Source organism: Pseudomonas sp. AO-1, from assembly GCF_019775695.1.
Lineage (GTDB): Bacteria > Pseudomonadota > Gammaproteobacteria > Pseudomonadales > Pseudomonadaceae > Aquipseudomonas > Aquipseudomonas parakoreensis.
This window is the reverse complement of the sequence record NZ_CP079947.1, coordinates 5,367,019-5,424,314: the sequence shown is the minus strand read 5'-3', so window position 1 is coordinate 5,424,314 and position 57,296 is coordinate 5,367,019. Positions and strand designations below refer to the sequence as shown.

Here is a 57,296-nt window from a genome sequence, read left to right as displayed (position 1 = left end):
GTTGTTCGATGATCTCCTCGATCGAGTCGTCGAGGTTGATGCCGTCGACATCGCTGCGCGGCACCAGAATGTCGTTGACCGTGATGTTGTCCAGCGCGTGGATCCCGGAAACCGGGTGGGCGCGAGACGGGTGTTCCGGGTCGTCGTTCGGGTCGGCAGGTTCTTCGTCTTCGCTTTGCTGCACCACTTGGGTTTTGCGCGCGAAGGGACGCAGCAGCAAACCGCTGATGCGGCTCAGCAGCCAGGCCAGCGGGTAAAGGATTTTCAGCGGAACGGCCAGCAGGGTATTGCCGAAGGACAGCACGGCCTCCGGATAGCGCTGGGCCACGGTGCGTGGGAAGTAATCGGCAAACACCAGCAACACGGCAGCGGCACCGAGGCAGGCTGCCCACGGGCCGTTTTCTTCGCAAAGGAAGATTGCCAGCAGCGTGGCAATGACCACCGCAAGGGCGCGGCATAGGGTGTTGCACAGGATCAGACTGTCGAGCGGGAAGCTCAGCTTCGCCAGCGGTTTATCGCTGGCGCGCGAGGCGGTGCGTTGCGCGAGCAAGTGCTGCTGCGCGATTTCGACGGCGGTAAAGAGTCCCGACCATAAAATCAGCAGGACAAATACCGCGAGCATCGGCCCTATGGGCAAACCGTCCATTTATGCCGCCCGTCAGATGTGCAGGATGTATTCACGAACCAGTTTGCTGCCGAAATACGCCAACATCAGCAGGCAGAAACCGGCGAGGGTCCAGCGAATCGCCTTGTGGCCGCGCCAGCCGAGGCGATTACGGCCCCACAGCAGCACGCTGAACACCACCCACGCCAGGCACGCCAGCAAGGTCTTGTGCACCAGATGCTGGGCGAACAGGTTCTCGACGAACAGCCAGCCGGAGATCAGCGACAGCGACAGCAGCGTCCAGCCGGCCCAGAGGAAGCCGAACAACAGGCTTTCCATGGTTTGCAGCGGCGGGAAGTTCTTGATCAGGCCCGACGGGTGCTTGTGCTTGAGCTGGTGATCCTGCACCAGCAGCAACAAGGCCTGGAACACCGCGATGGTGAACATGCCGTAGGCGAGGATCGACAGCAGGATGTGGGCGAGGATGCCCGGCTCTTCGTCGATGATCTGCACCGTGCCGGCCGGCGCGAACTGCGCCAGCAACACCGTGGCCGCGCCGAGTGGGAACAGCAGCGCCAGCAGGTTTTCAACCGGGATCCGCGAGCAGGCCAGTAGCGTCAGGGCGATGACAGCCGCGGCGATCAGGCTGGCGGCGCTGAAGAAGTCCAGGCCCAGGCCGATCGGCGTCAGCAGGTGAGTGAGCAGGCTGGCGCTGTGGGCGAGCACGGCGAGGATGCCGAGCGTAACCAGCAGGCGCTTGTTCGCCTTGGCGCCGGAGGCCAGGCGGGTGCCCTGATAAAGGGTCGCAGCGGCATAAAGAAGCGCGGCGGCGATGGTAGTCAGCAAACTGGGTGACAAGGGGAGCATAAATCCTGTTAGGCAGGCCCGAAAGGCGCTGAGTTTGGCATAGAACCGCCACACCACGAAAGTGCGAGGTGTCCGCCCGACGCAGTCTTCGCTATAATCCGCGACCTGCCCACGCCGCAGGCTCGCCGAGCACATGTTGAATCCGGTCTGGGCCGCCATTATCCCGGTCTACACAGGGCCTGAAAGGATCGCGCAATGTTTGAAAACTTAACCGACCGTCTCTCGCAGACGCTGCGCCATGTCACCGGCAAGGCGAAGCTGACTGAAGACAATATCAAAGACACCCTGCGCGAAGTGCGCATGGCGTTGCTCGAAGCCGACGTCGCCCTGCCGGTGGTCAAGGACTTCGTCAATTCGGTCAAGGAGCGCGCTGTCGGCACCGAGGTGTCGCGCAGCCTGACGCCGGGCCAGGCCTTCGTGAAGATCGTCCAGGCCGAACTCGAAAGCCTGATGGGCGCGGCCAACGAAGACTTGAACCTGAGCGCCGTGCCGCCCGCCGTCATTCTGATGGCCGGTCTGCAGGGTGCCGGTAAAACCACCACCGCCGGCAAACTCGCGCGCTTCCTTAAAGAGCGCAAGAAGAAGTCGGTGATGCTCGTGTCGGCGGACATCTACCGCCCGGCGGCTATCAAGCAGCTGGAAACCCTGGCCAACGACATCGGCGTGACGTTCTTCCCGTCCGATCTGAGCCAGAAGCCGGTCGACATCGCCAACGCGGCTATTAAAGAAGCAAAACTCAAATTCATCGACGTGGTCATTGTCGACACCGCCGGTCGTCTGCACATCGACGAAGAGATGATGGGCGAGATCAAGGCGCTGCATGCCGCGATCAAGCCGGTCGAAACCCTGTTCGTGGTCGACGCCATGACCGGTCAGGACGCCGCCAACACGGCCAAGGCCTTCGGTGATGCGCTGCCACTGACCGGTGTGATCCTGACCAAGGTCGACGGCGATGCCCGAGGCGGTGCGGCGCTGTCGGTACGCGCGATCACCGGCAAGCCGATCAAGTTCATTGGTATGGGCGAGAAGAGCGAAGCACTCGATCCGTTCCACCCTGAGCGTATCGCTTCGCGGATCCTCGGCATGGGTGACGTGCTCAGCCTGATCGAACAGGCTGAAGCGACCCTCGACAAGGACAAGGCCGACAAGCTGGCCAAGAAGCTGAAGAAGGGCAAGGGCTTCGACCTCGAAGACTTCCGCGATCAGCTGCAACAGATGAAGAACATGGGCGGCCTCGGCGGACTGATGGACAAACTGCCGAGCATCGGCGGCGTCAACCTGTCGCAAATGGGCAATGCCCAGAACGCGGCAGAGAAGCAGTTCAAACAGATGGAAGCCATCATCAACTCCATGACCCCGGCCGAGCGTCGCGACCCTGAGCTGATCAGCGGTTCGCGCAAGCGCCGGATCGCCATGGGTTCCGGCACCCAGGTGCAGGACATCGGTCGCTTGATCAAGCAGCACAAGCAGATGCAGAAGATGATGAAGAAATTCACCGCCAAGGGCGGTATGGCGAAAATGATGCGCGGCATGGGCGGTATGTTGCCCGGCGGCGGCATGCCAAAAATGTAAAGATCTCGCCGGTCGTCGCACCGGCGCAGACCCTGCAAGGACGCAGGATCAACAGCAAACCCGCACTCGGCGGGAGCTGACCGGCCGTTTTCATCGACGGCTCTATATGCAAATCCGCACGGCATGCCATAGGCGCCGGAAAAAGTCATTTGCAAAAGTCCGGATATTCCTTAGAATATGCGGCCTTTCGGGCACCCATGCCCGCTGTGCATTTAGATTTGCAGCACCGACTACAGGAACGATGTTCACATGCTAACAATCCGTCTTGCCCTTGGCGGCTCCAAAAAGCGCCCGTTTTACCACCTGACCGTAACCGACTCGCGTAACCCGCGTGACGGCTCCCACAAAGAACAGGTTGGCTTCTTCAACCCTGTTGCCCGTGGTCAGGAAATCCGTCTGTCCGTGAACCAAGAGCGCGTAGCCTACTGGCTGAGCGTTGGTGCACAGCCTTCTGAGCGTGTTGCTCAGTTGCTGAAGGAATCTGCCAAGGCTGCAGCCTGAGCAGTATGAGCGCGACGCCAGAAAAAGCTGATGACCTGATCGTTGTCGGCAAGATTTTTTCGGTTCACGGCGTTCGCGGCGAGGTGAAGGTCTTTTCCTTTACCGATCCGATTGAAAACCTGTTGGACTACCGCCACTGGACGCTTCGGCGCGAAGGCGTGGTGAAACAGGTCGAGCTGGTCAGCGGCCGGTCCACTCAAAAGGATCTGGTTGCCAAGCTCAAAGGCCTCGACGATCGCGATGAAGCCCGTCTTCTGAGCGGTTATGAGATTTGCATCTCGCGAAGCCTTTTGCCCAACCTGACAGGCGACGAGTACTACTGGTACCAGTTGCAGGGTCTGAGCGTCATCAACCAGGACGAGCAATTGTTCGGCAAGGTTGATCACCTGTTGGAGACCGGCGCGAACGATGTATTGGTGGTCAAGCCCTGCGCGGGCAGCCTGGATGATCGCGAGCGGTTGTTGCCCTACACAGAGCAATGCGTGCTGGCAATCGACCTGGATGCAGGCGTGATGCGGGTGGAATGGGACGCGGACTTCTAAGCAATGGCCAGCCTGCGCGTAGACGTCATTACGCTGTTCCCCGAGATGTTCTCGGCCATCAGTGAGTACGGCATTACCAGTCGTGCGGTCAAACAGGGGCTCTTGCAGCTGACCTGTTGGAATCCGCGGAACTACACGACGGATCGGCATCACACTGTGGACGATCGCCCGTTTGGCGGTGGTCCGGGCATGGTGATGAAGATCAAGCCCCTGGAAGATGCTCTGGTTCAGGCCAAGGCAGCAGCCGGGGAGGCGGCGAAGGTGATTTACCTGTCCCCCCAAGGCCGTCAACTGACTCAGTCGGCGGTACGCGAGTTGGCAAAATCGGATGCATTGATCCTGATTGCCGGCCGCTATGAAGGCATTGACGAGCGCTTTATTGAGGCTCATGTCGATGAAGAGTGGTCGATTGGTGACTATGTACTGTCTGGCGGCGAGCTGCCGGCCATGGTCATGATCGATGCGGTTACACGACTGCTGCCCGGAGCTTTAGGGCATGCGGATTCCGCTGAGGAAGATTCCTTTACGGATGGTCTGCTGGATTGCCCGCACTACACCCGACCTGAGGTGTATGCGGATCAGCGTGTTCCCGACGTGTTGCTAAGTGGCAATCACGCGCATATCCGGCGTTGGCGTTTACAGCAGTCCCTTGGTCGGACCTATGAACGACGCGCCGATCTTCTGGAAAGCCGCTCGCTTTCTGGAGAAGAGAAGAAGCTGCTCGAGGAATACATCCGCGAGCGGGACGATAGTTAACAACGTATCGATGGTAGATCAGTTGATTTACCTTAGGAGCACAGCATGACCAACAAAATCATCCTTGCACTCGAAGCAGAGCAGATGACCAAAGAAATCCCTACCTTTGCCCCAGGCGACACCATTGTCGTTCAGGTGAAAGTGAAGGAAGGCGATCGTTCCCGTCTGCAAGCGTTCGAAGGCGTTGTCATCGCCAAGCGTAACCGCGGCGTGAACAGTGCGTTCACCGTTCGTAAAATCTCCAACGGTGTTGGCGTAGAACGTACTTTCCAGACCTACTCCCCGCAGATCGACAGCATGGCTGTCAAACGTCGCGGTGACGTACGTAAAGCCAAGCTGTACTACCTGCGCGACCTGTCGGGTAAAGCAGCTCGCATCAAGGAAAAACTGGCTTAAGTCCAGCTTCCGATGCAGAAAAAAGCAGCCTACGGGCTGCTTTTTTGTTGCCCGCAATAAACTGCCCCCACTGTAGGAGCTGCCGAAGGCTGCGATCTTTTGATCTTGCTTGTGTTTCGGGAGCCAGAAATCAGAGCCATTCTTTATGACCACCCGCGACCAGGAAATCCAGCGCCGCACCGAACTCTCGGTAACGCGCGTGACCAAAGCCGTCTTCCCGCCGACCACCAACCATCACAACACCCTGTTCGGCGGCACCGCGCTGGCGTGGATGGACGAAGTGTCGTTCATCACCGCCACGCGCTTCTGTCGTCTGCCATTGGTGACTGTTTCAACCGACCGCATCGACTTCAACCACGCGATCCCGGCCGGCTCCATCGTCGAACTGGTGGGACGGGTGATCAAAGTCGGCAACACCAGCCTCAAGGTCGAGGTGGAAGTGTTTGTCGAGAGCATGAGCTGCGATGGTCGCGAGAAGGCGATCCACGGGCAGTTCAGCTTTGTGGCGATTGATGATGACAAGCGGCCGGTGCCGGTGCTGCCCGGATTTCCTGCCTGATCCGGAACCGAGTCGCGCCATTCGCGAGCAGGCTCGCTCCCACAGGTTCTGTGTTGGACACAATTTCCGATCACAGTGGGAGCGAGCCTGCTCGCGAAGCGTCAGATCAGACGCCGCTGGCCTCCGGCTGAATCAGCGCCAACAAGGTCCACCCGGATCCCGGTTTCACAGCAGTCTCCGGCGTCACCACATGCACCCAGCCGCTGTCATCACGCATGAACAGCAGCGTCGCCCGATTGCCATGCAATGTCTGGTAATCCTCCCAACCGAACCCGTCCGTCAGCGTCGTGCTGTACAGTTCGGCGCCGTTGCTGATCAGGCTGGCCAGCTTGGCATAGGTCAGCGCCTCGCTCCCCAGCTGATTGCCGCGATGCTCCAGACTCGCGCGATGCTTGTCAGTGCGACGAGTTTCCTGACCGCTGGCCAGACCGAACAAACGCTGGTGACCAAAGTCGTGGCGAAAGCGCATTGCCGCCAAAGTATTCAGTTCGCCCGAGGGCGATAACGCCAATAGATGTCCCAGCCCCACCAGATCCAGATGCGCATCGGCATGTTGCGACGCCGGGTTACCGAAGTACGTCGGCAAACCCTCCATGCGTGCCGCACGAATATTTTCCCAACTCGAATCGGTCAACAGCACGCGGCTGCCCAGTTGCTGCAACGATTTGCCCAGCAGGCGCGCCGGGCCGTTGGCGCCGACGATCAGGAAGCCGCTCGGTGCCGGTTCAGCGACGTTCAGCAAGCGTGCCAGTGGCCGAGCGGTTGCACTTTGCAGCACCACGGTGCCGATGATCACCGCGAAAGTCAGCGGCACCAGCAGCAGCGCACCTTCGTGTCCGGCTTGATCCAGGCGAATCGCGAAAATCGCCGACACCGCTGCCGCCACGATCCCGCGCGGGGCGATCCAGCATAGCAAGGCGCGTTCACGCCAGCTCAGGCTGGAGCCAGCAGTGCTCAACAGCACGTTCAGCGGACGCGCGATCAGTTGAATCACCAGCAGCAGAATCAGCACCAACGGCCCGAGGCTGATCAGTGCATGCAGATCCAGCCGCGCCGCGAGCAGAATGAACAGTCCGGAAATCAGCAAAACGCTCAGGTTTTCCTTGAAGTGCAGGATATGCCGCACATCCACGCCCTTCATGTTCGCCAGCCACATGCCCATCAGCGTCACCGCCAACAGACCGGACTCGTGCATCACCTGATTCGACGCGATGAAAATCCCCAACACCGCCGCCAGCGAGGCGAGGTTGTGCAGGTATTCCGGCAGCCATTGGCGACGGATGATGGTGCCGAGCACCCAGCCGCCGACCACCCCGAATACGCTGCCGCAGACAATCACGCCGCCGAAGGTCAACAGGCTCTGTTCGAGGCCGTTACCCTCGGAGCGGGCGATGATGAAGCTGTAGACCACCACCGCAAGCAGGGCGCCGATCGGGTCGATGACGATGCCTTCCCAGCGCAGGATGTTGGCGATCGAGGCTTTCGGCCGCACCACCCGCAGCATCGGCACGATCACCGTCGGCCCGGTCACCAGCGTCAGGCTGCCGAACAGAATTGCCAGCAACCAGTCGAAGCCGAGCAAGAAGTGGGTCGCGACGGCAATCACCACCCAGGTCGTGAGCGCGCCGATTGTCACCAGGCGATGCACGACGCTGCCGATCTCGCGCCATTCCGACAGATGCAGGGTCAGACTGCCCTCAAACAGGATCAACGCGACCGCCAGCGACACCAGCGGCATCAGCAGCGGGCCGAACATTTCCTGCGGGTCGAGCCAGCCGAGCACCGGGCCCGCGAGAATCCCGGTCAGCAACAAAAACAGAATGGCCGGCAGCTTCAGGCGCCACGCCAGCCACTGGCAACCCAGCGCAGCGGCGCCGATCCCGCCAAATGCCAAGAGAATTTGTTGTTCGTTCATTGAAGCTCCTTGTTCCTTGAAATGGCGGGCTATGAAAGACTAGCGGCCATTCCTACAGTTCACTCGACATTTGCGCGCAGCCCCGGAGGTTGTGTGTCTTGAGCGCCCATGCCTGCCATCGACCACCCGCTGATTGACCAATTCCTCGACGCCCTGTGGCTGGAAAAGGGCCTGTCCGACAATACCCGCGGCGCCTACCGCAGCGATCTGGCGCTGTTCAACGGCTGGCTGCAGGAGAAAAACCTCGAGCTGATCAATGCTGGTCGCGAGTTGATCCTTGATCACCTGTCCTGGCGTCTGGAGCAGAACTACAAACCACGCTCCACCGCCCGATTTCTCTCCGGTGTGCGTGGCTTTTATCGCTATCTGCTGCGGGAAAAACTGATTACGGTCGATCCGACCTTGCGCGTCGACATGCCGCAACTGGGCAGGCCACTGCCCAAATCGTTGTCGGAAGCGGACGTCGAAGCGCTGCTCAAGGCGCCGGACCTGAGCGAAGCCATCGGTCAGCGTGATCGCGCGATGCTTGAAGTGCTGTACGCCTGCGGGCTGCGCGTGACCGAACTGGTGAGCCTGACGCTGGAGCAGGTCAACTTGCGTCAGGGCGTGCTGCGGGTGATGGGCAAGGGCAGCAAGGAGCGCCTGGTGCCGATGGGCGAGGAGGCGATTGTCTGGGTCGAACGCTACCTGCGTGATGGCCGTAGCGAGCTGCTGGGCGGGCGCCCCAGCGATGTGCTGTTCCCCAGCCAGCGCGGCGAACAGATGACGCGCCAGACCTTCTGGCACCGGATCAAGCATTGGGCCAAGGTCGCCGGGATCGGCAAATCGCTGTCGCCGCACACTTTGCGTCACGCGTTTGCCACGCACCTGCTCAACCACGGCGCCGACCTGCGGGTGGTGCAGATGCTGCTGGGGCACAGCGACCTTTCCACTACTCAAATCTACACCCACGTCGCCCGCGCGCGGTTGCAGGATCTGCACGCCAAACATCACCCAAGAGGCTGATGCCCACCTCAATGGTGGATTAATTACCTGTGGCGAGGGGATTCATCCCCGATGGGCTGCGCAGCAGCCCCAAAAACTTTGGGTTTATTAAAAATACCAAAGTATCCATTTACGACCGCAGCGCCTGCATCGGGGATAAATCCCCTCACCACAATAATGTGTGCCAGTCAGCCTTGAGTGTCTTGTGTCAGGCGCATTCGGCCACCGTGGCCTTATGTGTTAGGCTTTGCCGGTTTGCACGATGGACGGTTATGACCCGGTGTTCCGGCACGGGCGTTCTGACCGTTTCATTTGTCCGCCTTCAGGAGTTCTCATGCGTCTGACCCAGATTTTCGCCGCCGCAGCCATTGCGTTGGTCAGCACCTTTGCCGTCGCCGATGACGCGGCCGACAAAGCCATTCGTCAAAGCCTGGAAAAACTCGAACTCGAGGTTCCGGTAGAAAGCATCAGCGCCAGCCCGTTGCCGGGCATGTATGAAGTCAAGCTCAAGGGCAGCCGCGTGCTGTACGCGAGCGCCGACGGCCAGTACATCGTTCAGGGCTACCTGTTCCAGCTCAAGGACGGCAAACCGGTCAACCTGACCGAGAAGACCGAACGCCTGGGCATCTCCAAACTGATCAATGCCATTCCAGTGGCCGAAACCGTGGTGTATCCGGCGGTGGGCGAAACCAAATCGCACATCACCGTGTTCACCGACACCACCTGCCCGTACTGCCACAAGCTGCACGCCGAAGTGCCTGAGCTGAACAAGCGCGGCATCGAAGTGCGTTACGTGGCGTTCCCGCGTCAGGGCCTCGGCTCGCCGGGTGACGAGCAGTTGCAAGCCGTGTGGTGCTCGACCGACAAGAAAGCCGCCATGGACAAAATGGTCGATGGCAAGGAAATCAAGGCCGCCAAGTGCGCGAACCCGGTTTCCAAACAGTTCGCTTTGGGTCAGTCGATTGGCGTGAACGGCACACCGGCTATCGTTTTGGCCGACGGACAAGTCATTCCGGGCTACCAGCCGGCGCCACAAGTCGCCAAACTGGCGCTGGGCGCCAAGTAATTCGCATCGTCACGGTCCGCCGTTGACGATCATGGTCCGGCGGTAACTTCGCCGGGCCATTAATAGAGAGCCGCGAACACGCGGTTGTTTTCCGGCCGACCTTGCGTCGGCCGTTTCATGGGGAGTTCACAGTGAATCCGGTCAAAGTAGGCATCTGTGGGTTAGGGACCGTCGGTGGCGGTACCTTCAACGTACTTCAGCGCAACGCCGAGGAAATTGCTCGTCGTGCCGGGCGTGGGATCGAAGTGGCACAAATTGCCATGCGCACGCCAAAGCCTCAGTTCCAGACGACCGGTATTGCGATTACCAACGATGTCTTCGAAGTGGCCACGAACCCTGAGATCGACATCGTCATAGAGCTGATGGGCGGCTACACCGTTGCCCGCGAGCTGGTACTCAAGGCCATCGAGAATGGCAAGCATGTGGTCACCGCGAACAAGGCACTGATTGCCGTTCACGGTAATGAGATTTTCGCCAAGGCACGCGAGAAAGGCGTGATCGTGGCGTTCGAAGCGGCCGTGGCCGGTGGCATTCCGGTAATCAAGGCGATCCGTGAAGGCCTGTCCGCCAACCGCATCAATTGGGTGGCCGGGATCATCAACGGTACCGGTAACTTCATCCTCACCGAAATGCGCGAGAAGGGTCGCACCTTCGAAGACGTGCTGGCCGAAGCGCAAGCGCTGGGCTACGCCGAAGCCGATCCGACCTTCGACGTTGAAGGCATCGACGCCGCGCACAAACTGACGATTCTGGCGTCGATCGCGTTCGGCATTCCGCTGCAATTCGACAAGGCTTACACCGAAGGCATCACCCAGCTGACCACCGCCGACGTGAATTACGCCGAAGCGTTGGGCTACCGCATCAAGCACCTCGGTGTAGCGCGCAGCACCGCTGCCGGTATCGAGCTGCGCGTACACCCGACGCTGATCCCGGCCGATCGTCTGATCGCCAACGTCAACGGCGTGATGAACGCCGTGATGGTCAACGGTGACGCTGCCGGCTCGACCCTGTTCTACGGCGCTGGCGCCGGCATGGAGCCGACCGCTTCGTCGGTGATCGCCGACCTGGTGGACGTGGTTCGCGCGATGACCTCCGATCCGGAAAACCGCGTGCCGCACCTGGCCTTCCAGCCGGACTCGCTGTCGGCGCATCCGATCCTGCCGATCGAAGCCTGCGAAAGCGCCTACTACCTGCGCATCCAGGCCAAGGACCATCCGGGCGTTCTGGCTCAGGTGGCAAGCATCCTTTCGGAGCGCGGTATCAACATCGAGTCGATCATGCAGAAGGAAGTCGAAGAGCATGACGGTCTGGTGCCGATGATCCTGCTGACCCACCGCGTGGTCGAGCAGCGCATCAACGATGCGATCGCTGCCCTCGAAGCGCTGGCGGGCGTCAACGGTCCGGTTGTGCGGATCCGCGTCGAGCACCTGAACTAAGTCGCCATCATTGACCGGGCCCGTGCGCGGGTCCGGCATTGCGAACACTCTGCATTGGAGTCAGTCATGCGTTACATCAGTACCCGCGGCCAGGCACCGGCCCTGAATTTCGAAGACGTCCTGCTGGCCGGTCTCGCGACCGACGGCGGTTTGTACGTCCCGGAAAACCTGCCACGTTTCACCCAGGAAGAAATCGCTTCCTGGGCCGGCCTGCCGTATCACGAGCTAGCCTTCCGGGTCATGCGCCCGTTTGTCACCGGCAGCATTCCTGACGCGGATTTCAAAAAGATCCTCGAAGAAACCTACGGCGTGTTCTCGCACAGCGCCGTGGCGCCGCTGCGTCAGCTCAACGGCAACGAATGGGTGCTGGAGCTGTTCCACGGCCCGACCCTGGCGTTCAAGGACTTTGCCCTGCAACTGCTCGGTCGTCTGCTCGATTACGTGCTGGAAAAGCGCGGCGAGCGCGTGGTGATCGTCGGCGCCACCTCCGGTGATACCGGTTCGGCCGCCATCGAAGGCTGCAAGCACTGCGAAAACGTCGACATCTTCATCCTGCACCCGCACAACCGCGTGTCCGAAGTGCAGCGTCGGCAGATGACCACCATTGTCGGCGAGAACATCCACAACATCGCCATCGAAGGCAACTTCGATGACTGCCAGGAAATGGTCAAGAACAGCTTCGCCGACCAGAGCTTCCTCAAGGGCACGCGCCTGGTAGCGGTGAACTCGATCAACTGGGCGCGGATCATGGCCCAGATCGTCTACTACTTCCACGCAGCCCTGCAGCTGGGCGGCCCGGCGCGTTCGGTGGCGTTCTCGGTGCCGACCGGCAACTTCGGCGACATCTTCGCCGGTTACCTGGCGCGTAACATGGGCCTGCCGATCAACCAGTTGATCGTCGCCACCAATCGCAACGACATCCTGCACCGCTTCATGAGCGGCAATCAGTACGTCAAGGAAACCCTGCACGCCACGCTGTCGCCGTCGATGGACATCATGGTCTCGTCGAACTTCGAACGCCTGCTGTTCGACCTGCACGGTCGCAACGGCGCGGCCATCGCCGGGCTGATGGATTCGTTCAAGCAGGGTGGTGGCTTCAGCGTCGAGCAAGAGCGCTGGACCGAAGCCCGCAAACTGTTCGACTCGCTGGCCGTGGATGACGCGCAAACCTGCGAAACCATCGCCGAAGTCTACGCGCAATGCGGCGAAGTGCTGGACCCGCACACCGCCATCGGCGTCAAGGCCGCCCGCGAATGCCGTCGCAGCCTGGACATCCCGATGGTGATTCTGGGCACTGCACATCCGGTGAAATTCCCGGATGCCGTGGAGAAAGCCGGTGTAGGAAAAGCTCTCGAACTGCCTGCACATCTTTCTGATTTGTTTGAGCGAAACGAGCGTTGCACCGTTCTGCCGAACGAACTGAAAGCCGTACAGGCCTTTGTCAGCCAGCATGGCAACCGCGGCAAGCCGTTGTAAGCCGAAAAAGCTGTCACATTTTGAAGCCCGTCTCCTGACGGGCTTTTTTGTTTCTGCTGCCACACTGCTCGGGTTTTCGCCCATGAAGGACGGGTGAGTCGATCACGAAGGAAGTGGCAATGCTGTTTGAAAGAGGATGGAAACACACCCTGAAGCAGGTTCTGCTGTTGTGCCTGTTGTACGGCTGGCGCGTGAGCGCGGCGGCGCATCTGGCGCATGAGGAAGACAAGTTGAACATCGGCACCGTGGTGCTGGATGAGGAAGAGCGGCAATGGATTCGCGATAATCCGACGGTGATCGTGGCGGCGGAGCAGTACCCGTTGTACCTGTTTCTGGACGAGCACGGTCATTGGAGCGGCCTCAACAGCGATGTGCTCAAGCGCATCAGCGCCATGACCGGCTTGCAGTTCATCTACCGGGAATCCTTTTCCACCGCGCAAATGCTCGAGCGCCTGGAAACCGGTGCTGCGGACATCAGCACAACCCTGGCGATGAATGATGAACGCCGATTGAGCCTGGATTTCAGTCATGCCTTTGGCGGTGCCGGCTGGGTATTTGTCGGCCGCGCCGGCGAGCCGCAGGTGCAGTCACTGGAGCAGTTGGCCAAACGGGTGCTGGTATTGCCGGGTCGGCATGCGCTGGAGGGGGTGATCCGGCGCGATTATCCGTCCATCGAGTTACGTTCGGTGAAAACCTATGCCGAGGCGCGGGCGCTGGTCGAAAGCGGTGAGGCCTATGCCACCATCGAAAATGAAATCGGTGCGCAACTCTATCCCTCCGGCCTGCTGAAGGTCGGCGAATTGCTGGAGGGGAAATGGGAGGCCGATCTTCTGGCCGTGCGCAAGGGTCAGCCGCAATTGCTGAGCATCCTGAACAAGGCGCTTGAAGCGTTCCCGGCTTCCGAACTCCGGGCCATTCGCCTGAACTGGCTGGGCGGCATCGGGCCGAAACCTGCCGCCGCCGGTTGGCAGCACTGGCTCCGCTCGAGCTGCTGGGGGGTGGTTTTGGTGGGGGGCTTTTGCGTGATGTCGCTGTTATGGAATCGGCGAATGGCGGCCGTGATCAAGCGGCATCGAGACGTGCAAAGCGAGCTCGACGATCAGTTGGTCTTCCAGCGTGCATTGATTGATGCCATGCCTGATCCGGTGTTCGTCCGTGACCTGGAAGGGCGCCTGATCCTGTGCAACAAGAGTTACGAAGAGGCGTTGTCGCTCCGCTTTGAGCAGGTGCAGGGATGCCGTTTGATCGAGGTCGATGCGCTACCGCGAGCGACCGCCGCAACGCTGCATGATGAGTTCATGATTCAGTTGAGAACGCGCAGGACCCGCTTCAGCAAGCGCCGTTTGCAGTTCAACGATGGCAATCGGGAAATCTATCAGTGGACCGTGCCGTTCTACAGCGCCAAAGGGGAGTTGCGCGGCCTGCTCGGGGGCTGGACAGATATCACCCAGCGTGAGGCTGAGGCGGGATAAGGTCCGCACTGATATTGGGAAATTTCCTATGTCACGCGCCTCTTTTTCCGATGGGGGACTGAAGGAGGCTCGCCTAAAGTGGGCGACCACTGCGGCGAGTCCGCGATTGCCGTTTCCGAGGTCGCCCATGCGCTCGCTCAAAGTCCTGATTCTCGAACCTGACCCTTATCGAATGATGGCGTTGCACCAGATGCTCAACGCGTTCGGTATCTATGACGTACTCACGGCGTCATCGCTGGCCTCGGCACGCTGCTCGCTGGAACGTCGTACCCGGGTCGACATCGCGATCTGCGATCCGCAGCTGAAAGGCGGGGAAGGCCTGGCGCTGATCCGGCATCTGGTGGCCGAGCGGGAGGCCAGTGCTGTCATTCTGTTGGGGCGAGTAGCACCAGGGCTGCTGAGCGATCTCGAAAGCCTGCTGCAAACACAGGCGCTGATGCTGCTGGGGCGCCTGCAAACGCCGGTTTCGGCAGTGCTGATGCGCGGGCTGCTGGACCGCTACCTGCAAACGGCAGCCCAGCCGGCCGGTGCCTGAACCGACGGTTATGTTTCTGTCATCTTCACCGTGCATGCTCTGACAGACCGCTAACTGCTTCGACAGCAGCGCGGCATTCAGAACTTTCTTCTCGGGCCAGTGGTCACTTAATGTGAACACGCCCCAGGCACAATGTTTTCGGACTATTGAGTGGAGATCGAGATGGAAAGTATCAGTCTATTGCTCGGTGAGGCTCTGAGCCCGTATCAGGTGACGTTGACTCCGTGTGGCGCCCATGGCGAATGCCTGGTGACGCTGAAGAACAGCAACGGCGCCCTCGTGGTGGAGCGCGAATTCAATCAGGCGCAGTTGACCGACAAACGCCTGCTGACCGATGTGGTCGACGGTTTGCACCGCGACGTCCTGATCGCCGAAGGGCGGCTGGAGCCCTGTGTCATCGCGGCTTTGCGCAATGCGGCGCTGGATAAGCGTGCGGCACTGTAAAGATGAAATATTTTTTGTGGGAACCTTCCTGCATTCCCGTCAGTCAGACCCCGTAACAGCAGGATCAAGCATTGTGCTCCGGTGCTTGTCGCTTGCTGCTACGGGTCTTTATGTAGACCGCGTTTAACCCCGAGTCGTCTCCCCACTTCTCGGGGTTTCTTTTTGCCCGCAGGTTTTTATTGCGCGGCCTGTTGTTCGAAAAAGATCCGTGCCTGTTGCAGGTAATCCGTGCGCATTTCGGGGTCCAGCCAGTCGGCATACGACTGGTTCAGTTGCTCATGGGGCAGGGTACGCAGCAGTTGGTTGATCTCACTGATCGCCTGACGGCCCTGAGGCGTATCGGAACACCCGACATAGCCGGACAGATATTTGCCGGTGCCTCGAATCGGATAGAACACCAGTTGGTCTTCGGCGATTTGCGCCTGATGCGCCTGATAGCGGATCTCCGGCCAGTAACCCAACACCACTTGCAGCCGCCCCAGGCGCTGCATCGATAGCAGGCTGCTCAGGGCGTCGTTGCCATAATGCGGCGTCAGCGCACCGTCCGGGGCCTGCTTGAGCAGCGTGTCGAGATACTCGCCGTAACTGCGTTCTGCGACGACGCCGACCTTGATTTCGCCGTTGGCCAGAAATGCCGTCAGATCGACTTCACCGTCGATCAGGTACGGCGCCAGCACATTGCGATCCTTCTGACGCACCACCAGACCATTACTGACAGCGCGAAACGCCGGAATAGAGAAGGCGATCCATTGCGTGCGCTCCTTGCTCCAGATCAGCGACGGATCGCAAGTGAAGGTCGGCTCGTGCAGCATCTGCATGCCCCGGGCGCGATTGACCCGCATCAGCGTGTGTTCGTATTGCGGCATGCCGGCGATCAGCATCGGCATCAGTTGATCGATCACGCCTTGACCCTTTTTCGGGCCTTCGAAGATGGTCAGGGGCGGCAAGTCGCGCAGCAACCAGATCAGCGTGGGTTTCGCTTGCGCCCAGGCGGGCAGGGCCAGCAGAAACAGCAGGCCGAACAGCCGCCACGTCCACCAGTGGTGGGCGCGGTTGGCGGCCGATGTCTGGCGATGTTTCAGCTTAAATGGCTCCGTCTGTGCGCAACCGGGCGATCTGCTGTTCGTCGTAGCCAAGATCGTGCAGCACCTGCGCATTGTGTTCACCGAGCTGTGGCCCGACCCATTCGGAAGTGCCCGGCGTCTCGGAGAGTTTCGGCACGATGCCTGGCATCTTGAAAGGCTTGCCGTCCGGCAGTTTCGCCGGCAGGAACATTTCCCGGGCGAGGTACTGCGGGTCGCTGAACATGTCTTCGGCACTGAAGATCCGGCTGGCCGGCACTTCCGCCTGGTTGAGCAGGTCGAGCACGCTTTGCAGCGGCAGCGAATTGACCCAACGGTCGATCACCCCATACAACTCGTCACGGCGATTGTCGCGCCCGTCGTTGCTCGCCAGCGTCGGGTCGTTGGCCAGATCCTCGCGGCCGATGATCAGCATGAAACGTTTGAAGATCGCGTCGCCATTGGCGCCGATCTGCACATGCTTGCCGTCGGCACTGGTGTGGATCGATGACGGCGTGATGCCCGGCATGATGTTGCCGGTGCGCTCGCGGATGAAACCGAACACGTCGAACTCCGGCACCATGCTTTCCATCATGGCGAAAATCGCCTCGTACAACGCGACATCAACGACCTGGCCGAGACCGCCGTTGACCTCGCGGTGACGCAGGGCCATCAGCGCACCGATCACGCCCCATAACGCGGCAATCGAATCACCGATGGAAATCCCGGTGCGCACCGGTGGCCGATCCTCGAAACCGGTGATGTAGCGCAAGCCGCCCATGGACTCGCCGACCGCGCCGAAGCCCGGTTGATCCTTCATCGGCCCGCTCTGGCCGAAGCCCGACAGGCGCACCATCACCAGTTTCGGATTCAGGGCATGCAGGGTTTCCCAGCTCAGCCCGAGTTTTTCCAGGACACCGGGGCGAAAGTTCTCGATCAGGATGTCGGCTTCGCCCAGCAGTTTTTTCAGGATCGCCAGACCCTCGGGGTGCTTGAGGTTCAGCGTCAGCGACTTCTTGTTGCGCGCCTGAACGAACCACCACAACGAAGTGCCTTCATACAATTTGCGCCATTTGCGCAGCGGATCGCCGCCGTCGGGCGATTCGACCTTGATCACTTCGGCGCCGAACTCGCCGCAAATGCGTGAGGCGAATGGCCCGGCAATCAACGTACCCAATTCAATGACTTTCACACCGCTGAGCGGTTTGTTGGCGAACGGCATACTGAATCCTGTAGGACAAGGCTGAGCAGATACAGCGTTTTAACATAGCCGGCTGTCAGACGCCGCAGCTTGATCGCCATCAATTCGATGATTGCCTACCGCATCGGTTAGACTTGCCGACTTTCCTCGTATCAAGAAGCCCGTTCATGGCCCAGCCGTCTACCACTTACAAATTCGAACTGAACCTCACTGACCTTGACCGTGGTGTCTACGAGAGCGTCAAGCAGACCATCGCCCGTCACCCTTCGGAAACCGAAGAGCGCATGACCGTGCGGCTGCTGGCCTACGCCCTTTGGTACAACGAACTGCTGTCGTTTGGCCGTGGTCTGTCGGATGTGGATGAACCTGCGCTGTGGGAAAAAAGCCTGGACGACCGTGTTCTGCACTGGATTGAAGTCGGCCAGCCGGATGCCGATCGCCTGACCTGGTGCTCGCGTCGCACCGAACGCACCAGCCTGCTGGCCTATGGCAGCCTGCGCGTATGGGAAGGCAAAGTGGTGCCGGTGGCGAAGAACCTGAAAAACGTCAACATCGCCGCCGTGCCGCAAGAGGTGCTGGAAACTCTGGCCAAGGACATGCCGCGTGTCATCAAGTGGGACGTAATGATCAGCGAAGGCACGATCTTCGTCACCGACGACCGTGGTCAGCACGAAGTCCAGCTGGAATGGCTGGCAGGCGAGCGCGGCTGATCCCGCGTCGCCTGCTGATTAATCCCACGTATTCAAGAGAAGTTTCCGTTACCCCATGCGTATTGATCCTCGACCGTTGCCTGCCACGCTGCCGTTTCTCGGTGATCTGCCACCTTTGCTGACCCGTTTGTACGCGGCGCGTGGCGTTCAATCCGAGGCCGAGCTGGATAAAAGTCTGGCGCGGCTGATTCCGTTCCAGCAGCTCAAGGGCATCGAGGCGGCGGTGGATCTGCTGGTGACGGCGCTGGAGCAGCGTCAGCGGATTCTGATCGTCGGTGACTTCGACGCCGATGGCGCGACGGCCAGTACGGTCGGCGTGCTTGGCTTGCGTCTGCTGGGCGCGGCGCATGTCGATTATCTGGTGCCGAATCGCTTCGAATACGGCTATGGCCTGACCCCGGAAATCGTCGAGGTTGCCCTGACCCGCGAGCCGCAGTTGCTGATCACCGTCGACAACGGCATCTCCAGCGTCGAAGGTGTGGCGGCGGCGAAAAAGGCCGGGCTCAAGGTGTTGATCACCGACCACCACTTGCCCGGCGATGAACTGCCGCTGGCCGATGCGTTGGTCAACCCAAACCAGCCCGGCTGCGAGTTTCCGAGCAAGGCGCTGGCCGGGGTCGGGGTGATTTTCTACGTGTTGATGGCCTTGCGCGCGCGCCTGCGCAGCCTCGGCTGGTACGAGAGCAAGCCGCAGCCGAACATCGGTGAACTGCTGGATCTGGTGGCGCTGGGCAGCGTTGCCGACGTGGTGCCGCTGGACGCCAACAACCGGATTCTGGTGCATCAGGGCCTCGAGCGGATTCGCGCCGGGCGTGCCCGTCCGGGGATCAAGGCGATTCTTGAAGTGGCCAAGCGTGACGCCGCGCGGATTACCTCCACCGACCTGGGTTTCATCGTCGGCCCGCGCCTGAACGCGGCGGGGCGCCTGGACGACATGAGCCTCGGGATCGAATGCCTGCTCACTGCCGACGCCAATCTGGCGCGGGAAATGGCCGCGCAACTGGACGGCATGAATCAGGACCGCAAATCCATCGAGCAGGGCATGCAGCGCGAGGCGCTGGCCCAGCTCAAGGATTTGCCGGTGGAATCAATGCCGTTCGGCCTGTGCCTGTTCGATCCCGAGTGGCATCAGGGCGTGATCGGCATTCTCGCCTCGCGGATGAAAGAGCGTTATTTCCGCCCGACCATTGCCTTCGCCAATGCTGGCGACGGGCTGCTCAAGGGCTCTGGACGTTCGGTGCAAGGCTTCCACATTCGTGACGCGCTGAGCGTGGTGGCCGCGCAGCATCCGAACCTGATTGCCAAATACGGTGGTCACGCGATGGCGGCGGGCCTGACCTTGCCGCAGGAGAATTTTGCGCTGTTCGCCGAGGCTTTCGATGCCGAAGTGCGTCGGCAACTCCGCGAAGAAGACCTGACCGGGCGGATGCTCTCGGACGGTACGTTGGCGGTCGAGGAGTTCCATCTGGAACTGGCTCGCGCATTGCGCCATGCCGGGCCTTGGGGCCAGCATTTCCCGGAGCCGCTGTTCCATGGTGTGTTCCAGTTGGTCGAGCAGCGCGTGGTCGGCGAGCGCCATCTGAAAGTAGTGCTGAAAAGCGAGTGCGGGTCGGTGAAGCTGGATGGCATCGCGTTCGGCATTGACCGCGATGTGTGGCCGAACCCGACTATTCAGTGGGTCGAGCTGGCTTATAAGCTCGACGTTAACGAGTTTCGGGGCAACGAGTCGGTGCAATTGATGATTGCCCACATCGAACCACGCTGACCCCATTCGCGAGCAGGCACGGTGTTGTCTTTGTGGGAGCGAGCCTGCTCGCGAAAGCACCCTTTCACACACTGAATCACTCTGAACCCTCCCTCATCCCCGGTTGTCGACTAGGCTCTAAGCACTGCTTGATTGGCCTTGTGACGTCTTGTCGAATTTTTTGCCCGCGGGGGCGGGTGCTGCGCCTTTTTTGTCACTCGTCGACTTTTCAAACAGAACCCTGGAGCCTGCCCACTGATTTGAGAGGTGCCCCATGAGTCTGCTGCTCGAACCCTTTACCCTTCGCCAACTGACCCTGCCCAACCGCATCGCCGTGTCACCGATGTGCCAGTACTCCAGCGTCGACGGTCTGGCCAACGACTGGCATCTGGTGCACCTGGGCAGCCGCGCGGTGGGCGGTGCCGGACTGATTTTCACCGAGGCCACGGCGGTCACCGCCGACGGGCGGATCACCGCCGAAGACCTCGGTCTGTGGAACGACGAACAGATCGAACCGCTGCAACGCATCACCCGTTTCATCACGGCACAGGGCGCGGTTGCTGGCATTCAACTGGCCCACGCCGGGCGCAAGGCCAGCACCCATCGGCCATGGATCGGCAAACACGGTAGCGTCAAACCGGAGGATGGCGGCTGGATCCCGGTCGGGCCGTCGCCGATTGCCTTCGACCCGCAGCACACGCAACCCAAGCAGCTGGATGAAGGGCAAATCGCCGAAGTCATCCAGGCCTTCGTTGCTGCGGCCAAACGTGCGTTGACCGCAGGTTTCAGCGTGGTCGAGGTGCATGCCGCCCATGGTTATCTGCTGCATCAGTTTCTGTCGCCATTGAGCAATCAGCGCCGCGATCAATACGGTGGTTCGTTCGAAAACCGTATTCGGCTGGTGTTGCAAGTCACCGAGGCCGTGCGCGAGGTCTGGCCACAAGAGTTGCCGGTGTTTGTCCGGGTGTCGGCCACCGACTGGGTCGAAGACGGCTGGAACCCGGATGAAACCGTGGAACTGGCGCGCCGCCTCAAGGCACTGGGAGCGGACCTGATCGACGTCTCTTCCGGTGGTACCGCCGCCAACGCCGAGATTCCTGTGGGGCCGGGTTATCAGACGCGCTTCGCCGAACGGGTGCGCAAGGAGTCAGGCATCGCCACCGGCACCGTCGGCATGATCACCGAGCCGGCGCAGGCCGAGCACATTCTGCGCACCTGTCAGGCCGACATCATCTTCCTCGCCCGCGAGCTGCTGCGTGACCCGTACTGGCCGCTGCATGCCGACGATGATCTGGGTGGGCGCAAAGCGGTATGGCCTGCGCAGTATCAGCGCGCGACCCATCGTGATCAGCCGATCCATGAGTCTGACCTGCGCGATTGATTTCAAAACCGCGTAACGTCTATAAAACCCGCCATTGGAACGGCGGGTTTTTTCTTGTCCGCCGTTCTGGAATTTCAGGGAAGACAGCCATGTTGATCGAACGAGAACTGAGCGAACACGACTTGCCGTTGCTGGCGCAGATCGACCGCAGTGAGCGGGTTGAGGCGAACTATCGTCTGGAAAACGGTGAGCTGATTCTGTACCCGGTGCATGTCGACATGCGTGGTTGGCCCGAAGGGGAGGCCGAAGAAAACGCGTGGGTGCTGGAAAGGTGTTTGCGGCGCGGAGGTTGGCTGTATGGCGCTTTCGACGGGCAGGCGCTGGTCGCGGCGGTGGTTGTGGATAACCGGGTTATCCACAATCAGGGGCTGAGCATGAGGCAATTGACGTTTCTGCACATCAGCCGCGACTACCGCGGGCAGGGACTGGGGGCGAAGCTGTTTGCGCTGGCCTGTGAGCAGGGGCGGCGGTTGGGTGCCGAGGCGTTGTATGTCTCAGCCACTGAGTCGCGCAATACCGTGGAGTTTTATCAGCGTCAGGGTTGCCGGTTGGTTGATCAGGCAGATCCTGAGCTGTTTGCCCTGGAACCCTGCGATATCCATTTGCACTGTCCTCTCGGCTGACAACATTCCCTGTAGGAGCTGCCGAAGGCTGCGATCTTTTGACTTTCACGGGGCATGAACAAGATCAAAAGATCGCAGCCTTCGGCAGCTCCTACAGGGATTCGTTTTGCTCAAAAAACCAATGTAGAGGCCCATGCAGGCGCCTCACATCATCAAGGATACTTGCGCTTGTCCGGCGCCGGCGGGAAGTACTGGTACAACCAGGTCTCGCTCAACGTGCGGTCATTGGTGCGGATGAACAGCCGCAGTTCCACCGGATCGACACTGTCGCTGGTCGGGTACCAGTCGAACAGGATCCGGTAACCCTTGATGTCATCCAGTACCAGCACGCTGAAGTCCTGGACCTTGCCATTGGAGCAAGTGACCACCGGTTCGATCCCGGTGCCCTGTGGCAGGCGATCGAGGCCGCCACCGGTGAAGTCCACGGCAAAACGACGGGCCCAGACCGGCGGGTAATGCTCGCCCGGTGCCCAGCCTTCGACGAAGCCCCCCATGCCCGAGCGGGTCGCATGCACCCGCGCCAGCGGTGTGCCAACTGGCGGCAGAGCGCTCCAGTAGAGCTTGTAGCCGTAATTCAGCGAGTCGCCGGCGGCCACCGGCTTCTTCGGGGTCCAGAACGCGACGATGTTATCGAGGGTTTCGCCGGTGGTCGGAATTTCCAGCAGATCGATCGAGCCTTCGCCCCACGCGGTTGTAGGCTCGACCCACAGGCTCGGGCGCTTGCTGTACCAGTCGACAGTGTCCTGATAGTTGGCGAATTCGTGGTCAGTCTGTACCAGACCGAAGCCTTTCGGATCGGTGTCGGCGAACGCGTTGAACTGCAGGGTTGCCGGGTTGTTCAGCGGGCGGCAGATCCACTCACCGTTGCCACGCCACATCGCCAGGCGATCCGAGTCGTGGATTTGCGGGTGGATGGTGTCGCACATGCGGCGTTCGTGGGTGCCGCAGCTGAACATGCTGGTCATCGGCGCGATGCCCAGTTGTTCGATGGCGGTACGCGCGTTGATGTGGGCGTCGATCTCCATCACCACGCGCTCGGCCTGGCAATCGATGTCGAAGCGATAGGCGCCAGTCGCACTCGGCGAGTCGAGCAGGGCATAGACCACAAAACGCGTGGCGTTCTGCTCCGGAGTCTCGAACCAGAACTTGGTGAAGTCAGGGAACTCTTCGCGCTTTTTCGCGTAGGTGTCGACGGCCAGGCCACGGGCCGAGAGGCCATATTGGCCAGTGGCATCCACCGCACGGAAGTAGCTGGCGCCGAGGAACGACACCACGTCGTGACGATCCAGCTCCGGCGCCTTGAACAGCTTGAAGCCGGCAAAGCCCAGGTCGCCCTTGAGCTGCTGGGTATCGACCGAGGTGTTCTCGTAATTGAATAGTGTCGGGCGGAAATGCACTTCGCGCGCGGTGCGAGTCTTCGGATCGACGCTGTACATGCGCACTGGCTGGCGGAAACCCATGCCGACGTGGAAGAACTGCACGTCCAGCTGACCCTTGTTTTCCTTCCACAGCGAATGTTCGCCGTCGTAGCGGATCGCGTTGAAATTCTGCGGGGTCATGGTCGCCAGGGTCGGCGGCAGCACCTGTTTAGTGTCCTGATAGGCCGAACCGGCCAGTTGCTTGGCCTGACGCTTGAGCGCTTCGAAATCGAAGGCCTGCGCTTCGCCATCAGCGGCGCCACCATTGGCGGCCCAGGCACGGGCGGCCAGCAGGCCGGAAGCCGAGAGACCGGTGTAAGCCGCAATGGCCATCGACGCTTTGAGCAAATTCCTGCGGTGCATAAATACAACCTGTCGTGAGCAATCCCGCGCCGTTCCTGGCACGTGCTGGATCAGAAATTACGGTTCGGACAAGCCTTCGGCCAAACGCAACGGACTATAAACAGATGCCGGCTAGCTTAAACGGTTCGCTCGCCGAGCAAAATTCGTTGATACACGATGACAGCGTGTCAATGAAACAAGACATGTCGGTTAAACGTCCTACGGCAATTACTGATTTACAGGGCATATCTGCTTTTTTCGACTAATTACTCTAAAAACCGCTTTTCAGCGCCGATTAAATTTCTATTCTATGGGCATGGCCGGTGCGACCGGCAGGGCACAGGCGCTGCTGTAAGGGGCAGGGCGATGTGGTGATCAAGCAATTCTTCGACGTATCAGAGAAGGACATCGTCCATGGCAAAAATACAAGGCATCGCCGAAATGCTCGGCATCTTTCCCTGCCTGAGCAGCGGACGCAGAAGGCGTCGATTGAGTTCTGAAGAGCTGAAGCTGGTGGAGCGTTATCGCGAGTTGTCGGAGAGTGACCGGATTGCGATGCGGTATCTGGTGGATGCGATGCGCAGTGTTTCGCGGTTTTGAGTGTGTCTAGCCCTGAAACAGGCTTACACCTGTTTCAGGGCTAGACAATTGATGACGGCGCTTCGAGGAGGCCCCGGAATCAAAATTCGATTCCGGGAAACTCGTCTTAGCGACTCACCTTCCACGCATCCCCAGCCGGCGCCTTCCCATGGTCATACGGCTTGCCAATCCACATATAAATCAACCCCAGTCCAATCACAATCACCGTGCTCAGCACCATCGCGTAGTTGATGTACCACGCCGCATCCGGCGTACGTGGCCAGGCCATGTTGATGATCGCGCCGACGCCATACACCAGCGCGCCGATGTTCACCGGCCAGCCCCACGCGCCGAGGGTGAATTTGCCGCTGGGTTTCCAGCCTTTCATCCGCGCGTACAAAGCGGCCAGCACGATCATCTGGAACGCGAGGTAGATGCCGATGGCGGCGAAGCTGACGATGGTGGCCACGGCGTCCTGCAGGAAGAAACCGAGGGCGATGATCAGGGCGGGCAGGACGCCGGACACGAACAGTGCGGCAACCGGTACTTGGGTTGTAGGAGAAATCTTTTTCAGCAGTCGGCTGCCGATCACCATTTCATCGCGAGCGTAGGAGTACAGCAGACGGCTGGCTGCTGCCTGCAAGCTGATGACGCAGGAGATGAAGGAAATCATCACCACGCCCATCACTACTTTCGAGCCGATCGGGCCGAAGGCGTTGTTGAGGATGGTGGTGACCGGGTCCTTGTCGGTGCCGTTGATCACCGCTTGCATGTCCGGCACGGCGAGGATCAACGCCAGGCAGGCGAACATCGCCGCGATGCCGCCGATGTAGATGGTCATGCGCATGGCCACCGGGATTTTTGCGCTCGGGTTCGGGGTTTCCTCGGCCACGTCGCCGCAGGCTTCGAAACCGTAGTAAAGGAACATCCCCGCCAGCGAGGCGGTAAGGAATGCCGGCAGGTACGAGCCGTCAACGCTGATGTCGAAGGTGTTGAACAGCACGCTCAGTGGCTGATGACGTTCGAAGACCAGCAGGTAGACGCCGACGATCACCGCGCCGACCAGCTCGCAGAGGAAGCCGAACATGGCGATCCGCGCCAGCACTTGGGTGCCGCTCAGATTGACCAGCGTGGCGAACAGTGTCAGCACCAGCGCGATGACGATATTGGTGTTGTTGCTCGGCTCAAACCCGAGCATCGCCGCCAGATACGGGCCGGCACCGACGGCCACCGCCGCGATGGTCACGCACAGGGCGATGGAGTAGATCCAGCCGACCATCCACGCCCATTTCTTGCCGACCAGGCGTCGCGCCCATGGATAAACGCCGCCGGAAATCGGGAACTGCGAGACCACTTCGCCGAAGATCAGGCACACCAGCAATTGGCCGCAACCGACCAGCAAGTAAGCCCAGAACATCGGTGGTCCGCCGGCGGCGAGGCACAGGCCGAACAGGGTATAAACCCCTACGACCGGTGACAGATAAGTGAAGCCCAAGGCGAAGTTTTCCCACAGGCTCATGCTGCGGTTGAAGTTCGAGGTGTAGCCCAGTTTGCGCAGTTGTTCGGCATCGCTGTCGGCAACGGCGGCCGAGAGTTCGGGTGAGGCACTCATGTGTTTTGCTCCGGGAAATCGGCAGATTTCGGATGGCCGAAACCGTGGCGGGGCTTTGTGGGCGCCGCCCGGGTCGGTAGTTATTGTTTTGGTTTCGGTGAAGCCTGGTGGTGAATCGCCGACATCATCCGTGTGTCGCGGAAAAAGATCGCAGCCTGCGGCAGCTCCTACAGGGGCACGGCGTCCATCCTGTAGGAGCTGCCGCAGGCTGCGATCTTTTTGCTGTTAATGCTTGAACATCACATGCCGAACCGTGGTGTAGTCCTCCAGCCCATACATGGACATGTCCTTGCCGTAGCCGGACAGTTTCTGACCGCCGTGGGGCATTTCGCTGACGAGCATGAAGTGGGTATTCACCCAGGTGCAGCCGTATTGCAACCGAGCAGACAAACGATGAGCGCGTCCTACATCCGCCGTCCATACAGAGGAAGCGAGGCCGTAGTCCGAATCGTTGGCCCATTCCAGCGCTTGGGCTTCATCGGTGAACTTGGTCACCGACACCACCGGCCCGAACACTTCGCGGCGCACGATTTCGTCATCCTGCTGTGCATCCGCCAGCACCGTCGGTTCGAAGAAGAAGCCGTTGCCTTCCACAGCCTTGCCGCCGGTGATCAAGCGAATGTGTGGCTGCGCCACGGCACGTTCGACAAAACCAGCGACGCGGTCGCGATGTTGCGCAGTGATCAACGGCCCAAGCTCAGTCGACGGATCTTCCTGCAAGCCATACTTGATGCTGCTGACCGCCGCGCCAAGCTTCTCGACGAATTTTTCGTAAATGCCCTGCTGCGCATAGATCCGGCACGCGGCGGTGCAGTCCTGCCCGGCATTGTAGAAACCAAAGGTGCGAATACCTTCCACCGCAGCATCGATATCGGCGTCATCGAAGATGATCACCGGCGCCTTGCCGCCCAGTTCCATGTGCATGCGTTTGACGCTGTCGGCGGTGCTGGAAATGATGTTCGAGCCAGTGGCGATGGAGCCAGTCAGCGAGACCATGCGCACTTTCGGATGCGTGACCAACGGGCTGCCGACGGCAGGACCGCGACCGAATACCAGATTGAGTACACCGGCCGGGAAGATGTCCGACGCCAGTTCGGCCAGACGCAACGCGGTCAGCGGGGTTTGTTCCGACGGCTTGAGCACCACGGTATTACCGGCAGCGAGGGCCGGGGCGATTTTCCAGGCGACCATCATCAGCGGGTAGTTCCACGGCGCAATCGAGGCGATCACGCCCACCGGGTCGCGGCGGATCATTGAGGTGTGGCCGGGCAGGTATTCACCACCGGCCGAACCGCTCATGCAACGGCTGGCGCCGGCGAAGAAACGGAACACGTCGGCAATCGCCGGAATCTCGTCATTCAGCGCGGCGCTGTAGGGCTTGCCGCAGTTGTCGGATTCGAGTTTAGCCAGTTCCTCGCCATGGGCTTCGATGGCATCGGCGAGTTTGAGCAGCAGCAGCGAACGGTCTTTCGGCGTGGTTTGCGACCACTCGGCGAACGCGTTATCGGCGGCGCGCACCGCGGCATCGACTTGGGCCTCGGAGGCTTCATTGATTTCCACCAGTACGCTGCCGAGCGCCGGGTTGAGCACCGGTTGCGCCGGGCCTTCGCCGTTGACCAGGTGGCCGTTGATCAAGAGTCTGGTTTGCATGTCTGTTGTCCTCACTAACACTTTTATTGTTCTGTCGAAACCGAACCATGTAGGAGCTGCCGAAGGCTGCGATCTTTTGATCTTGATCTTGATTTTCAAAGCAACAAGATCGCAGCCTTCGGCAGCTCCTACAGGGATTCGGTTTGTTCAGTGGTTATTCAATTATTTGCCACCGCTACCGGCGACACTCTCGCCACCCCGGGTCAGGTAATACGCGCCTAGGATCGGCAGCATGGTCACCATCATCACCAGCATCGCGACGACGTTGGTCACCGGCACATCCCGAGGACGGCTGAGCTGGTTGAGCAGCCACAGCGGCAACGTGCGCTCATGCCCGGCGGTAAACGTGGTGACGATGATTTCATCGAACGACAGTGCAAACGCGAGCATGCCGCCGGCCAGCAGCGCCGAGCCAAGGTTCGGCAGGATGATGTAGCGAAAGGTCTGCCAGCCGTCGGCACCGAGGTCCATCGAGGCCTCGATCAGACTGTGCGAAGTGCGGCGCAGGCGGGCGATGACGTTGTTGTAGACGATCACCACGCAGAACGTCGCGTGACCAACGATGATGGTGAACATCCCCGGCTCGATCCCCAGCGTCTTGAACGTCGCCAGCAGCGCGATCCCGGTGATGATCCCCGGCAACGCAATCGGCAGAATCAGCATCAGCGAAATACCCTGCTTGCCGAAGAAGTCCCGGCGATACAGCGCGGCTGAAGCCAATGTGCCGAGCACCATCGCAATCAGCGTGGCGATGGCGGCAATCTGCAGCGAGAGCTTGATCGCCTCCAGCACATCCGGCCGCGAAAACGCCACACTGAACCAGTGCAGTGTGAAGCCCTTCGGCGGAAAGCTGAACGCGGCTTCCTCGGTGTTGAAGGCGTAAAGAAAGATGATCAGGATCGGGAAGTGCAGAAACACCAACCCGCCCCAGGCTGCGATGCGCAAACCCAATGAAGCCTTTTCAGAGTGCATCGAAGGCCCCCAGACGTTTAACGATGGACAGGTAAACCGCGATCAACACAATCGGCACCAGCGTGAACGCCGCCGCCATCGGCATGTTGCCGATCGCGCCTTGCTGCGCATACACCATGCTGCCAACGAAGTAGCCCGGCGGGCCGACCAGTTGCGGCACGATGAAGTCGCCCAGGGTCAGTGAAAAAGTGAAGATCGAGCCGGCAGCAATACCCGGCACCGACAGCGGCAGAATCACCTGCATGAAGGTCTGGCGCGGCTTGGCCCCGAGGTCGGCGGAGGCCTGCAGCAGCGACGGCGGCAGACGCTCCAGCGAGGCCTGAATCGGCAGGATCATGAACGGCAACCAGATATAGACAAAGACCATGAAGCGCCCCAGATGCGAGGTCGACAAGGTGCTGCCGCCGACGCCGGGAATCCCCAGAACGAACTGCAGGACCGGCTCCAGCCCCAGATGCTGCACGAACCACTGCGCCACACCGCCCTTGGCCAGCAGCAACGTCCACGCATAGGCCTTGACGATGTAACTGGCCCACATCGGCAGCATCACCGCGATGTAGAAAAACGCCTTGGTCTTGCCCGTGGTGTAGCGCGCCATGTAATAGGCAATCGGGAACGCGACGATGGCGCTGGCGATCGACACCACGATGGCCATGCTCAGCGTGCGCAGGATGATGTCGAAGTTCGACGGCTGGAACAGCGCGGCAAAATTCGCCAGGGTCAGGTCAGGGGTGACCGCCATGGTGAAGTCGTCGAAGGTGTAGAAACCCTGCCACAACAGCACCAGCAGCGAGCCGAGGTAGATCGCGCCAAACCACAGCAACGGTGGTACCAGCAGCAGCGACAGATACAGATTCGGCTTGCGGTAGAGCAGGTTGGAAAACCGCCGCAAGGGCGGTGCTTGAGTTATTGCGAGCGTGCTCATCTCACACCCCGCTCGAGACAGTGTCGTGCAGTGGGATCATCGCTTCCCGCGCCCAGCGTGCGTGCAGGCGCTGGCCGGTCTGGTGCTGCGCGCTGCTGTCGATCCACTGATTGTTGGCGTGGCTGATGCTCAGGGTCTGGCCGTTTTCCAGGGTCAGTTCATAGCGCGTGGCGCTGCCCTGATACTGGATGTCATGCAGCACGCCGCTGACTTCGATTTCATGGCTGGCGAGCGGCCCTTCGGCGAAACGCACGTGCTCGGGGCGAATCGAAAACGGCTGCGGATGGCCGCTGAGCTGGCGCGCCAGATCGCCGCGAATCACGTTGGAAGTGCCGACGAATTCGGCGACGAAGGTGGTGGTCGGTTTCATGTACAGATTGCGCGGGGTGTCGACCTGTTCGATGCGGCCCTTGTTGAACACCGCCACGCGGTCGGACATCGACAGCGCTTCGGTCTGGTCATGGGTCACGAAGATGAAGGTAATGCCGAGCTGGCGTTGCAGCTTCTTCAGTTCGCTCTGCATCTGCTCGCGCAATTTCAGGTCGAGGGCGCCGAGCGGTTCATCGAGCAGCAGCACCCGTGGGCGATTGACCAAGGCGCGGGCGAGGGCGACACGCTGGCGCTGACCGCCGGACAACTGCACCGGTTTGCGTGCGCCATAACCACCGAGCGCGACCATGTCCAACGCCTCTTCGGCGCGCTTGTGGCGCTCGGTTTTACTCACGCCTTTGACCTTCAAGCCGTAGGCGACGTTGTCCAGCACGTTCATGTGCGGGAACAGCGCGTAGTCCTGAAACACCGTGTTTACATCACGTTGATACGGCGGCAGACCGGCCGCTTCAGCGCCGTGGATGCGGATCGAGCCGGCGCTCGGTTGTTCGAACCCGGCGATCAGGCGCAGGCAGGTGGTTTTGCCCGAGCCGGATGGGCCGAGCATGGAAAAGAACTCGCCGTCCTGGATATCGATGGAAACCCGGTCAACGGCCTTCACCTCGCCAAACTGCCGGGAAACGTTGGTGAACTGGACTGCAAGCGTCATGGTGCGGTGCTCCGGTAAAGCAGGCTTTCAAAAAGTGATCAGGTGTTGCGTCGAAAAGATCGCAGCCTGCGGCAGCTCCTACAGGAAAGCGGTGTCCATTGATGTAGGAGCTGCCGCAGGCTGCGATCTTTTGATCTTGAAAGGGCTTACCTGCCGCCCATGATCGCGATGTAATCCTGAGTCCAGCGACTGTACGGCACGAATTTGCCACCTTCAGCCTGCGGGGTTTTCCAGAAGGCGATCTTGTCGAACTGGTCAAAACCATTGGTCTTGCAACCCTCGGCGCCGAGCAATTCGCTCTCCTTGCACGCCGCCGGCACGGCTGGCAACGAACCAAACCACGCCGCCACGTCACCCTGGACTTTCGGCTGTAGCGACCAGTCCATCCACTTGTAAGCGCAATTAGGGTGCTTGGCTTCGGCGTGCAGCATGGTGGTGTCGGCCCAACCGGTGGCGCCTTCTTTCGGGATGGTCGAGGCAATCGGCTGTTTCTCATTGATCAGGCCGTTGACCTGATACGGCCAGGCACTCGACGCCACCACGCCTTCGTTCTTGAAGTCGCTCATCTGTACCGTGGTGTCGTGCCAGTAGCGGTGGATCAAAGGCTGCTGCGCACGCAACAGATCGAGCACCGCTTTGTACTGTGCTTCGGTCAATTGATACGGATCCTTGATCCCCAGTTCAGGCTTGGCGGTTTTCAGGTACAGCGCCGCATCGGCGATGTAGATCGGCCCGTCATAGGCCTGCACGCGACCCTTGTTCGGCTTGCCGTCGGGGAAGTTCTGCGCGTCGAACAGCACATTCCAGCTGGTCGGCGGCGTCTTGAACACGTTGGTGTTGTACATCAGCACGTTCGGGCCCCACTGATACGGGGTGCCGTAGGTCTGCTTGTTGACCACGTACCACGGCGCATCTTTCAGGCGTGGATCGAGGGTGTTCCAGTTCGGGATCAACGCGGTGTTGATCGGCTGCACGCGCTTGCCGACGATCAGGCGCAACGAGGCATCGCCCGAAGCGGTGACCAGATCGTAACCACCCTTGGCCATCAGGCTGACCATCTCGTCGGAGGTGGCGGCAGTCTTCACATTGACCTTGCAGCCGGTTTCTTTTTCGAAACCGGTGACCCAGTCGTAAGCCTTGTCACTCTCGCCACGTTCGATGTAACCGGGCCAGGCCACGATATCCAGCTGACCCTCGCCGGCGCCGACGGCCTTCAGCGGCTCGGCGGCTTGCAGGCTGGCGCTGGCCAGCAGGGCCGTGGTGATTGCACTGAGCAGTGCGGTCTTGTGCACGAACATGGTTGAACCCTCTTCTTTAAATTATGGTCGGGGCAGTTGTGAACGCGGTGAAGCATGCCGTTGATGGCTTGTTATTAGCGTAGTCAGAGATGCTGGCCGTGGCGGGCCATGATGTGCCGCACCACGCTGTAGTCCTGCAGCGAATCACTGGACAAGTCTTTGCCGTATCCGGAGCGTTTCAGTCCGCCGTGGGGCATTTCGCTGACCAGCATGAAATGGCTGTTGATCCAGGTGCAGCCGTACTGCAAACGGGCGGCGACCTGCATTGCCTTGTCCAGATTCTGCGTCCACACCGACGAGGCGAGGCCGTATTCGGAGTCGTTGGCCCAGTCCACCGCTTGTGCGAGTTCGTCGAAGCGGGTCACGGTCACCACCGGGCCGAACACTTCGCGCTGGACGATTTCATCCGTTTGTTTGCAACCGGCCAGCAGCGTCGGCTGGTAAAAGAACCCGGCGCCGGAATGCACCGCCGCGCCGGTCACCCGCTCGATGTGCGGCTGGCCGAGGGCTCGTTCGACGAAACTGGCCACGCGGTCGCGCTGGCGGGTGCTGATCAGCGGGCCGATCTCGTTGTCGGCATCGCGCTTGCCGGCGAAGCGCAGGCTGCTGACTGCCGCACCCAGCTCGGCAACCAGTTTGTCGTGAATCCCGGCCTGCGCGTAGATGCGGCACGCGGCGGTGCAGTCCTGACCGGCGTTGTAGTAACCATAGGTGCGCACGCCGTCGACCACGGCTTGAATATCCGCGTCGTTGCAGACGATCACTGGGGCCTTGCCGCCGAGTTCCAGATGCGTGCGCTTGAGGGTTTTTGCCGCCGCCTGAAGGATTTTCTGCCCGGTGACGATATCGCCGGTCAGCGAGACCATGCGCACCCTGGCATGTCCGACCAGATGGCTGCCGACGCCTTCACCGCCACCGCAGATGATGTTGATCACCCCGCGCGGCAGGATCTCGGCCAGCGCTGGCGCCAGCGCGAGGATCGACAATGGTGTGTGTTCCGAGGGTTTGAACACCAGCGTATTGCCGGCGGCGAGGGCCGGGGCGATTTTCCACGCCGCCATCATGATCGGGTAGTTCCACGGCGCAATCGAGGCGACCACGCCGATCGGATCGCGGCGCACCATGCTGGTGTAGCCCGGCAGGTATTCGCCGCTGAGCTGACCGGTCTGGCAGCGTACGGCACCGGCGAAGAAGCGGAACACATCGACGGTCGCAGTCAGATCGTCCTGCCGCGCCAGGTGCAGCGGCTTGCCACAGTTAAGTGCTTCGAGGCGAGCGAGGTAATCGGCGTGTTTTTCGACGGCGTTGGCGATGTCCAGCAGCAGGTTCGAACGTTGCTGCGGCGTGGTGCGCGACCATTCGGCAAAGGCGCGGTGGGCGGCGAGAATCGCGGTTTCGACCTGCTCGGTGCTGGCCTCGGCGATGTGCGTGAGGATTTCACCGGTCGCCGGGTTGAGGATCGGTTCGACAAAACCCTGCCCGGCAACCAGTTCGCCGTCGATCAGCAACGCGGTACACATCGGGGTCTGCACACCAGCCATTTTCCGCGATCTCTTTTCTTGTATGGTCATTGGGGCTCCCGTACCGGGGAACCGACCGTCTTATAGATGCAGCAAGACTAGTGCGCGGCTCCGAGGTCGACAAATTCTAAATACTGAAGGTGGCATTCGATTAAATAGATGGCTTGCGTCCGCCGTGCGGTTGCTCGCGGGCCACGGTCAGGAATGGATCGACCAGAGCGGGGCGCGCTGTCCCACGGCGCCAGGCCAGACCGACGTCGAGGGTCTGGTTGAGGTCGGCAATCGGCCGTGCTTCGATGATGTCGCCCTCCAGTGACCACGGGCGGTAAGTCATGTCCGGCTGGATTGACACGCCCAGGCCGGCTGCGACAAGGCTTCGCACGGCTTCGGTGGATGCCGTGCGCAGGGTGATCTTCGGTTGCAGCCCGGCGCCGCGCCACAGGCGCTGGGCATTGCGATCCATCTCGTCGACGTTCAGTTGAATCAGCGGTTCGCGGGCAACATCGGCGAGATTGATGCTGTCGTGCTCCAGCAGCGGATGCTGGGCCGGCAGCCACAGACGGTGCGGCGAGTGAGTCAGCACTTCGGTTTGCAAGGCGTGGCGGTCTTCGAGGTTGGACAGGATCAGCACGCCGACATCGATCTCGCCGCTGACCAGCAAATGTTCGATGTACGGCCGCTCGTCCTCCATCACCCGGATCTCGACATTGGGATAGGCGCGCTGAAAACGGGTGAGCAAATCGGCGAGGTAATAACCGGCCACCAGACTGGTCACGCCGACAATCAACTGCCCGGCCACTTGGTCGGTGCTTTGTTGCAGGCTGCGCTTGGCGTTATCCACCGTTGCCAGAATCAGATGCGCCTGGCGCAGGAATTGATGACCCTGATGAGTCAAGGTCATGCCCTTGGCGTGACGGTTGAACAGGCTGACGCCGATTTCCTCTTCCAGTTGCTGGATCGCCAGCGTCAGGGTCGACTGGGATATGAACGCGGTTTGCGCGGCGGCGGAGATCGAGCCGGTCTCGGCCACCGCGATGAAGTGACGGATCTGACGCAGGGTCATCATGAGAAGGGTACCCAGTGGGCGGTTTTTATCGATTGGCCTGAGTGTATATCGATTTTCACGAAGGGCCTGCGCCTGTTGAGCAACATCTGGAAGCACACTTGCGGGCAGGCCCAGGGCACTTTCGAACTAGGCTGAGGGCCTGATAGATCCGGATAACCCCTGTTTTGGAGGCGAACATGAACACCCGTGGATTGCTCGATCAACTGCTCAAGTCCGGCCAGGATCTGTTGCAGAACAAGGCCGGTGGCGCGCAGAACAAACCGGCGGCTGGCGGCCTGGGCGGTTTGCTTGGTGGGTCTTCTGGTGGCAGTGGCCTCGGCGGTCTGCTGTCAGGTGCTGGCGGCGGCGCATTGGCGGCGGGCGCAATGGGCTTGCTGCTGGGTAACAAGAAAGTGCGCAAGGTCGGCGGCAAAGTTGCGATTTACGGCGGGCTCGCAGCGCTTGGCGTGCTGGCCTACAAAGCCTACGGCAACTACAACGCCCAGAAAGGCACCGCACCGCAAACCGAACCGCAAACCCTCGACCGCTTGCCACCGGCGCAGGCCGAGCAACACAGCCAGGCCATTCTCAAAGCACTGGTCGCCGCCGCAAAGGCTGATGGCCATATCGATGATCGCGAGCGCCAATTGATCGAAGGCGAATTCACCAAACTCGACAACGATCAGGAACTGCAACACTGGCTGCACGCCGAACTCAACAAACCCCTCGACCCAAGCGACGTCGCCCGCGCCGCGAGTACGCCGGAGATGGCGGCGGAAATGTACATCGCCAGCGTGATGCTGGTGGATGAGGAGAGCTTTATGGAAAAGGCGTATCTGGAGGAACTGGCCAAGCAACTGAAGCTGGAGCCGGGGTTGAAGGTAGAACTGGAGAATCAGGTGCGCCAGGTATCGCTATAGAACTGCCTGAACACGGTACTTATGTAGGAGCTGCGGCACGCTGCGATCTTTTTATGTTGGCTTTAAAAATCAAAAGATCGCAGCGTGCCGCAGCTCCTACAGGGTTTTGGACTGGACGCCGAAATTAGTAGGCGCGAGCCTGCTCACGATTGCGTTTTCAGCAGCGCATCCACAGCAATGGCCGATCCATCGCCCCTTTTTGCCGTTCCATCACTGGCACGTCAGCCCCCGATTGTCGGACAGTCCCACCCCAGAGCCTTCCCGCCAACCACCTCGGGTCGGCCCGAGGGTTAAAAAGCGTCTTATAAATGAGACACCGCCCTCGGCTATACTCCCCGCATTTCGACTTAGGCACGAGGAATCACTGTGAAGAACTGGACGTTGCGCCAACGCATTTTGGCGAGCTTTGCGGTGATTATCGCCATCATGTTGCTGATGGTCGTCGTTTCGTATTCCCGCCTGCTGAAAATCGAAGCCAGTGAAAGCAGCGTGCGTGATGACGCCGTTCCCGGCGTCTATTACAGCTCGATGATCCGCGGTGCGTGGGTCGACAGTTATCTGCAGACCCAGGAACTGCTCGGCCTCAAGGAAGGGCAGGGTATCAGCAGTGAAGATGCGGCGGACTACAAGGCGTTCGAGACGCGCCTGCAAGAGCAGATGGCCAACTACCGCAGCACTGTCACAACCGACGAAGACCGGGTCGAGTTCGCTGCGTTCGAGAAGGATCACGACACCTACATGCAGATCCAGGATCAGGTGCTCGACTTGCACAAGCGCAACCTGGAAGCCGACGCGGTCAAGCTGTTCACCGAGAAGCTGACCCCGGCCTGGTACACCGGTCGCATGAAACTCAACGACATCATCGGCGAGAACAAACGGGTCGCCGATCAGGCCATGGCCAACATCGACGAAGCCGTGGCGGCGGCCAAGGTCAGCATGTTCGTCTCGCTGCTGGTGGCCGTGCTCGCAGCCGGTGCCTGCGGTCTGTTGCTGATGCGCGCGATCATGGCGCCGATGAACCGCATCGTGAAGATCCTCGAAATCATGCGCACCGGCGATCTGAGCAGCCGTCTGAATCTGGATCGCAAGGACGAGTTCGGCGCGGTGGAAACCGGCTTCAACGACATGATGACCGAGCTGACTTCGCTGGTGTCCCAGGCCCAACGTTCGTCGGTACAGGTGACCACCTCGGTGACCGAGATTGCCGCCACGTCGAAGCAGCAACAGGCCACCGCCACCGAAACCGCCGCCACCACCACCGAAATTGGCGCGACCTCGCGGGAAATCGCCGCCACCTCGCGGGATCTGGTGCGCACCATGACCGAAGTGTCCACCGCCGCCGATCAGGCCTCGGTACTCGCCGGTTCCGGCCAGCAAGGCCTGGCGCGCATGGAAGACACCATGCACTCGGTGATGGGCGCAGCCGATCTGGTCAATGCCAAACTGGCGATCCTCAACGAGAAGGCCGGCAACATCAATCAGGTGGTGGTGACCATCGTCAAGGTCGCCGATCAGACCAACCTGCTGTCGCTCAACGCCGCCATCGAGGCCGAGAAGGCCGGTGAGTACGGCCGTGGTTTTGCCGTGGTCGCCACCGAAGTACGGCGTCTGGCGGATCAGACCGCCGTCGCCACTTACGACATTGAGCAGATGGTCCGCGAGATCCAGTCGGCGGTGTCTGCTGGCGTGATGGGCATGGACAAGTTCTCCGAAGAAGTGCGCCGGGGCATGGCCGAAGTGCAGCAGGTCGGCGAGCAACTGTCGCAGATCATCCATCAGGTGCAGGCGCTGGCGCCGCGGGTGTTGATGGTCAACGAAGGCATGCAGGCCCAGGCCACCGGTGCCGAACAGATCAACCATGCGCTGGTGCAGTTGGGCGACGCCAGCAGCCAGACCGTCGAGTCGTTGCGTCAGGCCAGTTTCGCCATCGACGAACTGAGCCAGGTGGCCGTCGGGCTGCGCAGTGGCGTTTCGCGATTCAAAGTCTGATGAGCGAGATCACTGCCAAACGCAGCGCTGCGCCAGTGGCCAGACAGGCGCTGTTTCTGCTGTTTCGCATCGGCAACGAACGCTATGCATTGCGCGCCACTGAAGTGGCGGAGGTTCTGCCGCGCGTACCGTTGAAGCCAATTGCCCAGGCGCCGAAGTGGGTGGCCGGGGTGTTCGCCTATCGCGGTGCGGTGGTGCCGGCTATCGACCTCAGTGCGCTGACCTTCGGTCAACCGGCCGAGGCGCGCACCAGCACCCGGTTGGTGCTGGTGCATTACCGCCCGGATGCACTGCAGCAGTCGCACTGGCTCGGGCTGATCCTTGAGCAGGCGACCGACACCCTGCGCTGCAATCCCGAGGATTTTCAGCCATATGGCCTGGACAATCGTCAGGCGCCGTACCTCGGCCCGGTGCGCGAAGATGCCCAGGGCCTGGTGCAGTGGGTGCGGGTCAACGACTTGCTGGATGACGCCGTGCGCAGCCTGCTCTTTCCCGCGCCGCATGAGGCGCAGTCATGAGCAGCGATCAGCGTTTTTTCGATTTTCTCAAGGAACGCATCGGTCTGGATGTCACGTCGGTGGGGCCTGCGATCATCGAGCGCGCGGTGCGCCAACGCACCACGCTCTCGCAAGCGGCGCACAGCGATGAATACTGGCAACTGCTGCAAGGTTCGCGGGACGAACAGCAGGCGTTGATCGAGGCGGTGATCGTCCCCGAAACCTGGTTTTTCCGTTACCCGGAATCCTTCGCCACCCTCGGCAAGCTGGCGCGCAAGCGTCTGGACGAATTGAACAACATGCGCGCGCTGCGCATCCTCAGCCTGCCGTGTTCGACCGGCGAGGAACCCTATTCGATTGCCATGGCCTTGCTCGATGCCGGGCTCAAGCCCCATCAGTTCAAGGTCGATGGCATGGATGTCAGCCCGCTGTCGGTGGACAAGGCGCGACGCGGGCTGTACGGCAAGAACTCGTTTCGCGGTCAGGAGCTGGACTTTCGCGAGCGTCATTTCACCGCCGAACAGGACGGCCATCGAGTCAGCGACGCCGTGCGCGAACAGGTGCGCCTGCAGGCCGGCAATGTGCTGGATCCGACGCTGCTGGCGGGTGAGCCGCCGTTCGATTTCGTGTTCTGCCGCAACCTGTTGATCTATTTCGACCAGCCGACCCAGAAGCAGGTGTTCGAAGTGCTCAAGCGTCTGACTCACGTGGATGGCGTGCTGTTCATCGGCCCGGCCGAGGGCAGTCTGCTCGGGCGTCTGGGCATGCGCTCGATTGGCATCCCGCAGTCGTTTGCCTTCAGTCGACAAAACGATCCGGTACCGCAACCGCTGTCGCTGCCGACTCCGCCACCATTGCCCGTGCGCCAACCGCTGCGCACGCCGCCGCCACCCGTGCGCCCGCGTCCGTTTGCCAACGTTGCACCGTTGCCCGTCAGCAGCAAAAGCGTCAACCCGGACGCGGCGACCTTGCTCGCCAACATCGCTGCGCTGGCCAACGAAGGCAAAAGCGCCGAGGCCCGTTCGGCGTGCGAGCAGTACCTGCGCAGTCACGAACCGGTGGCGCAGGTGTTCTACTGGCTCGGCCTGCTCAGTGACGTGGCCGGCGCCACCCTCGAAGCCCAGAGCCATTACCGCAAGGCCTTGTACCTTGAGCCGCAACACCCCGAAGCATTGATGCACCTGGCTGCGTTGCTGCAGGCCCAGGGCGACAGTGCCGGTGCCAGACGATTGCAGGAACGCGCCGCGCGCAGCGGTCGTACCGCCGACAGTGAGCGTAAACGATGATCCCGTCCGACACCTTGAACGTCACCCACGAAGACGCCCGGGCCATCGATGACTGCTGGAACCGCATCGGCATTCACGGCGACAAGTCCTGCCCGTTGCTGACCGAGCATATTCACTGCCGAAACTGCGCGGTGTATTCCGCTGCCGCCACGCGTCTGCTCGACCGCTATGCGTTGCAGCAGGATGAGCGCGACCCGGTCGCCGTGGCGGTCGAAAGCGATGTGAAAACCCGTTCGCTGCTGATGTTCCGCCTCGGCGAAGAGTGGCTCGGCCTGGCCACTCGCAGTCTGGTGGAAGTCGCTCCGCTGCAGGCGATCCACTCGTTGCCACACCAGCGCTCGCGGGCCCTGCTCGGCGTGGCGAACGTGCGCGGCGCGCTGGTCGCGTGCCTGTCGCTGGTCGAGTTGCTCGACCTGGACGGCAACGCCGCACCGGCCACAGGCGCGCGGATCATGCCGCGCATGTTGATCATCGCCGCCCACGGTGGGCCGGTGGTGGTGCCAGTGGATGAGGTCGACGGCATCCACGCCATCGATGAAAAAATTCTCGACGCCGCGTCGCGTGCCGGCAGTGAGCACAACAGCACTGCCAGCGCCAAATACACCCGTGGTGTCCTGCAATTCCGGGGGCGCAGCCTGCGTTGGCTGGATGAAGAACAGTTGCTGTCCGCCGTGACCCGGAGCCTCACATGACCCCCGAGCAAATGCGCGACGCCTCGCTGCTGGAACTGTTCAGCCTCGAAGCCGAGGCCCAGACCCAGGTGCTGAGCAGCGGGCTGCTGGCGCTGGAGCGTAATCCGACCCAGGCCGACTATCTGGAATCGTGCATGCGTGCGGCGCACTCGCTCAAGGGCGCGGCGCGGATCGTCGGCATCGACAACGGTGTCAGCGTCGCCCACGTGATGGAAGATTGTCTGGTCAGCGCTCAGGAAAAGCGGCTGTTGCTGCGCCCCGAGCACATCGATGCGTTGTTGCAGGGCACCGATCTGTTGATGCGTATCGCCACACCGGCCAATGCCCCGCAAGCGCCGGACATTGAGGCGTATGTGGCGTTGATGGGCCGCCTGCTCGACCCTTCGACACCGCCCGCCGTGGCGTCGCCGCCCATGGCCGAATTGCAGATGCAGGCACCGTCTGCGCCGATTGAAACGCCACCGCCAGCGCCGCCGGCGGTTGATGCACCGCTGGAAACCTCCGATCCGGCGCCGCGCAAGAACAAACGCACCACCGAAGGTGGCGAGCGCGTGCTGCGGGTCACTGCCGAGCGTCTGAACAGCCTGCTCGACCTGTCGAGTAAATCACTGGTCGAAACCCAGCGACTCAAGCCGCATCTGGCTACCATGCAGCGCCTCAGGCGCATGCAGAACAATGGTCTGCGGGCGCTGGAAAGCCTCAATGTGCATCTCAAGGAACAGACGCTGAGCCTCGAAGCCCAGGAAGCCCTTGAAGATGCGCGGCGCTTGCTGGCCGAGTCTCAGCAATTGCTCGCGGAAAAGAACGCCGAGCTCGACGAATTCGCCTGGCAGGCCAGCCAGCGCGCACAAGTGCTCTACGACACCGCGCTGGCCTGCCGCATGCGCCCGTTTGCCGACGTGCTCACCGGTCAGGTGCGCATGGTTCGGGATCTGGGGCGCAGTCTCGGCAAACAGGTGCGGCTGGAAATCGAAGGCGAGAAGACGCAGGTCGACCGCGACGTACTGGAAAAACTCGAAGCGCCGCTGACTCATCTGCTGCGCAACGCGGTCGACCACGGCATCGAAACCCCGGAACAACGCCTGCTCAAGGGCAAGTCCGAAGAGGGCCTGATCCGCCTGCGTGCTTCGCATCAGGCCGGTTTGCTGGTGCTCGAACTGAGTGACGACGGCAATGGTGTCGACCTGGAAAAGGTCCGCCGCAGTATCGTCGAACGCCAATTGTCACCGGCCGAAACCGCCGCACAATTGAGCGAAGAAGAGTTGCTGACGTTCCTGTTCCTGCCGGGTTTCAGCCTGCGCGACACCGTCACCGAAGTGTCGGGGCGTGGCGTCGGCCTCGACGCGGTGCAGCACATGGTCCGGCAACTGCGCGGCGCAGTGGTGCTGGAGCAGACGGCGGGCGAGGGCAGCCGCTTTCATCTGGAAGTGCCGCTGACCCTGTCGGTGGTGCGCAGTCTGGTGGTGGAGGTCGGCGAGGAAGCCTATGCGTTTCCGCTGGCGCACATCGAGCGCATGTGCGACCTGGAGCCACAGGACATCGTGCAGATCGAAGGTCGCCAGCATTTCTGGCACGAAGGCCGACATGTCGGGTTGGTCGCCGCCAGCCAGTTGCTGAATCGTCCGGCCAGTCAGAGCAGCGACGAAACCCTCAAGGTCGTGGTGATCCGCGAGCGCGATGCGGTCTATGGCGTGGCGGTCGAACGATTTGTCGGCGAGCGCACTCTGGTGGTGCTGCCGCTGGATGAACGACTGGGCAAGGTGCAGGACATCTCCGCCGGGGCGCTGCTTGACGATGGCTCGGTGGTGCTGATCGTCGATGTCGAAGACATGTTGCGCTCGGTGGACAAGCTGCTCAACACCGGGCGTCTGGAGCGTATTGCGCGGCACGGCAACCAGGCCGCCGAAGTGGCGCGCAAACGGATTCTGGTGGTCGACGATTCGCTCACGGTGCGCGAGCTGCAGCGCAAGCTGCTACTCAATCGCGGCTACGACGTGGCGGTCGCGGTGGATGGCATGGACGGCTGGAACGCGCTGCGTTCGGAGGACTTCGATTTGCTGATCACCGACATCGACATGCCGCGCATGGACGGCATCGAACTGGTTACGTTGCTGCGCCGTGATACCCGTCTGCAATCGCTACCGGTGATGGTGGTCTCGTACAAGGACCGTGAAGAGGACCGCCGTCGTGGACTGGATGCGGGCGCCGACTATTATTTAGCCAAGGCCAGTTTTCATGACGACGCCCTGCTCGATGCAGTGGTTGAGCTCATTGGAGGAGCGCGGGCATGAAAATCGCAATCGTCAACGACATGCCACTGGCGGTGGAGGCTTTGCGCCGTGCGCTGGCCTTCGAGCCGGCGCATCAAGTGGTCTGGGTGGCCGGCAACGGCGCCGAGGCCGTGCGTCTGTGTGCCGAAAACACCCCGGATCTGATCCTGATGGACCTGATCATGCCGGTCATGGACGGTGTCGAGGCCACGCGACGGATCATGGCTGAAACCCCGTGCGCGATCGTCATCGTCACAGTCGACCGCCAGCAGAACGTGCATCGGGTGTTCGAAGCCATGGGCCACGGTGCGCTGGATGTGGTCGATACCCCGGCTCTGGGGGCCGGTAACGCGCAGGAAGCGGCGGCGCCGTTGCTGCGCAAGATCCTCAATATCGGCTGGCTGATCGGCGAGAAAACCCCGCGTTCGCGTCCGGTGCCGACACCGCACCGCAGTTCGGCGTCGTGCAAGCGGCTGGTGGCGATCGGCTCCTCTGCCGGCGGGCCGGCCGCGCTGGAAGTATTGCTCAAGGGCCTGCCACGCAATTTTTCGGCGGCGATTGTGCTGGTGCAGCACGTCGATCAGGTGTTTGCGGCGGGCATGGCCGAATGGCTGGCCAGCGCCAGTGGCCTGGACGTGCGCCTGGCCCGCGAAGGCGAGCCACCACAGGCCGGCGCCGTGCTGCTGGCTGGCACCAATCACCATATTCGCTTATTGAAAAACGGCACGCTGGCCTACACCGCCGAGCCGGTCAACGAGATCTACCGACCCTCGATCGACGTCTTCTTCGAAAGTGTCGCCAACTATTGGAACGGCGATGCCATCGGGGTTTTATTGACCGGAATGGGACGCGACGGGGCGCAAGGGCTTAAGCTCATGCGCCAGCAGGGATACCTGACCATCGCGCAGGATCAGCAAAGCAGTGCGGTGTACGGCATGCCCAAGGCCGCAGCGGCGATCGATGCAGCCGTCGAAATCCGTCCACTGGAAAAGATAGCGCCACGATTGCTGGAGGTTTTCCCCAAATGAACAGCGTTTTCCGCAATCCTGGCCCCCGCAGTACTCAGGTGACCGCCCATGAATGATTTACAGATCGACGACATTAAAACCGACGAAAACGCCGCCATGGTGTTGTTGGTGGACGATCAGGCGATGATCGGCGAAGCCGTGCGCCGTGGGCTGTCGAACGAAGAGAACATCGACTTCCACTTCTGTTCCGACCCGCACCAGGCCATCGCCCAGGCGGTACGGATCAAGCCGACGGTGATTTTGCAGGACCTGGTGATGCCCGGCCTCGACGGCCTGAGCCTGGTGCGCGAATACCGCAATCACCCGGCGACCAAGGACATCCCGATCATTGTGCTGTCGACCAAGGAAGATCCGCTGATCAAGAGCGCGGCGTTCTCCGCCGGGGCCAACGATTATCTGGTGAAACTGCCGGACACCATCGAGCTGGTGGCGCGCATTCGCTATCACTCGCGCTCCTACATGACCCTGCTGCAGCGGGATGCGGCGTACCGTGCGCTGCGCGTCAGCCAGCAGCAGTTGCTCGACACCAACCTGGTGCTGCAACGGCTGATGAACTCCGACGGCCTGACCGGGCTGTCCAACCGCCGGCACTTCGACGAGTACCTGGAGCTGGAGTGGCGCCGCTCGTTGCGCGATCAGAGCCAGTTGTCGTTGCTGATGATCGACGTCGATTACTTCAAGTCCTACAACGACAGCTTTGGCCATGTCGAAGGCGATGAGGCGCTGCGCAAGGTCGCCACGGCGATCCGCGATGCCAGCGCGCGACCGTCGGATCTGCCGGCACGCTACGGCGGTGAAGAGTTCGCGCTGGTACTGCCGAACACCTCGCCGGGCGGTGCCCGGCTGGTGGCAGAGAAACTGCGCCAGACCGTGGCGGCGCTGAAGATTCCGCACAACACCCCGAGCGAAGGGTCGAGCCTGACCATCAGCATCGGCCTGGCGACCATGGTGCCGCAGGCGGGCAGCGATTGCCGCCTGCTGATTTCGGCGGCGGATCGTGGGTTGTATCAGGCGAAAAACAATGGCCGTAACCAGGTAGGTATCGAGTAACCCATCAATTGCTGTAGGAGCTGCCGCAGGCTGCGATCTTTTGATCTTTAAAAGCAAAATCAAAAGATCGCAGCCTGCGGCAGCTCCTACAGGGGCAATGTGTCAAGTGATTCACCCCGACAGCCGCCAGACGGGCTGCCGTGACCGCGTGATTACGTTATACTCGCCGGCTTTCAAAAGTTCGCCAACGAGTGCTGCCCGTCATGGAAATCAACCCGATCCTGAACACCATCAAGGACCTGTCCGAGCGCTCCGAAACTATTCGGGGGTATCTTTGACTACGATCAAAAGCATGAGCGTCTGATCGAAGTCAATCGCGAGCTTGAAGATCCTGCAGTCTGGAACAAACCTGAATACGCCCAGGAACTGGGCCGCGAGCGAGCATCGCTGGCGCAGATCGTCGACACCCTGGATGAGCTGTCCAGCGGTCTCGCCGATTCCCGCGAGCTGCTCGACATGGCCGTTGAAGAAAACGACGAAGGCGCGGTAAACGACGTCGTTGAACTGCTTCAAGGGCTTGAAGAGTCACTGGCCAAGCTTGAATTCCGCCGCATGTTCAGCCACGAGATGGATCCGAACAACGCCTACCTGGACATTCAGGCCGGTTCCGGCGGCACCGAAGCCCAGGACTGGGCCAACATCCTGCTGCGCATGTACCTGCGCTGGGCGGACAAACGCGGTTTCGACGCGACCATCATGGAGCTGTCAGCCGGTGAAGTCGCCGGTATCAAAGGTGCGACCGTGCACATCAAGGGCGAATACGCCTTTGGCTGGCTGCGCACCGAGATCGGCGTGCACCGTCTGGTGCGCAAGAGCCCGTTCGACTCCGGCAACCGTCGCCACACTTCGTTTTCTGCCGTTTTCGTCTCGCCAGAGATCGACGACAAGGTCGAAATCGAAATCAACCCGGCAGACTTGCGGATTGACACCTATCGTTCCTCCGGTGCCGGTGGTCAGCACGTAAACACCACCGACTCGGCCGTACGTATCACCCACGTACCGACCAACACCGTGGTCAGCTGCCAGAACGAACGTTCCCAGCACGCCAACAAGGACACCGCGATGAAAATGTTGCGGGCCAAGTTGTACGAGCAGGAAATGCAGAAGCGCAACGCCGCTTCCCAGGCGCTGGAAGACACCAAGTCGGACATCGGCTGGGGTCATCAGATCCGTTCGTACGTGCTCGACGCGTCGCGGATCAAGGACTTGCGCACCAACATCGAACGCAGCGACTGCGACAAGGTACTCGACGGCGATATCGACGAATACCTGGAAGCCAGCCTGAAATCGGGGCTGTAACAGACGCACACAGGGTCGCTGATGCAACGCGATCCCTGTAGGAGCCAGCCCTGCTGGCGATTCCCGGGCCGCCAGGCCCGGGGGCAACGAACCTGATGGAATATCTGAAGACATGAGCGACCAACAACTCGACCCGCAAGCCCTGCAACAGGAAGAAAACTCCCTGATCGCCCTGCGCAAGGAAAAGCTGGCTGCCGAGCGCGCCAAGGGCAACGCCTTCCCGAACGACTTCCGCCGTGAAAACTACTGCGAAGATCTGCAGAAGAAATACGCGGACAAGACCAAGGAAGAGCTGGCCGAGGCTGCAATCCCGGTCAAGGTTGCCGGTCGCATCATGCTCAACCGTGGCTCGTTCATGGTGATCCAGGACATGACCGGTCGCATCCAGGTCTACGTCAACCGCAAGACACTGTCCGAAGACACCCTGGCCGCCGTCAAGACCTGGGACATGGGCGACATCATCGCCGCCGAAGGTACCCTGGCGCGTTCCGGCAAGGGCGACCTGTACGTCGAAATGACCAACGTGCGCCTGCTGACCAAGTCGCTGCGCCCGCTGCCGGACAAGCACCACGGCCTGACCGACACCGAACAGCGCTACCGTCAGCGTTACGTTGACCTGATCGTCAACGAAGAAGTGCGCCAGACCTTCCGCGTGCGTTCGCAAGTGATCGCGCACATCCGCAGCTTCCTGATGAAGCGCGACTTCCTCGAAGTCGAAACGCCGATGCTGCAGACCATTCCTGGCGGCGCAGCGGCCAAGCCGTTCGAAACCCACCACAACGCGCTGGACATGGAAATGTTCCTGCGTATCGCGCCTGAGCTGTACCTCAAGCGTCTGGTGGTTGGCGGTTTCGAGAAAGTGTTCGAGATCAACCGCAACTTCCGTAACGAAGGCGTTTCGACCCGTCACAACCCTGAATTCACCATGTTGGAGTTCTACCAGGCTTACGCCGACTACGAAGACAACATGGACCTGACCGAAGAGCTGTTCCGTGAACTGGCGCAACTGGTGCTGGGCAGCACCGACGTGCCGTACGGCGACAAGGTGTTCCACTTCGGCGAGCCGTTTGCCCGTCTCTCGGTGTTCGACTCGATCCTCAAGTACAACCCTGAGCTGACTGCCGATGACCTGAACGACATCGACAAGGCGCGCGCCATTGCCAAGAAGGCCGGCGCCAAGGTGCTGGGCTTCGAAGGTCTGGGCAAGCTGCAGGTGATGATTTTCGAAGAACTGGTCGAGCACAAGCTGGAGCAGCCGCACTTCATCACTCAGTACCCGTTCGAAGTGTCGCCGCTGGCCCGTCGTAACGACGAGAACCCGAACGTCACCGACCGTTTCGAGCTGTTCATCGGCGGACGTGAAATCGCCAACGCCTACTCCGAGTTGAACGACGCGGAAGACCAGGCCGAGCGTTTCATGGCGCAGGTGGCCGACAAGGACGCTGGCGACGACGAAGCCATGCACTACGACGCCGACTTCGTGCGTGCGCTGGAGTACGGCATGCCGCCAACGGCCGGTGAAGGCATCGGCATCGACCGTCTGGTGATGTTGCTGACCAACTCGCCATCGATCCGCGATGTGATCCTGTTCCCGCACATGCGACCGCAAGCGTAAACGTTTCAGTTAAAAAGCCGCCTAAAACAGGCGGCTTTTTATTGCCTGTCTGGTACAAATGTATCAATTGGTTAATTTTGCAATAGCAGAGGAAGTCCAGTCGTGATGGTTGCAATCGCTCAAGAAGGTGCAGCGGGTATCGCCACTGCGGTCGCTGAAAGTGTTCAGTACCAGGGCCGCAAGGCCAGCCGACAGGGCAGTGAGCAGCGTCGACAGGACATTCTCGACGCGGCGATGCGCATTGTCGTGCGCGACGGCGTGCGTGCCGTGCGCCACCGGGCCGTGGCGGCCGAGGCCGGTGTGCCACTGTCGGCCACCACCTATTACTTCAAGGACATCGATGACCTGCTCACCGATACCTTCGCCCAATACGTCGAACGCAGCGCGGCCTACATGGCCAAGCTGTGGATCAACAACGAAGGCTTGCTGCGCGAGATGGTCGTCAGTGGCGACGGCAGCCCCGAGTCGCGCTCGCAACTGGCCGACGACATCGCGCGGCTGATGGCGGACTATGTGCACCGGCAACTGGTCAACCGTCGCGAGCATCTGATGGCCGAGCAGGCGTTCCGCCAGGAAGCGCTGCTCAACCCGCGCCTGGCGGATCTGGTGCGCTCGCATCAGCAGATTCTGCTGCAGGGCACCTGCCAGTTGTTCCAAGTCCTGGGCTCGCGTGAACCGCAACAGGATGCCAAGGTGTTGACGGCGATTATCGGACGGATGGAATATCAGGGCCTGCTCAACGACGCCGAGCCTTTGGCCGAACAGGACATGCTCGGGATTCTGACGCGGTACATGCATCTGGTCCTGGCCTCGGTGTAAGCCACTGTTGATTTACCCTGTGGGAGCGAGCTTGCTCGCGAAGGCGGACTGACATTCAACATTAATGTTGGCGGTACCACCGCTTTCGCGAGCAAGCTCGCTCCCACAGGGGGAATGTGGCGGTGTTCAGGGCTATGTGTTCATAGGGAGTATTGAATGAAAGCCTGGCGTGGCGTGCTGATCGCCTTGTCGTTCCTGCTGCTCAGTGGCTGTCTGGTGACTTTCAAGGATCCGTTGCCCGCCAGTGAGTCGGCGCCCAAGGGCCTGCTGGGCACGTGGTCGAGCACCAATGCCTGGGGCGAGCCGATGAACCTTGAGTTGACCCGCGTCGGCCATGATCGCTATCAGGCCGTCACCTGGTTCAAGGCCCGGCCCCACGAGCGCGAGGCTTACCCGTTCACGGTGTCGCGCCACGGCAGCCGCTGGTACCTGTCGGCGAAAGTGCCGGCGCGTTACGGTGGCCAATACGCCATCGCCGGTTTCGAACTTACCGACAAACACGAATTGGTGGTGTACAACCTCGACCTCGAGCAGATCAATCAGGCGATCAAACAGCAAGCCCTCGACGGCAAGGCTTTCCAGACCGATGACGATGGCGACGGCGTGCAGGTCGACAGCCGTCTCGACAAGGTCTTTGCTTACCTCGACGATCCGGCCAATTCCGATGTCTTCGTCGAGGCCGCGCGCTATCAGCGCCAGGCCCGCGCCAAATAATTCAGTTTTCTACAGGAGTTTCGGGTGGACGATTACCAGCAGACGATACGCACGCTGTCCGATCGCATTGTGCTGGCGCAGACGCCGATCCGCGTGCTCGATGCGGTGAAGTGGGACGAGAACATCCGCAAGGGCTTTCTCAAGGCCAAAGGCAAGGAAATGCCGGCGGTGGATCGCGACTACTACCTCAATCGGCCGCTGTCCTTCGATTCGAGCAAGGTCAAACTGGAATTCCAGAACATCGAGCGCGACATCACCCGCCAGCTCGGCCAGTTCAATCCGGTCGGGCAGATCATGCGGCGCATGTGCAAGGAATACCGCATGGTGGTGCGCATGCTCGAAGCGCGCGGCACCGAGGATTTCGGCCTGATCTCCCAGGAACTCTACGGCGCCGCCTCCGATGCGTTCCACGCCGGCGACCCGACCCTGGCCGACCTCGGCCTGATGATGTCCGACTACCTGAACAACATCGATGGCCGTGGCGACCTGAAGGACGAACCGAAGATCCTCACCGCCAAGGATGCCGTGCACCTGCTGCAAACCCGCTTGAACAAGGTGTTTGGCGAGGCCGAGGAAACCATCCGCGTGTTCGAGTCCGACGGCATCGTCGCTGACGCGGCCGCGGGCGCCGATTACATCAAGATCCGCACCGACGCGCTGTTCAACGACCGCGACGTGCGTGCACTGGAAGTCCATGAAGGTCTGGTGCACGTCGGCACCACGCTCAATGGCTTGAACCAGCCGATCTGCACCTTCCTGTCCAAGGGCCCGCCCTCGTCGACGGTGACCCAGGAAGGCCTGGCGATCCTGATGGAAATCATCACCTTCGCCTCCTACCCGAGCCGCCTGCGCAAACTGACCAACCGCACCCGCGCGATTCACATGGTCGAGGAGGGCGCGGACTTTTTGCAGGTGTTCGAGTTCTTCCGCGAACAGGGTTTCGAAATGGCCGAAAGCTACGGCAACGCCAGCCGGGTGTTCCGAGGCTCGACGCCGAACGGTCTGCCATTCACCAAAGACTTGTCCTACCTCAAGGGCTTTATCATGGTTTACAACTACATTCAGTTGGCCGTGCGTAAAGGCAAGCTTGAGCAGGTACCGCTGCTGTTCTGCGGCAAGACCACGCTGGAAGACATGCGTACCCTGCGTCAACTGGTCGATGAAGGTCTGGTGGTGCCGCCGAAATACCTGCCGGAACAGTTCCGCGACATGAACGCGCTGTCGGCGTGGATGTGCTTCTCCAACTTCCTCAATCACTTGAGCCTGGACCGGATCGAGGCGGATTACTCCAATATCCTCTGACCACATTCAAACCCTGTGGGAGCTGGCTTGCCAGCGATTGCAGTCTGACAGTCAATATTGATGTTGGCTGACCCACCGCTATCGCTGGCAAGCCAGCTCCCACAGGGTTATTTGTTGACACAATTATTGTTTTCAACCCGAATTCTGCGAGGTTTCACCGGATGAGAATCCTCGGCATCCTTTGCCTGCTCCTGACCCTCGGCGGTTGCAGTTCGCTGTTGTTTTACCCCGAGCCGGGCCAGGTCTTTACCCCGGAAAGAGCCAAGCTCGAATACCGCACCGTCACCCTGACCACGGCCGACGGCCTCAAGCTCAACGCCTGGTGGCTGCCGGCCAAGCCCGGTGTCGAGGTCAAAGGCACAGTCCTGCACCTGCACGGCAACGGCGGCAATCTGCCGATGCACTTGGGTGGCAGTTGGTGGTTGCCGAAAAACGGCTATCAGGTGCTGCTGGTGGATTATCGCGGGTATGGCTTGTCCGAGGGCGAGCCGAGTTTGCCGGCGATCTATCAGGACATCGACGCCGCGTTCGCCTGGCTGGATCAGGCGCCAGAGGTCAAAGGCAAGCCGCTGATCCTCCTCGGCCAGAGCCTCGGCGGCTCAATGGCCGTGCATTGGCTGGTGCAGCACCCCGAGCGGCAGAAACAGCTGAAAGCCTTCGTGCTCGACGGTGTACCCGCCAGTTACCGCAGCGTCGGTCAGTACGCCCTCAGCACGTCGTGGCTGACCTGGCCGTTCCAGGTGCCGTTGTCGTGGCTGGTGCCGGACGGCGACAGCGCGATCAACTCGATGCCGCAGCTTAACGGCGTGCCGAAACTGATCTTTCACAGCATCGACGACCCACTGGTGCCAATGTCCAACGCCATCCGCCTGTACCAGGCAGCGCCGCCGCCACGGGTGTTGCAGTTGACCCGCGGCGGCCACGTACAGACTTTCGGTGACCCGGTCTGGCGCCAGGTGATGCTGCGTTATCTGGAAGATCCCGAGCACTTCAACGGCCTGCGCCGCCTCGGCGAGATTCCCAATTATCCGCAACCCCCGAATTCTGAAGATGAGAGTCCGCAATGACTGAAGAACGTAACGCCATCCCGCTGATCATCACCGGTATCTGCAGCATCCTCGGCACCGTTGGTGCCCTGTGGTATTACGGCTACCTGCACTTCGCCAAACCCGAGGATGCGCTGCTGCTCAACGAATTCACCATGCTCAAGACCGTGCCGGGCGAAGACTACAAAGTCTCGCTGGACCCGGCGCCGCAGGTGGCGCAGTGCATCGATGGCGTCCTGGTGCTGTTTGACACCGAGCAGAAAGGCCTGACCGGGGTGCTGATCAATGCGCAGAAAAAAGCCGTGCGTTGCATGGGCCAGGAAACCCCGCAGAAACTCGAGCCTTAAACGCAAAAGATCGCAGCCTTCGGCAGCTCCTACATTGGAACGCGATCCCTGTAGGAGCTGCCGCAGGCTGCGATCTTTTGATCTTCAACAAAAAGCCCCGCCTGATTCAGTCAGGCGGGGCTTTTACGTCACTGCGTGTTGCTTAGTTCGAGCTGACCGCCGAACGTGGCATCACTGGCTGGTTGTCGTTGGAAATGGTCACTTCCACACGACGGTTCATCGCACGACCGGAAACGCTGCCGTTGTCGGCAACCGGGTATTCCTTGCCGTAACCCTGAACAACGATGCGCGAAGGATCTACGCCCATCTTGATCAGCGCGACTTGTACCGAGGTGGCACGACGCTCGGACAGCGACTGGTTGTACGAAGCCGCGCCGGTGCTGTCGGTGTAACCCTCGACGATCACTTTGCGATCAGGGTTTTCCTGGAGGAACTGCGCCAGTTTGTTGATGTTCACCAGACCGCTGGATTTCAGGTCAGCCTTGTTGGTGGCGAACAGCACGTCACCGAAAGTCACCAGCGTACCGCGATCGGTCTGCTTGGCGTTCAGGCTCTGCTGCAGTTGTTTGATCTGCTGATCACGAGCGTCCAGACGCGCTTGGGCACGTTGCGCGGCAGCGTTTTTCAGGTTGTTCTCAGCGGTGCGCAGGGCGATGGTCTGCTTGGCCACTTCCACGCGCTGGTTGGTCAGGTAGGCCAGTTGGTCAACTTTGGCTGCGTCTTGCTTGTCCAGATAAGCCTTGTCGGCCTTGTCCAGGTAATCGCTGGCGTCCTTGGTTTCCAGGGCAGCGACTTTGCTTGCCTGTGGGTTGGCCTGCAGGCCGGCGTAGTTGGTACGTGCCTGCTCCAGGTTCGGGTTAGGCGGGGTGGAGCAGGCAGCCAGGGCAACGCTTGCGGCCAGGAGAGCGGGGATCATCAGTTGCTTACGCATAATTTGTCGTCCTTTCTATCGATAAAAGTTTCAGCTTTGCGATTCGGGATGCGCGCTTACTGCACGGTGCGCTGACTTTCCTGACGCAGTTCCTGAACACCTTTCTGGGAATCCTTCACAGCCTGTTCGGCCTTGGCAGCCTGAGCCTTGCGTTCTGCTACGCGAGCGTCCCATTCGGCTTGCTCGGCGAGGGTGCGAGCCTGTTCATACTTCTTGTCGTGCATGGCGATTTCGGCTTGCTTGAGCTTGTCCTGCGCCTGCTTCATTTCCACAGCAGCGAACTCGGTACCACCGGCGCTGACCGCACTGTTGACCGCCGATTGGGTCACGGCGTACTGCTCGGTCGGCGGGTTACCGGCGCAACCGGCCAGTACGAAGCTGGTACCGATGGCCAGAGCAGCCAGTTTCAGACCGCGCAGGTGGGAGAACGAGGTTTGGGTCTTCATGGTCTTCAACTCCATTGTTTAACTCCTGATAAAACCGAAAATCCATCCTGGTCGAGGAGCCGCAAGCGTCGTGTAAAAGCGCGTTTTTGAAACGCTCGTTCCAGGCGTGGTTACAGCTTCCGACCGAAGGCGTTTTTCAAAAGTTCAGAAAAGATGGCCTATCGCCAAAAGTTTTTTTGACCAAGTCGACAAGGCTCTAAACCGGGAACTTTAGAGGCGGGGAGAGGTACGCGCGGGGAAAAAATCGTGCAGAAGCGGAGAAGGATACGATCCCTGTGGGAGCTGGCTTGCCAGCGATGAGGCCATCAAATTCAACACTGATGTGACTGAACTGACGCCATCGCGGGCAAGCCCGCTCCCACAGGTTTTTGTGTTGTCTGATCAGTGTTTTTGCTTGCCGGCAGCGGCGGACAAATCCTGCAAATGCCGGCGTGAAAGCGCCAGAAACCGTGGCGTCGGACCGACGTCCTCATACAGCGGATCACCTTCTTCATCCGTCGCCACCACCGTCGAACCTTTCACATACGGCAGGCTCGCCTCGAACTCTTCGAGCGCGGCGCCGATCAGTTCGCCGAGCAGTTCTTCCGGGTGGCGTTTGGGGTACATCTCGGCAATCGCCGCCAGGCGCGCAGCGGCCTCGACGTCCAGATGAATCGTGTAGCCAGTGTCGGTCAGGCGACCCTTGGCGTTTTCTTCCCAATGCTGGGCGAGTTCACGGATTTTCATGATGACCTCATGTCGTACCTGCTCATGGCAGGATCGGGTGAGTGTCCGGCGCGGCCGGCAAGCCGTTGTGCGGCTTACTGTTGAGACTAGCTTCAGGCCGCAAGGTTTAAAGTCCCTTCGTCGTCTGCTTGTAAGAAGCGCCACAGAGCGGCACTCTCTGGGCAAAGCATTCGTTTCTGAGCCGTCCCGATTACCGCTGGAGAACTGCTGATGACCGATATCGATGCACGCTTGCGCGAGGACGTTCACCTGTTGGGTGAGCTGTTAGGCAATACCATCCGCGACCAGTACGGCGAGGAATTTCTCGACAAGATCGAGCAGATCCGCAAGGGCGCCAAGGCAGATCGCCGTGGCTCGATGGACGCCGAACTCAGCGCCAGCCTCAATCAGCTGAGCGAAGACGAACTGCTGCCGGTGGCGCGGGCGTTCAACCAGTTTCTCAACCTGGCGAACATCGCCGAGCAGTATCAGCTGATTCATCGCCGCGAAGAGTCGCAGCCGGCACCGTTCGAGTCCCGCGTACTGCCGGAACTGCTCGCCCGCCTGCGCAACGAAGGCCACAGCGCCGAATCCCTGGCCCGGCAACTGGCGCGCCTGGAAATCGAACTGGTGCTGACTGCGCACCCGACCGAAGTGGCGCGGCGCACGCTGATCCAGAAGTACGACGCGATCGCCGCGCAACTGGCCGCGCAGGATCATCGCGACCTGACCAGCGCCGAACGCGAACAGATCCAGAACACCCTGCAACGTTTGATCGCCGAAGCCTGGCACACCGAAGAAATCCGCCGTACCCGGCCGACCCCGGTCGACGAAGCGAAATGGGGCTTTGCGGTGATCGAACATTCGCTGTGGCAGGCGATTCCCAACCATATGCGCAAGGCCGACAAGGCGCTGTATGAAGCGACGGGCCTGCACTTGCCGCTGGAAGCGGCGCCGATCCGCTTTGCTTCATGGATGGGCGGCGACCGTGACGGCAACCCGAATGTCACGGCAGCGGTGACCCGCGAAGTGCTGTTGCTGGCGCGCTGGATGGCTGCCGACCTGTACCTGCGCGATGTCGATCATCTGGCTGCGGAACTGTCGATGCAGCAGGCCAGTGATGCGCTCAAGGCCAAGGCCGGTGACAGCGCCGAACCTTACCGGGCGGTGCTCAAGCAGTTGCGCGAACGCCTGCGTGCCACGCGCAATTGGGCGCATGCCTCGCTCAGCGCCAGCACACCGGCGCCGGCCGACGTGTTGCACAACAACCGCGATCTGCTCGATCCGCTGGAACTGTGTTTCAACTCCCTGCACGAATGCGGCATGGGCGTGATTGCCGACGGGCCGTTGCTCGATTGCCTGCGCCGGGCGGTGACCTTCGGCCTGTTCCTGGTGCGCCTCGACGTGCGCCAGGATTCGACGCGGCACAGTTCGGCAATGACCGAAATCACCGATTACCTCGGCCTCGGTCGCTACGAAGACTGGGACGAAGAGCAGCGCATCAGCTTCCTCACCCGCGAATTGAGCAATCGTCGGCCACTGCTCCCGGCGCATTTCAAACCGTCCGCCGACACCGCTGAAGTGCTCGCCACTTGCAAGGAAATCGCTGCCGCACCGGGCGCCTCGCTGGGTTCCTACGTGATCTCGATGGCGGGCGCCGCCTCCGACGTGCTGGCGGTGCAACTGCTGCTGAAAGAGTCCGGCGTGCTGCGGCCGATGCGCGTGGTGCCGCTGTTCGAAACCCTCGCCGACCTCGACAACGCCGGGCCGGTGATGGAGCGTCTGTTGCTGCTGCCGGGCTACCGCGCGAGGCTGCAAGGCCCGCAGGAAGTGATGATCGGTTATTCCGACTCGGCCAAGGACGCCGGCACCACCGCTGCGGCCTGGGCGCAATATCGCGCGCAGGAGCGGCTGGTGGAGATCTGCCGCGAGCAGCAAGTCGAACTGCTGTTGTTCCACGGTCGCGGTGGCACCGTGGGCCGTGGCGGCGGTCCGGCGCACGCGGCGATTCTGTCGCAGCCGCCGGGGTCGGTGGCGGGGCGCTTCCGCACCACCGAGCAGGGCGAAATGATTCGATTCAAATTCGGCCTGCCGGACATCGCCGAGCAGAACCTCAATCTGTATCTGGCCGCGGTGCTCGAAGCGACGCTGCTGCCACCACCGCCGCCGACGCCCGAATGGCGGCACCTGATGGATGAACTGGCCGCCGACGGCGTCGCCGCGTATCGCGCCGTGGTGCGGGAGAATCCGCAGTTCGTCGAGTATTTCCGCCAGTCGACACCGGAGCAGGAGCTGGGACGCTTGCCCCTCGGCAGCCGTCCGGCCAAGCGCCGTGCCGGTGGGATCGAGAGTCTGCGGGCGATCCCGTGGATCTTCGGCTGGACCCAGACCCGCCTGATGCTGCCGGCCTGGCTCGGTTGGGAAAGCGCGTTGAGCAAGGCGCTGGAGCGCGGCGAGGGCGAACTGCTTGGGCAGATGCGTGAACAGTGGCCGTTCTTCCGCACCCGTATCGACATGCTGGAAATGGTCCTGGCCAAGGCCGACGCCGACATCGCGCTGTCGTACGACCAGCGTCTGGTCGAGCCGGACTTGCTGCCGTTGGGCGCGCAGTTACGCGACCTATTGTCGCAGGCGTGCACGGTGGTGCTCGGCCTGACCGGTCAGTCGCAACTGCTGGCACATAGCCCAGAGACGCTGGAATTCATCCGTCTGCGCAACACTTACCTCGACCCGCTTCATCTATTGCAGGCCGAGCTGTTGGCCCGTTCACGGCAGCAGAATGTCGAACAGGGCAGCCCGGTGGAGCAGGCGCTGCTGGTGTCTGTGGCGGGAATTGCCGCCGGTTTGCGCAATACCGGCTAAGGTTTTTGCGGTGGTATCAGGCGCCCGGTGCACAGGCCGGGTGCCGCTTTGTGCACAGGCAGAAAGTGCGGGCAGGCGACAGTTAATGATGGGGTTGCGACTTGGGTTACCGCGTCGCAAGGTCGCGGCGGGCGCCGGTTTCTCCGACTTTTGGCGTCTTGTGTGGGCGCAGCCTGCTGTGTATCTTGATCAGCCTTTGGCCGTTTGTGCGGCCACGACCCGTTTTTTTGAGATTGGCCCAAAGAGGCGAATCCCGTTGTTTTCTATATAAAAAATTGAGGAGCACATCGATGCGCGTCATTCTGCTGGGAGCTCCCGGGGCCGGTAAAGGTACTCAGGCTAAGTTCATCACCGAGAAATTCGGCATTCCGCAAATCTCCACCGGCGACATGCTGCGTGCTGCGGTCAAGGCCGGCACTCCGCTGGGCGTTCAAGCCAAGAGCATCATGGATGCCGGCGGCCTGGTGTCGGATGACCTGATCATCGCGCTGGTGCAGGATCGCATCGCTCAACCCGACTGCGTCAATGGCTTCCTGTTCGACGGCTTCCCGCGCACCATTCCCCAGGCCGAAGCCCTGGTGACTGCCGGTGTCGAACTGGACGCCGTGGTTGAAATCGCTGTTGAAGACGAAGAAATTGTTCAGCGTATCGCCGGTCGTCGCGTTCACGAGGCCAGCGGCCGCGTTTACCACATCGTCTACAACCCGCCGAAAGTGGCTGGCAAAGACGACGTTACTGGCGACGATCTGGTGCAGCGCAAGGACGACACCGAAGAAACCGTGCGTCATCGCCTGTCGGTCTACCATTCGCAGACCAAGCCGCTGGTGGATTTCTACCAGAAGCTCTCCGCTGCCAACGGCAAGCCGAAGTACAGCCACATCCCGGGCGTTGGTTCGGTTGAAGCGATCACCGCCAAGGTGCTCGAAGCGCTGAGCTGAAAAAGCTGATCCGCTGCATCATCTACGGCCCGCTTGCGGGCCGTAGTTGTTTATACTGACGCCCTTTTTCTCCCACCTGTTTTGGAAACATCGATGAGCACCTTGCTGGCCCTGGACACCGCGACCGAAGCTTGCTCCGTTGCCTTGCTGCATGACGGCAAGGTCACGAGCCATTACGAGGTGATCCCGCGTCTGCACGCGCAGAAGCTGCTGCCGATGATCCAGCAACTGCTGGCCGACGCCGGCACCACGCTGCAAGCGGTGGACGCCATCGCGTTCGGTCGTGGGCCGGGTG

Annotated in this window: 53 protein-coding genes (2 of these 53 only partly in view); 36 read left to right on the top strand and 17 right to left on the bottom strand. The window is 61.0% G+C overall.

Annotated elements, in window-relative coordinates; all coding sequences use genetic code 11:
- Together KVQ82_RS24815 and KVQ82_RS24810 are read right to left on the bottom strand one after the other, a co-directional pair.
- Positions 1-646 carry the 5' portion of an HlyC/CorC family transporter gene (locus KVQ82_RS24815; protein WP_222016367.1) on the bottom strand. The gene continues 596 nt to the left of window position 1, outside the view, so only the first 646 of its 1,242 coding nucleotides appear in the window; its start codon is at positions 644-646; the stop codon falls past the left edge of the window.
- A gap of 12 nt (positions 647-658) precedes the next feature.
- Positions 659-1,471 (bottom strand): inner membrane protein YpjD, encoded by an 813-nt coding sequence (locus KVQ82_RS24810; protein ID WP_222016364.1) that lies wholly within the window; start codon positions 1,469-1,471, stop codon positions 659-661.
- Between the two features lie 195 nt (positions 1,472-1,666).
- Between KVQ82_RS24810 and ffh the strand changes: the two genes are divergently transcribed.
- The 6 genes from ffh (at position 1,667) to KVQ82_RS24780 (ending at position 5,797) form a co-directional block, all read left to right on the top strand.
- The gene (ffh, locus tag KVQ82_RS24805; protein ID WP_222016362.1) at positions 1,667-3,043 is read left to right on the top strand and encodes a signal recognition particle protein; all 1,377 of its coding nucleotides are present in this window, start codon (positions 1,667-1,669) and stop codon (positions 3,041-3,043) included.
- Between the two features lie 249 nt (positions 3,044-3,292).
- A complete protein-coding gene (rpsP, locus tag KVQ82_RS24800; RefSeq protein WP_003185073.1) occupies positions 3,293-3,544 on the top strand; it encodes a 30S ribosomal protein S16 in 252 nt (83 codons plus the stop codon).
- 5 nt (positions 3,545-3,549) lie between these two features.
- A complete protein-coding gene (rimM, locus tag KVQ82_RS24795; RefSeq protein ID WP_222016360.1) occupies positions 3,550-4,086 on the top strand; it encodes a ribosome maturation factor RimM in 537 nt (178 codons plus the stop codon).
- 3 nt (positions 4,087-4,089) lie between these two features.
- Positions 4,090-4,842 (top strand): tRNA (guanosine(37)-N1)-methyltransferase TrmD, encoded by a 753-nt coding sequence (trmD, locus tag KVQ82_RS24790; RefSeq protein ID WP_222016358.1) that lies wholly within the window; start codon positions 4,090-4,092, stop codon positions 4,840-4,842.
- A gap of 45 nt (positions 4,843-4,887) precedes the next feature.
- A complete protein-coding gene (gene rplS / locus KVQ82_RS24785; RefSeq protein WP_003175895.1) occupies positions 4,888-5,238 on the top strand; it encodes a 50S ribosomal protein L19 in 351 nt (116 codons plus the stop codon).
- A gap of 145 nt (positions 5,239-5,383) precedes the next feature.
- Positions 5,384-5,797, top strand: coding sequence for an acyl-CoA thioesterase (locus KVQ82_RS24780; RefSeq protein ID WP_108181783.1), 414 nt, complete (start codon positions 5,384-5,386; stop codon positions 5,795-5,797).
- A 106-nt stretch (positions 5,798-5,903) separates the two neighbouring features.
- Here KVQ82_RS24780 and KVQ82_RS24775 read toward each other — a convergent pair whose 3' ends face one another.
- Positions 5,904-7,712, bottom strand: coding sequence for a sodium:proton antiporter (locus tag KVQ82_RS24775; protein WP_222016357.1), 1,809 nt, complete (start codon positions 7,710-7,712; stop codon positions 5,904-5,906).
- A gap of 108 nt (positions 7,713-7,820) precedes the next feature.
- Here KVQ82_RS24775 and xerD point away from each other — a divergent pair, with 108 nt between their 5' ends.
- The 7 genes from xerD to KVQ82_RS24740 all read left to right on the top strand — a co-directional run bounded on the left by xerD (position 7,821) and on the right by KVQ82_RS24740 (position 15,125).
- Positions 7,821-8,717 (top strand): site-specific tyrosine recombinase XerD, encoded by an 897-nt coding sequence (gene xerD / locus KVQ82_RS24770; protein WP_041063163.1) that lies wholly within the window; start codon positions 7,821-7,823, stop codon positions 8,715-8,717.
- A 313-nt stretch (positions 8,718-9,030) separates the two neighbouring features.
- Positions 9,031-9,762, top strand: coding sequence for a bifunctional protein-disulfide isomerase/oxidoreductase DsbC (gene dsbC, locus KVQ82_RS24765; RefSeq protein ID WP_007967782.1), 732 nt, complete (start codon positions 9,031-9,033; stop codon positions 9,760-9,762).
- Positions 9,763-9,893: 131 nt separating this feature from the next.
- Entirely contained in the window at positions 9,894-11,198 is a 1,305-nt protein-coding gene (locus KVQ82_RS24760; RefSeq protein ID WP_145597577.1) for a homoserine dehydrogenase, read from the top strand.
- A 66-nt stretch (positions 11,199-11,264) separates the two neighbouring features.
- Positions 11,265-12,674, top strand: coding sequence for a threonine synthase (thrC, locus tag KVQ82_RS24755; RefSeq protein ID WP_027610971.1), 1,410 nt, complete (start codon positions 11,265-11,267; stop codon positions 12,672-12,674).
- Between the two features lie 119 nt (positions 12,675-12,793).
- Positions 12,794-14,146: a transporter substrate-binding domain-containing protein gene (locus KVQ82_RS24750; protein WP_222016355.1), complete on the top strand. Its 1,353-nt coding sequence runs from the start codon at positions 12,794-12,796 to the stop codon at positions 14,144-14,146.
- 127 nt (positions 14,147-14,273) lie between these two features.
- Positions 14,274-14,681 carry a response regulator gene (locus KVQ82_RS24745; protein ID WP_222016352.1) on the top strand — a complete coding sequence of 136 codons (408 nt, stop codon included), beginning with the start codon at positions 14,274-14,276 and terminating at the stop codon, positions 14,679-14,681.
- 162 nt (positions 14,682-14,843) lie between these two features.
- Positions 14,844-15,125 (top strand): DUF3509 domain-containing protein, encoded by a 282-nt coding sequence (locus tag KVQ82_RS24740; RefSeq protein WP_041063178.1) that lies wholly within the window; start codon positions 14,844-14,846, stop codon positions 15,123-15,125.
- A 176-nt stretch (positions 15,126-15,301) separates the two neighbouring features.
- Here the strand turns inward: KVQ82_RS24740 and KVQ82_RS24735 are convergent, their stop codons facing one another.
- A complete protein-coding gene (locus KVQ82_RS24735) occupies positions 15,302-16,282 on the bottom strand; it encodes a TIGR02285 family protein (RefSeq protein ID WP_222016351.1) in 981 nt (326 codons plus the stop codon).
- A complete protein-coding gene (locus tag KVQ82_RS24730) occupies positions 16,209-17,408 on the bottom strand; it encodes a CaiB/BaiF CoA-transferase family protein (protein WP_222016350.1) in 1,200 nt (399 codons plus the stop codon). The genes KVQ82_RS24735 and KVQ82_RS24730 overlap by 74 nt, the downstream gene beginning before the upstream one ends.
- Before the next feature lie 146 nt (positions 17,409-17,554).
- Here KVQ82_RS24730 and KVQ82_RS24725 point away from each other — a divergent pair, with 146 nt between their 5' ends.
- From KVQ82_RS24725 to KVQ82_RS24710, 4 genes are all read left to right on the top strand, one after another.
- The gene (locus tag KVQ82_RS24725; RefSeq protein ID WP_041063193.1) at positions 17,555-18,097 is read left to right on the top strand and encodes a YaeQ family protein; all 543 of its coding nucleotides are present in this window, start codon (positions 17,555-17,557) and stop codon (positions 18,095-18,097) included.
- A gap of 55 nt (positions 18,098-18,152) precedes the next feature.
- Entirely contained in the window at positions 18,153-19,862 is a 1,710-nt protein-coding gene (recJ, locus tag KVQ82_RS24720) for a single-stranded-DNA-specific exonuclease RecJ (protein WP_222016349.1), read from the top strand.
- 253 nt (positions 19,863-20,115) lie between these two features.
- On the top strand, positions 20,116-21,222 hold the full coding sequence (locus KVQ82_RS24715; protein WP_095138300.1) for an NADH:flavin oxidoreductase/NADH oxidase: 1,107 nt from the start codon (positions 20,116-20,118) through the stop codon (positions 21,220-21,222).
- Between the two features lie 89 nt (positions 21,223-21,311).
- Positions 21,312-21,845 carry a GNAT family N-acetyltransferase gene (locus KVQ82_RS24710; RefSeq protein WP_222016348.1) on the top strand — a complete coding sequence of 178 codons (534 nt, stop codon included), beginning with the start codon at positions 21,312-21,314 and terminating at the stop codon, positions 21,843-21,845.
- Between the two features lie 152 nt (positions 21,846-21,997).
- On the opposite strand, the gene KVQ82_RS24705 is transcribed toward KVQ82_RS24710, so the two are convergent.
- Entirely contained in the window at positions 21,998-23,626 is a 1,629-nt protein-coding gene (locus KVQ82_RS24705) for a glucan biosynthesis protein D (protein ID WP_108181791.1), read from the bottom strand.
- Between the two features lie 393 nt (positions 23,627-24,019).
- Here KVQ82_RS24705 and KVQ82_RS24700 point away from each other — a divergent pair, with 393 nt between their 5' ends.
- Positions 24,020-24,205 (top strand): hypothetical protein, encoded by a 186-nt coding sequence (locus KVQ82_RS24700; RefSeq protein ID WP_041063212.1) that lies wholly within the window; start codon positions 24,020-24,022, stop codon positions 24,203-24,205.
- 106 nt (positions 24,206-24,311) lie between these two features.
- On the opposite strand, the gene KVQ82_RS24695 is transcribed toward KVQ82_RS24700, so the two are convergent.
- The 8 genes from KVQ82_RS24695 to KVQ82_RS24660 form a co-directional block, all read right to left on the bottom strand.
- Positions 24,312-25,796, bottom strand: coding sequence for an APC family permease (locus KVQ82_RS24695; protein ID WP_222016346.1), 1,485 nt, complete (start codon positions 25,794-25,796; stop codon positions 24,312-24,314).
- Between the two features lie 225 nt (positions 25,797-26,021).
- Positions 26,022-27,446 (bottom strand): gamma-aminobutyraldehyde dehydrogenase, encoded by a 1,425-nt coding sequence (locus KVQ82_RS24690; protein ID WP_108181793.1) that lies wholly within the window; start codon positions 27,444-27,446, stop codon positions 26,022-26,024.
- A gap of 162 nt (positions 27,447-27,608) precedes the next feature.
- Positions 27,609-28,418 (bottom strand): ABC transporter permease, encoded by an 810-nt coding sequence (locus tag KVQ82_RS24685; protein WP_007967757.1) that lies wholly within the window; start codon positions 28,416-28,418, stop codon positions 27,609-27,611.
- Positions 28,408-29,343: an ABC transporter permease gene (locus KVQ82_RS24680; RefSeq protein ID WP_222016344.1), complete on the bottom strand. Its 936-nt coding sequence runs from the start codon at positions 29,341-29,343 to the stop codon at positions 28,408-28,410. Before KVQ82_RS24680 ends, KVQ82_RS24685 begins: the two co-directional genes overlap by 11 nt.
- A 1-nt stretch (position 29,344) precedes the next feature.
- Positions 29,345-30,382, bottom strand: coding sequence for an ABC transporter ATP-binding protein (locus KVQ82_RS24675; RefSeq protein WP_108181794.1), 1,038 nt, complete (start codon positions 30,380-30,382; stop codon positions 29,345-29,347).
- A gap of 146 nt (positions 30,383-30,528) precedes the next feature.
- Positions 30,529-31,680: a putative ABC transporter substrate-binding protein YdcS gene (gene ydcS, locus KVQ82_RS24670; protein ID WP_095667415.1), complete on the bottom strand. Its 1,152-nt coding sequence runs from the start codon at positions 31,678-31,680 to the stop codon at positions 30,529-30,531.
- Between the two features lie 83 nt (positions 31,681-31,763).
- A complete protein-coding gene (locus tag KVQ82_RS24665; RefSeq protein WP_222016343.1) occupies positions 31,764-33,251 on the bottom strand; it encodes a gamma-aminobutyraldehyde dehydrogenase in 1,488 nt (495 codons plus the stop codon).
- Between the two features lie 100 nt (positions 33,252-33,351).
- Positions 33,352-34,266 carry a LysR family transcriptional regulator gene (locus tag KVQ82_RS24660; RefSeq protein ID WP_007954670.1) on the bottom strand — a complete coding sequence of 305 codons (915 nt, stop codon included), beginning with the start codon at positions 34,264-34,266 and terminating at the stop codon, positions 33,352-33,354.
- A gap of 176 nt (positions 34,267-34,442) precedes the next feature.
- On the opposite strand from KVQ82_RS24660, the gene KVQ82_RS24655 reads away from it, so the two are divergent.
- The 15 genes from KVQ82_RS24655 to KVQ82_RS24585 all read left to right on the top strand — a co-directional run bounded on the left by KVQ82_RS24655 (position 34,443) and on the right by KVQ82_RS24585 (position 51,119).
- On the top strand, positions 34,443-35,165 hold the full coding sequence (locus tag KVQ82_RS24655; RefSeq protein WP_222016341.1) for a tellurite resistance TerB family protein: 723 nt from the start codon (positions 34,443-34,445) through the stop codon (positions 35,163-35,165).
- A 366-nt stretch (positions 35,166-35,531) separates the two neighbouring features.
- Entirely contained in the window at positions 35,532-37,154 is a 1,623-nt protein-coding gene (locus tag KVQ82_RS24650) for a methyl-accepting chemotaxis protein (RefSeq protein ID WP_222016339.1), read from the top strand.
- A complete protein-coding gene (locus KVQ82_RS24645) occupies positions 37,154-37,672 on the top strand; it encodes a chemotaxis protein CheW (protein WP_222016337.1) in 519 nt (172 codons plus the stop codon). The genes KVQ82_RS24650 and KVQ82_RS24645 overlap by 1 nt, the downstream gene beginning before the upstream one ends.
- Complete coding sequence (locus KVQ82_RS24640) at positions 37,669-38,937, top strand: protein-glutamate O-methyltransferase CheR (protein WP_222016336.1); 1,269 nt, start codon at positions 37,669-37,671, stop codon at positions 38,935-38,937. The genes KVQ82_RS24645 and KVQ82_RS24640 overlap by 4 nt, the downstream gene beginning before the upstream one ends.
- Positions 38,934-39,629: a chemotaxis protein CheW gene (locus KVQ82_RS24635; RefSeq protein ID WP_041063251.1), complete on the top strand. Its 696-nt coding sequence runs from the start codon at positions 38,934-38,936 to the stop codon at positions 39,627-39,629. Before KVQ82_RS24640 ends, KVQ82_RS24635 begins: the two co-directional genes overlap by 4 nt.
- Positions 39,626-41,920, top strand: a complete 2,295-nt coding sequence (locus KVQ82_RS24630; RefSeq protein ID WP_222016334.1) for a hybrid sensor histidine kinase/response regulator — start codon at positions 39,626-39,628, stop codon at positions 41,918-41,920. The genes KVQ82_RS24635 and KVQ82_RS24630 overlap by 4 nt, the downstream gene beginning before the upstream one ends.
- Positions 41,917-42,927: a chemotaxis response regulator protein-glutamate methylesterase gene (locus tag KVQ82_RS24625; RefSeq protein ID WP_041063258.1), complete on the top strand. Its 1,011-nt coding sequence runs from the start codon at positions 41,917-41,919 to the stop codon at positions 42,925-42,927. The genes KVQ82_RS24630 and KVQ82_RS24625 overlap by 4 nt, the downstream gene beginning before the upstream one ends.
- Positions 42,928-42,975: 48 nt before the next feature.
- A complete protein-coding gene (locus KVQ82_RS24620) occupies positions 42,976-43,977 on the top strand; it encodes a PleD family two-component system response regulator (RefSeq protein WP_041063261.1) in 1,002 nt (333 codons plus the stop codon).
- Between the two features lie 203 nt (positions 43,978-44,180).
- Positions 44,181-45,276 (top strand): peptide chain release factor 2 gene (gene prfB, locus KVQ82_RS24615; protein WP_096795805.1). Its coding sequence is split into 2 segments (ribosomal slippage): positions 44,181-44,252 and positions 44,254-45,276, totalling 1,095 coding nucleotides; the frame shifts between segments, so codons are not numbered across the junction.
- 112 nt (positions 45,277-45,388) lie between these two features.
- On the top strand, positions 45,389-46,891 hold the full coding sequence (gene lysS / locus KVQ82_RS24610; RefSeq protein WP_041063265.1) for a lysine--tRNA ligase: 1,503 nt from the start codon (positions 45,389-45,391) through the stop codon (positions 46,889-46,891).
- 105 nt (positions 46,892-46,996) lie between these two features.
- Positions 46,997-47,710: a TetR/AcrR family transcriptional regulator gene (locus KVQ82_RS24605; RefSeq protein WP_007964212.1), complete on the top strand. Its 714-nt coding sequence runs from the start codon at positions 46,997-46,999 to the stop codon at positions 47,708-47,710.
- A gap of 156 nt (positions 47,711-47,866) precedes the next feature.
- Complete coding sequence (locus KVQ82_RS24600) at positions 47,867-48,424, top strand: hypothetical protein (RefSeq protein ID WP_222016332.1); 558 nt, start codon at positions 47,867-47,869, stop codon at positions 48,422-48,424.
- Positions 48,425-48,448: 24 nt separating this feature from the next.
- Positions 48,449-49,726 (top strand): flavohemoglobin expression-modulating QEGLA motif protein, encoded by a 1,278-nt coding sequence (locus KVQ82_RS24595; RefSeq protein WP_222016330.1) that lies wholly within the window; start codon positions 48,449-48,451, stop codon positions 49,724-49,726.
- Between the two features lie 161 nt (positions 49,727-49,887).
- A complete protein-coding gene (locus KVQ82_RS24590; RefSeq protein ID WP_041063273.1) occupies positions 49,888-50,793 on the top strand; it encodes an alpha/beta hydrolase in 906 nt (301 codons plus the stop codon).
- Positions 50,790-51,119, top strand: coding sequence for a hypothetical protein (locus KVQ82_RS24585; RefSeq protein WP_007964217.1), 330 nt, complete (start codon positions 50,790-50,792; stop codon positions 51,117-51,119). Before KVQ82_RS24590 ends, KVQ82_RS24585 begins: the two co-directional genes overlap by 4 nt.
- A 142-nt stretch (positions 51,120-51,261) precedes the next feature.
- On the opposite strand, the gene KVQ82_RS24580 is transcribed toward KVQ82_RS24585, so the two are convergent.
- The 3 genes from KVQ82_RS24580 to KVQ82_RS24570 form a co-directional block, all read right to left on the bottom strand.
- Positions 51,262-52,050, bottom strand: a complete 789-nt coding sequence (locus KVQ82_RS24580) for an OmpA family protein (RefSeq protein ID WP_127650769.1) — start codon at positions 52,048-52,050, stop codon at positions 51,262-51,264.
- A gap of 56 nt (positions 52,051-52,106) precedes the next feature.
- Complete coding sequence (locus KVQ82_RS24575; protein ID WP_007964219.1) at positions 52,107-52,511, bottom strand: DUF4398 domain-containing protein; 405 nt, start codon at positions 52,509-52,511, stop codon at positions 52,107-52,109.
- A gap of 366 nt (positions 52,512-52,877) precedes the next feature.
- Positions 52,878-53,222 carry a hypothetical protein gene (locus KVQ82_RS24570; protein WP_003222064.1) on the bottom strand — a complete coding sequence of 115 codons (345 nt, stop codon included), beginning with the start codon at positions 53,220-53,222 and terminating at the stop codon, positions 52,878-52,880.
- 210 nt (positions 53,223-53,432) lie between these two features.
- On the opposite strand from KVQ82_RS24570, the gene ppc reads away from it, so the two are divergent.
- The 3 genes from ppc to tsaB form a co-directional block, all read left to right on the top strand.
- Complete coding sequence (gene ppc, locus KVQ82_RS24565) at positions 53,433-56,063, top strand: phosphoenolpyruvate carboxylase (protein ID WP_222016328.1); 2,631 nt, start codon at positions 53,433-53,435, stop codon at positions 56,061-56,063.
- Positions 56,064-56,353: 290 nt separating this feature from the next.
- On the top strand, positions 56,354-57,001 hold the full coding sequence (gene adk, locus KVQ82_RS24560) for an adenylate kinase (RefSeq protein WP_025112233.1): 648 nt from the start codon (positions 56,354-56,356) through the stop codon (positions 56,999-57,001).
- Between the two features lie 93 nt (positions 57,002-57,094).
- Positions 57,095-57,296, top strand: the 5' portion of a protein-coding gene (gene tsaB / locus KVQ82_RS24555; protein WP_041063283.1) for a tRNA (adenosine(37)-N6)-threonylcarbamoyltransferase complex dimerization subunit type 1 TsaB. The gene runs 473 nt beyond the window's last position; the window shows 202 of its 675 coding nt (coding positions 1-202); it begins with the start codon at positions 57,095-57,097; its stop codon lies beyond the right edge, outside the window.

Coding starts and splice junctions, on each gene's coding strand:
- KVQ82_RS24810 (WP_222016364.1), bottom strand. CDS start 1,471: ATGCTCCCCTTGTCACCCAGTTTGCTGACTACCATCGCCGCCGCGCTT.
- ffh (WP_222016362.1), top strand. CDS start 1,667: ATGTTTGAAAACTTAACCGACCGTCTCTCGCAGACGCTGCGCCATGTC.
- rpsP (WP_003185073.1), top strand. CDS start 3,293: ATGCTAACAATCCGTCTTGCCCTTGGCGGCTCCAAAAAGCGCCCGTTT.
- rimM (WP_222016360.1), top strand. CDS start 3,550: ATGAGCGCGACGCCAGAAAAAGCTGATGACCTGATCGTTGTCGGCAAG.
- trmD (WP_222016358.1), top strand. CDS start 4,090: ATGGCCAGCCTGCGCGTAGACGTCATTACGCTGTTCCCCGAGATGTTC.
- rplS (WP_003175895.1), top strand. CDS start 4,888: ATGACCAACAAAATCATCCTTGCACTCGAAGCAGAGCAGATGACCAAA.
- KVQ82_RS24780 (WP_108181783.1), top strand. CDS start 5,384: ATGACCACCCGCGACCAGGAAATCCAGCGCCGCACCGAACTCTCGGTA.
- KVQ82_RS24775 (WP_222016357.1), bottom strand. CDS start 7,712: ATGAACGAACAACAAATTCTCTTGGCATTTGGCGGGATCGGCGCCGCT.
- xerD (WP_041063163.1), top strand. CDS start 7,821: ATGCCTGCCATCGACCACCCGCTGATTGACCAATTCCTCGACGCCCTG.
- dsbC (WP_007967782.1), top strand. CDS start 9,031: ATGCGTCTGACCCAGATTTTCGCCGCCGCAGCCATTGCGTTGGTCAGC.
- thrC (WP_027610971.1), top strand. CDS start 11,265: ATGCGTTACATCAGTACCCGCGGCCAGGCACCGGCCCTGAATTTCGAA.
- KVQ82_RS24750 (WP_222016355.1), top strand. CDS start 12,794: ATGCTGTTTGAAAGAGGATGGAAACACACCCTGAAGCAGGTTCTGCTG.
- KVQ82_RS24745 (WP_222016352.1), top strand. CDS start 14,274: ATGCGCTCGCTCAAAGTCCTGATTCTCGAACCTGACCCTTATCGAATG.
- KVQ82_RS24740 (WP_041063178.1), top strand. CDS start 14,844: ATGGAAAGTATCAGTCTATTGCTCGGTGAGGCTCTGAGCCCGTATCAG.
- KVQ82_RS24735 (WP_222016351.1), bottom strand. CDS start 16,282: ATGCGCAGGTGCTGCACGATCTTGGCTACGACGAACAGCAGATCGCCC.
- KVQ82_RS24730 (WP_222016350.1), bottom strand. CDS start 17,408: ATGCCGTTCGCCAACAAACCGCTCAGCGGTGTGAAAGTCATTGAATTG.
- KVQ82_RS24725 (WP_041063193.1), top strand. CDS start 17,555: ATGGCCCAGCCGTCTACCACTTACAAATTCGAACTGAACCTCACTGAC.
- recJ (WP_222016349.1), top strand. CDS start 18,153: ATGCGTATTGATCCTCGACCGTTGCCTGCCACGCTGCCGTTTCTCGGT.
- KVQ82_RS24715 (WP_095138300.1), top strand. CDS start 20,116: ATGAGTCTGCTGCTCGAACCCTTTACCCTTCGCCAACTGACCCTGCCC.
- KVQ82_RS24710 (WP_222016348.1), top strand. CDS start 21,312: ATGTTGATCGAACGAGAACTGAGCGAACACGACTTGCCGTTGCTGGCG.
- KVQ82_RS24705 (WP_108181791.1), bottom strand. CDS start 23,626: ATGCACCGCAGGAATTTGCTCAAAGCGTCGATGGCCATTGCGGCTTAC.
- KVQ82_RS24700 (WP_041063212.1), top strand. CDS start 24,020: ATGGCAAAAATACAAGGCATCGCCGAAATGCTCGGCATCTTTCCCTGC.
- KVQ82_RS24695 (WP_222016346.1), bottom strand. CDS start 25,796: ATGAGTGCCTCACCCGAACTCTCGGCCGCCGTTGCCGACAGCGATGCC.
- KVQ82_RS24690 (WP_108181793.1), bottom strand. CDS start 27,446: ATGCAAACCAGACTCTTGATCAACGGCCACCTGGTCAACGGCGAAGGC.
- KVQ82_RS24685 (WP_007967757.1), bottom strand. CDS start 28,418: ATGCACTCTGAAAAGGCTTCATTGGGTTTGCGCATCGCAGCCTGGGGC.
- KVQ82_RS24680 (WP_222016344.1), bottom strand. CDS start 29,343: ATGAGCACGCTCGCAATAACTCAAGCACCGCCCTTGCGGCGGTTTTCC.
- KVQ82_RS24675 (WP_108181794.1), bottom strand. CDS start 30,382: ATGACGCTTGCAGTCCAGTTCACCAACGTTTCCCGGCAGTTTGGCGAG.
- ydcS (WP_095667415.1), bottom strand. CDS start 31,680: ATGTTCGTGCACAAGACCGCACTGCTCAGTGCAATCACCACGGCCCTG.
- KVQ82_RS24665 (WP_222016343.1), bottom strand. CDS start 33,251: ATGACCATACAAGAAAAGAGATCGCGGAAAATGGCTGGTGTGCAGACC.
- KVQ82_RS24660 (WP_007954670.1), bottom strand. CDS start 34,266: ATGATGACCCTGCGTCAGATCCGTCACTTCATCGCGGTGGCCGAGACC.
- KVQ82_RS24655 (WP_222016341.1), top strand. CDS start 34,443: ATGAACACCCGTGGATTGCTCGATCAACTGCTCAAGTCCGGCCAGGAT.
- KVQ82_RS24645 (WP_222016337.1), top strand. CDS start 37,154: ATGAGCGAGATCACTGCCAAACGCAGCGCTGCGCCAGTGGCCAGACAG.
- KVQ82_RS24640 (WP_222016336.1), top strand. CDS start 37,669: ATGAGCAGCGATCAGCGTTTTTTCGATTTTCTCAAGGAACGCATCGGT.
- KVQ82_RS24635 (WP_041063251.1), top strand. CDS start 38,934: ATGATCCCGTCCGACACCTTGAACGTCACCCACGAAGACGCCCGGGCC.
- KVQ82_RS24630 (WP_222016334.1), top strand. CDS start 39,626: ATGACCCCCGAGCAAATGCGCGACGCCTCGCTGCTGGAACTGTTCAGC.
- KVQ82_RS24625 (WP_041063258.1), top strand. CDS start 41,917: ATGAAAATCGCAATCGTCAACGACATGCCACTGGCGGTGGAGGCTTTG.
- KVQ82_RS24620 (WP_041063261.1), top strand. CDS start 42,976: ATGAATGATTTACAGATCGACGACATTAAAACCGACGAAAACGCCGCC.
- lysS (WP_041063265.1), top strand. CDS start 45,389: ATGAGCGACCAACAACTCGACCCGCAAGCCCTGCAACAGGAAGAAAAC.
- KVQ82_RS24605 (WP_007964212.1), top strand. CDS start 46,997: ATGGTTGCAATCGCTCAAGAAGGTGCAGCGGGTATCGCCACTGCGGTC.
- KVQ82_RS24600 (WP_222016332.1), top strand. CDS start 47,867: ATGAAAGCCTGGCGTGGCGTGCTGATCGCCTTGTCGTTCCTGCTGCTC.
- KVQ82_RS24590 (WP_041063273.1), top strand. CDS start 49,888: ATGAGAATCCTCGGCATCCTTTGCCTGCTCCTGACCCTCGGCGGTTGC.
- KVQ82_RS24585 (WP_007964217.1), top strand. CDS start 50,790: ATGACTGAAGAACGTAACGCCATCCCGCTGATCATCACCGGTATCTGC.
- KVQ82_RS24580 (WP_127650769.1), bottom strand. CDS start 52,050: ATGCGTAAGCAACTGATGATCCCCGCTCTCCTGGCCGCAAGCGTTGCC.
- KVQ82_RS24575 (WP_007964219.1), bottom strand. CDS start 52,511: ATGGAGTTGAAGACCATGAAGACCCAAACCTCGTTCTCCCACCTGCGC.
- KVQ82_RS24570 (WP_003222064.1), bottom strand. CDS start 53,222: ATGAAAATCCGTGAACTCGCCCAGCATTGGGAAGAAAACGCCAAGGGT.
- ppc (WP_222016328.1), top strand. CDS start 53,433: ATGACCGATATCGATGCACGCTTGCGCGAGGACGTTCACCTGTTGGGT.
- adk (WP_025112233.1), top strand. CDS start 56,354: ATGCGCGTCATTCTGCTGGGAGCTCCCGGGGCCGGTAAAGGTACTCAG.